General features: G+C 69.5%; 45 protein-coding genes, 2 tRNA genes and 4 pseudogenes (2 of these 51 cut by a window edge). 20 read left to right on the top strand and 31 right to left on the bottom strand.

The features are described from left to right. Positions 1-442, top strand: partial view of a Stk1 family PASTA domain-containing Ser/Thr kinase gene (gene pknB, locus N8I84_RS20965; RefSeq protein WP_263230926.1) — the final stretch only. 1,547 nt of this gene lie to the left of the window's left edge; the window shows 442 of its 1,989 coding nt (coding positions 1,548-1,989); the start codon falls outside the window, past its left edge; it ends in the stop codon at positions 440-442. A 151-nt stretch (positions 443-593) separates the two neighbouring features. After that, positions 594-1,583, top strand: a pseudogene (locus N8I84_RS42750) (restriction endonuclease); the annotation flags it as partial. Positions 1,584-1,739: 156 nt separating this feature from the next. On the opposite strand, the gene N8I84_RS20955 reads toward N8I84_RS42750, so the two are convergent. The 6 genes from N8I84_RS20955 to N8I84_RS20930 form a co-directional block, all read right to left on the bottom strand. Beyond that, positions 1,740-2,507, bottom strand: a complete 768-nt coding sequence (locus N8I84_RS20955; protein WP_263230925.1) for a class E sortase — start codon at positions 2,505-2,507, stop codon at positions 1,740-1,742. 63 nt (positions 2,508-2,570) lie between these two features. Then, a complete protein-coding gene (locus N8I84_RS20950; protein ID WP_263230924.1) occupies positions 2,571-3,746 on the bottom strand; it encodes a class E sortase in 1,176 nt (391 codons plus the stop codon). Then, a complete protein-coding gene (locus tag N8I84_RS20945) occupies positions 3,743-4,381 on the bottom strand; it encodes an aminodeoxychorismate/anthranilate synthase component II (RefSeq protein WP_263230923.1) in 639 nt (212 codons plus the stop codon). Before N8I84_RS20945 ends, N8I84_RS20950 begins: the two co-directional genes overlap by 4 nt. Next, positions 4,378-4,539, bottom strand: a complete 162-nt coding sequence (locus tag N8I84_RS20940; protein ID WP_181138833.1) for a hypothetical protein — start codon at positions 4,537-4,539, stop codon at positions 4,378-4,380. Before N8I84_RS20940 ends, N8I84_RS20945 begins: the two co-directional genes overlap by 4 nt. 52 nt (positions 4,540-4,591) lie before the next feature. Further along, positions 4,592-5,278, bottom strand: coding sequence for a class E sortase (locus N8I84_RS20935; RefSeq protein ID WP_263234839.1), 687 nt, complete (start codon positions 5,276-5,278; stop codon positions 4,592-4,594). A gap of 30 nt (positions 5,279-5,308) precedes the next feature. Further along, on the bottom strand, positions 5,309-6,112 hold the full coding sequence (locus tag N8I84_RS20930; protein WP_263230922.1) for a DUF881 domain-containing protein: 804 nt from the start codon (positions 6,110-6,112) through the stop codon (positions 5,309-5,311). A 140-nt stretch (positions 6,113-6,252) separates the two neighbouring features. Between N8I84_RS20930 and crgA the strand changes: the two genes are divergently transcribed. Beyond that, positions 6,253-6,507: a cell division protein CrgA gene (crgA, locus tag N8I84_RS20925; RefSeq protein ID WP_103837311.1), complete on the top strand. Its 255-nt coding sequence runs from the start codon at positions 6,253-6,255 to the stop codon at positions 6,505-6,507. A gap of 303 nt (positions 6,508-6,810) precedes the next feature. Here the strand turns inward: crgA and N8I84_RS20920 are convergent, their stop codons facing one another. Both N8I84_RS20920 and N8I84_RS20915 read right to left on the bottom strand, forming a co-directional pair. Beyond that, the gene (locus tag N8I84_RS20920) at positions 6,811-7,722 is read right to left on the bottom strand and encodes a rhomboid family intramembrane serine protease (RefSeq protein WP_263230921.1); all 912 of its coding nucleotides are present in this window, start codon (positions 7,720-7,722) and stop codon (positions 6,811-6,813) included. 97 nt (positions 7,723-7,819) lie between these two features. Continuing rightward, positions 7,820-8,353 carry a peptidylprolyl isomerase gene (locus N8I84_RS20915; protein ID WP_263230920.1) on the bottom strand — a complete coding sequence of 178 codons (534 nt, stop codon included), beginning with the start codon at positions 8,351-8,353 and terminating at the stop codon, positions 7,820-7,822. A 452-nt stretch (positions 8,354-8,805) separates the two neighbouring features. Between N8I84_RS20915 and N8I84_RS20910 the strand changes: the two are divergent. Further along, positions 8,806-9,494: pseudogene (locus N8I84_RS20910) on the top strand (DUF5324 family protein). Positions 9,495-9,905: 411 nt separating this feature from the next. Here N8I84_RS20910 and N8I84_RS20905 read toward each other — a convergent pair. Further along, positions 9,906-9,978 (bottom strand) — tRNA-Ala (locus N8I84_RS20905). Positions 9,979-10,158: 180 nt separating this feature from the next. Between N8I84_RS20905 and N8I84_RS20900 the strand changes: the two genes are divergently transcribed. Continuing rightward, complete coding sequence (locus tag N8I84_RS20900; protein WP_263230919.1) at positions 10,159-10,707, top strand: helix-turn-helix domain-containing protein; 549 nt, start codon at positions 10,159-10,161, stop codon at positions 10,705-10,707. Positions 10,708-10,794: 87 nt separating this feature from the next. Further along, positions 10,795-12,486, top strand: a complete 1,692-nt coding sequence (locus N8I84_RS20895) for a serine/threonine-protein kinase (protein WP_263230918.1) — start codon at positions 10,795-10,797, stop codon at positions 12,484-12,486. Between the two features lie 7 nt (positions 12,487-12,493). Here N8I84_RS20895 and N8I84_RS20890 read toward each other — a convergent pair whose 3' ends face one another. Then, positions 12,494-13,891 carry a hypothetical protein gene (locus tag N8I84_RS20890; protein ID WP_263230917.1) on the bottom strand — a complete coding sequence of 466 codons (1,398 nt, stop codon included), beginning with the start codon at positions 13,889-13,891 and terminating at the stop codon, positions 12,494-12,496. Positions 13,892-14,156: 265 nt separating this feature from the next. Beyond that, entirely contained in the window at positions 14,157-14,285 is a 129-nt protein-coding gene (locus N8I84_RS20885; protein ID WP_003999697.1) for a DLW-39 family protein, read from the bottom strand. Between the two features lie 349 nt (positions 14,286-14,634). On the opposite strand from N8I84_RS20885, the gene N8I84_RS20880 reads away from it, so the two are divergent. From N8I84_RS20880 to N8I84_RS20870, 3 genes are all read left to right on the top strand, one after another. Continuing rightward, complete coding sequence (locus tag N8I84_RS20880; RefSeq protein WP_263230916.1) at positions 14,635-15,006, top strand: DUF6344 domain-containing protein; 372 nt, start codon at positions 14,635-14,637, stop codon at positions 15,004-15,006. 327 nt (positions 15,007-15,333) lie between these two features. Beyond that, the gene (locus N8I84_RS20875) at positions 15,334-15,954 is read left to right on the top strand and encodes a UTRA domain-containing protein (RefSeq protein WP_263234838.1); all 621 of its coding nucleotides are present in this window, start codon (positions 15,334-15,336) and stop codon (positions 15,952-15,954) included. 8 nt (positions 15,955-15,962) lie between these two features. Continuing rightward, the gene (locus N8I84_RS20870; protein WP_263230915.1) at positions 15,963-16,730 is read left to right on the top strand and encodes a glycosyltransferase family 2 protein; all 768 of its coding nucleotides are present in this window, start codon (positions 15,963-15,965) and stop codon (positions 16,728-16,730) included. A gap of 587 nt (positions 16,731-17,317) precedes the next feature. On the opposite strand, the gene N8I84_RS20865 is transcribed toward N8I84_RS20870, so the two are convergent. Beyond that, positions 17,318-18,241 carry an FkbM family methyltransferase gene (locus N8I84_RS20865; protein WP_263230914.1) on the bottom strand — a complete coding sequence of 308 codons (924 nt, stop codon included), beginning with the start codon at positions 18,239-18,241 and terminating at the stop codon, positions 17,318-17,320. Positions 18,242-18,372: 131 nt separating this feature from the next. After that, positions 18,373-18,798, bottom strand: coding sequence for a hypothetical protein (locus N8I84_RS20860; protein WP_263230913.1), 426 nt, complete (start codon positions 18,796-18,798; stop codon positions 18,373-18,375). A 539-nt stretch (positions 18,799-19,337) separates the two neighbouring features. On the opposite strand from N8I84_RS20860, the pseudogene N8I84_RS20855 reads away from it, so the two are divergent. Next, positions 19,338-23,341: pseudogene (locus N8I84_RS20855) on the top strand (nSTAND1 domain-containing NTPase). A 299-nt stretch (positions 23,342-23,640) separates the two neighbouring features. Here the strand turns inward: N8I84_RS20855 and N8I84_RS20850 are convergent. The 10 genes from N8I84_RS20850 to dnaA all read right to left on the bottom strand — a co-directional run bounded on the left by N8I84_RS20850 (position 23,641) and on the right by dnaA (position 38,372). Next, positions 23,641-25,071: a YVTN family beta-propeller repeat protein gene (locus tag N8I84_RS20850; RefSeq protein WP_390898928.1), complete on the bottom strand. Its 1,431-nt coding sequence runs from the start codon at positions 25,069-25,071 to the stop codon at positions 23,641-23,643. Between the two features lie 543 nt (positions 25,072-25,614). Then, a tRNA-Ile gene (locus tag N8I84_RS20845) sits at positions 25,615-25,691 on the bottom strand. A 124-nt stretch (positions 25,692-25,815) separates the two neighbouring features. Beyond that, positions 25,816-26,526, bottom strand: coding sequence for a DUF3566 domain-containing protein (locus N8I84_RS20840; protein ID WP_263230912.1), 711 nt, complete (start codon positions 26,524-26,526; stop codon positions 25,816-25,818). 18 nt (positions 26,527-26,544) lie between these two features. Then, a complete protein-coding gene (gyrA, locus tag N8I84_RS20835; protein WP_263230911.1) occupies positions 26,545-29,139 on the bottom strand; it encodes a DNA gyrase subunit A in 2,595 nt (864 codons plus the stop codon). 42 nt (positions 29,140-29,181) lie between these two features. Beyond that, positions 29,182-31,266 carry a DNA topoisomerase (ATP-hydrolyzing) subunit B gene (gene gyrB / locus N8I84_RS20830; RefSeq protein WP_313884270.1) on the bottom strand — a complete coding sequence of 695 codons (2,085 nt, stop codon included), beginning with the start codon at positions 31,264-31,266 and terminating at the stop codon, positions 29,182-29,184. Between the two features lie 363 nt (positions 31,267-31,629). Beyond that, complete coding sequence (locus N8I84_RS20825) at positions 31,630-32,163, bottom strand: DUF721 domain-containing protein (RefSeq protein WP_263230910.1); 534 nt, start codon at positions 32,161-32,163, stop codon at positions 31,630-31,632. Beyond that, on the bottom strand, positions 32,160-33,281 hold the full coding sequence (gene recF / locus N8I84_RS20820; RefSeq protein ID WP_263230909.1) for a DNA replication/repair protein RecF: 1,122 nt from the start codon (positions 33,279-33,281) through the stop codon (positions 32,160-32,162). The genes N8I84_RS20825 and recF overlap by 4 nt, the downstream gene beginning before the upstream one ends. A 52-nt stretch (positions 33,282-33,333) precedes the next feature. After that, positions 33,334-34,209: a phosphogluconate dehydrogenase (NAD(+)-dependent, decarboxylating) gene (gnd, locus tag N8I84_RS20815; protein ID WP_263230908.1), complete on the bottom strand. Its 876-nt coding sequence runs from the start codon at positions 34,207-34,209 to the stop codon at positions 33,334-33,336. 172 nt (positions 34,210-34,381) lie between these two features. Further along, the gene (gene dnaN / locus N8I84_RS20810; RefSeq protein ID WP_263230907.1) at positions 34,382-35,512 is read right to left on the bottom strand and encodes a DNA polymerase III subunit beta; all 1,131 of its coding nucleotides are present in this window, start codon (positions 35,510-35,512) and stop codon (positions 34,382-34,384) included. Between the two features lie 922 nt (positions 35,513-36,434). After that, positions 36,435-38,372, bottom strand: coding sequence for a chromosomal replication initiator protein DnaA (gene dnaA, locus N8I84_RS20805; protein WP_263230906.1), 1,938 nt, complete (start codon positions 38,370-38,372; stop codon positions 36,435-36,437). Between the two features lie 425 nt (positions 38,373-38,797). On the opposite strand from dnaA, the gene rpmH reads away from it, so the two are divergent. From rpmH to N8I84_RS20760, 9 genes are all read left to right on the top strand, one after another. Beyond that, a complete protein-coding gene (gene rpmH, locus N8I84_RS20800; protein ID WP_003956500.1) occupies positions 38,798-38,935 on the top strand; it encodes a 50S ribosomal protein L34 in 138 nt (45 codons plus the stop codon). Positions 38,936-38,953: 18 nt separating this feature from the next. Continuing rightward, positions 38,954-39,328: a ribonuclease P protein component gene (gene rnpA, locus N8I84_RS20795; protein ID WP_263230905.1), complete on the top strand. Its 375-nt coding sequence runs from the start codon at positions 38,954-38,956 to the stop codon at positions 39,326-39,328. Beyond that, the gene (yidD, locus tag N8I84_RS20790; RefSeq protein ID WP_263230904.1) at positions 39,325-39,678 is read left to right on the top strand and encodes a membrane protein insertion efficiency factor YidD; all 354 of its coding nucleotides are present in this window, start codon (positions 39,325-39,327) and stop codon (positions 39,676-39,678) included. The genes rnpA and yidD overlap by 4 nt, the downstream gene beginning before the upstream one ends. 3 nt (positions 39,679-39,681) lie before the next feature. After that, positions 39,682-40,971: a membrane protein insertase YidC gene (yidC, locus tag N8I84_RS20785; RefSeq protein ID WP_263230903.1), complete on the top strand. Its 1,290-nt coding sequence runs from the start codon at positions 39,682-39,684 to the stop codon at positions 40,969-40,971. 15 nt (positions 40,972-40,986) lie between these two features. Next, positions 40,987-41,499, top strand: a complete 513-nt coding sequence (locus N8I84_RS20780) for a Jag family protein (protein ID WP_263230902.1) — start codon at positions 40,987-40,989, stop codon at positions 41,497-41,499. A gap of 118 nt (positions 41,500-41,617) precedes the next feature. Continuing rightward, complete coding sequence (gene rsmG / locus N8I84_RS20775; protein WP_263230901.1) at positions 41,618-42,334, top strand: 16S rRNA (guanine(527)-N(7))-methyltransferase RsmG; 717 nt, start codon at positions 41,618-41,620, stop codon at positions 42,332-42,334. 314 nt (positions 42,335-42,648) lie between these two features. Further along, positions 42,649-43,722: a ParA family protein gene (locus N8I84_RS20770; protein WP_313884345.1), complete on the top strand. Its 1,074-nt coding sequence runs from the start codon at positions 42,649-42,651 to the stop codon at positions 43,720-43,722. Then, positions 43,719-44,822 (top strand): ParB/RepB/Spo0J family partition protein, encoded by a 1,104-nt coding sequence (locus N8I84_RS20765; RefSeq protein WP_263230900.1) that lies wholly within the window; start codon positions 43,719-43,721, stop codon positions 44,820-44,822. Before N8I84_RS20770 ends, N8I84_RS20765 begins: the two co-directional genes overlap by 4 nt. A gap of 326 nt (positions 44,823-45,148) precedes the next feature. Further along, positions 45,149-45,766 (top strand): GNAT family N-acetyltransferase, encoded by a 618-nt coding sequence (locus N8I84_RS20760; protein WP_103837289.1) that lies wholly within the window; start codon positions 45,149-45,151, stop codon positions 45,764-45,766. 114 nt (positions 45,767-45,880) lie between these two features. Here N8I84_RS20760 and trxA read toward each other — a convergent pair whose 3' ends face one another. From trxA to N8I84_RS20725, 7 genes and pseudogenes are all read right to left on the bottom strand, one after another. Beyond that, positions 45,881-46,213, bottom strand: coding sequence for a thioredoxin (gene trxA / locus N8I84_RS20755; RefSeq protein ID WP_103837288.1), 333 nt, complete (start codon positions 46,211-46,213; stop codon positions 45,881-45,883). A 41-nt stretch (positions 46,214-46,254) separates the two neighbouring features. Then, positions 46,255-47,226 carry a thioredoxin-disulfide reductase gene (trxB, locus tag N8I84_RS20750; RefSeq protein WP_263230899.1) on the bottom strand — a complete coding sequence of 324 codons (972 nt, stop codon included), beginning with the start codon at positions 47,224-47,226 and terminating at the stop codon, positions 46,255-46,257. Between the two features lie 186 nt (positions 47,227-47,412). Then, entirely contained in the window at positions 47,413-48,345 is a 933-nt protein-coding gene (locus N8I84_RS20745; RefSeq protein ID WP_263230898.1) for an anti-sigma factor family protein, read from the bottom strand. Then, complete coding sequence (gene sigM, locus N8I84_RS20740) at positions 48,342-49,055, bottom strand: RNA polymerase sigma factor SigM (protein ID WP_263230897.1); 714 nt, start codon at positions 49,053-49,055, stop codon at positions 48,342-48,344. The genes N8I84_RS20745 and sigM overlap by 4 nt, the downstream gene beginning before the upstream one ends. 27 nt (positions 49,056-49,082) lie before the next feature. Beyond that, positions 49,083-50,804 carry a protein kinase family protein gene (locus N8I84_RS20735; RefSeq protein ID WP_263230896.1) on the bottom strand — a complete coding sequence of 574 codons (1,722 nt, stop codon included), beginning with the start codon at positions 50,802-50,804 and terminating at the stop codon, positions 49,083-49,085. Positions 50,805-50,922: 118 nt separating this feature from the next. Beyond that, positions 50,923-53,237: pseudogene (gene murJ / locus N8I84_RS20730) on the bottom strand (murein biosynthesis integral membrane protein MurJ). Positions 53,238-53,282: 45 nt separating this feature from the next. Then, on the bottom strand, positions 53,283-55,709 hold the full coding sequence (locus tag N8I84_RS20725) for a DUF6049 family protein (protein WP_263230895.1): 2,427 nt from the start codon (positions 55,707-55,709) through the stop codon (positions 53,283-53,285). Positions 55,710-55,949: 240 nt separating this feature from the next. On the opposite strand from N8I84_RS20725, the gene N8I84_RS20720 reads away from it, so the two are divergent. After that, positions 55,950-57,422, top strand: coding sequence for a CCA tRNA nucleotidyltransferase (locus tag N8I84_RS20720; protein WP_263230894.1), 1,473 nt, complete (start codon positions 55,950-55,952; stop codon positions 57,420-57,422). Positions 57,423-57,531: 109 nt separating this feature from the next. Here the strand turns inward: N8I84_RS20720 and N8I84_RS20715 are convergent, their stop codons facing one another. Further along, a protein-coding gene (locus N8I84_RS20715; protein ID WP_263230893.1) for an LppU/SCO3897 family protein crosses the window boundary here: on the bottom strand, positions 57,532-57,671 show its final stretch. It continues 448 nt past the right edge of the window; the window shows 140 of its 588 coding nt (coding positions 449-588); its start codon lies off the right edge, out of view — the gene reads right to left on this strand; its stop codon occupies positions 57,532-57,534.

Raw genomic sequence — 57,671 nt, 5'->3', positions numbered from 1 at the left:
GAGGAACCAGTCCTGTGACGACGCCAAGAAGCAGCTGCAGGCCAACAACCTGACGCCGGGCAACTGCGTCGACACCGACACCACCGACCCGAACCAGGTCGGCAAGGTCATACAGACCGACCCCGGGGTGCTCACCCAGGTCAAGGCGGGCTCGACGGTCAACATCCAGATAGGCAAGCTGGCCAACCAGCAGACGCAGGTCCCGGGCGTCTTCGGCCAGAAGCTGAGCGACGCCGTGAAGATCCTGCAGCAGAAGGGCTTCACCCACATCCAGGTCAACGGCCCGACGGACGGCAACGCCCGGGTCACCAACCAGGACCCGCAGCCCAACACCCAGGCCGACCCGAACAGCCAGACGATCACCCTGACCACGGTGTCGGCCGGAGGGAACAACGGCGGCGGCAACGACGGCGGCTTCTTCAGCGGACTGACCGGCGGCTGAGGCCGACCGGCCCGTACCGGCCACACCCGACGGCTGAGCCCCGGCACCTGCAGGTGCCGGGGCTCTCGCATGGAACCAAGCCTGCATTCCAGTTCTTCGTACGAAGTCCGACCACATCGTCATATGTCATGGCTCGTTGCTCGAGTTGAGGATGGGGCATCGGCTCCCTGTCCGCCATGCGAACACGACACGAGTGGTGGAAGGACGGAACGTGATCGACGAATCAGCGCTTCTCGAATCGAAGGCTCTGCGGAGCAGCGTGCTGGAACGCACCGACGTGCTCGACAGGGTGGAGGCGCTGTCGCTGCTACCGGACGGGATGCATGTGACGACGGCGATGGTGGCGGCGTACTTCGGGGTCACTGTCGAAGCTGTCCGCGCCCTCGTACTCGATCACCGCACAGAACTTGAGGCGAACGGCTACCGCGTTCTGACAGGTACAGAACTGAGTTACTTCAAGCAACTCAGTGGGATCCAGTCACGCACGCGTTCCATGGCACTCTTCTCCCGCCGGACCGTCCTCAACGTCGCCATGCTGCTCCGCGACAGCGAAGTCGCACGTCAGGTGCGCAGGTACCTCCTCGACGTGGAGTACCTGGCCCGTACACAGCCTGTGGAAAAGCCGGCTCCCACAGACCCACCGTCCCTCGACGACCACATCGACCAGCGCATCGCCCACATCCTCGGCAAGACCGTCGTTCCCATGTTCAACGCGCTGATCGAAAGCTCCAGTGAGCACCGCCGAGAGCTCATCGCCCTCCGCGAGGACATCGAGAACGTCGAGCGCAGGCTCTGCTGGCATCACCACCGGATCAGCACACTGGAGGGCGAGGAGCCGAGGAACGGGATCAGCGCGTCCATCAGGAAGATGACCTGGCAGGCGTTCGAACGCCAAGTCGCCGACCTGCTCCGGCGCGACGGCTGTACAGATGTGGTCGTGCGGAGGGCCAACAGCGACCGAGGCATCGACGTCACCGCACGCACGGCCGCCGGACGAACGGTGGCCGTCCAGTGCAAGCGGTACAACCATCGGCAGTACGTGTCGAGCGCCGACATGCAGAAGTTCGCCGGCGCCGCGCGGACCGTCGAGCCTGTGGACATCGCCCTGTTCGTCGCCACCTGCAACTTCACCCACGAAGCCCAGGCGATTGCCCGTTTGAGCGGCGTCGTCCTCGTGGACCGCCACGAGCTGGAAGCGTGGACCGCAGGCGTGCGCCTGAACGCTCTGCATGAGACGGCAGCGAACACAGGAGCCCGAAGCCGCAAGAGGAAGTTGCGGCTTCGGGCCCTCGGCATCCTACTCAGCCAACTCCTTCGGCGGCGTCCGCTCGCTGTCCACCTTCTGCACCCGCACCAGTTCGCCCCACACGATGTACCGGTACTCCGAGGTGTAGACGGGGGTGCACGTCGTCAGCGTGATGTAGTGGCCCGGCTTCTTCACGCCCGCCTGCTTCGGGACCGCCGAGAGCACCTTCACGTTGTACTTCGAGGTCTCCGGGAGGATCGCGAAGACCTTGTAGACGTACCAGTCGTCCTTCGTCTCGAAGACGATCGGGTCGCCCTTCTTCAGCTTGTCGATGTTGTGGAACTTCGCCCCGTGCCCGTCCCGGTGCGCGGCCAGCGCGAAGTTGCCCGTCTTGCCCGTCATCGGCAGCGTCGCCTTGACCGGGTCCGTGTAGTAGCCGGCCACGCCGTCGTTGAGGACGCTCGTCGACGTGCCCTTCTCGACGAGCACCTCGCCGTTCCTCATCGCCGGCACGTGCAGGAAGCCGATGCCGTCCTTGGTGTCGAGGGCGCCCGGGCCGCTGTCCTTCTCGGCCGCCCAGTGGTCGCGCACCTTGTCGCCCTGATGGTCGGCCCTGCGGTCCGCTATGACGTTCGTCCACCACAGGGAGTAGACGACGAACAGGCCCAGCACCAGGCCCGCCGTGATCAGCAGCTCGCCGAAGACGCTGACGGCCAGCGCGATCCGGCCGCGCCCGCGGCGCCGCCGTGCGGACGAGGAGGCGCCGGGGCCGGGTGACGGCGCGTCGGTCTGCTCGTCCTGGTCGGTGGTCACTCCCACTGCATCCGCTCCGTCTGTTCCACGTGCCTGTGCCTCCACGTGCGCCGCGAAAGGGCACGCGTCCTAAGAAATGAGCGCGTCCGGCTTGCCCTTGCTGCGCGGCCGTTCCTCGACCATCTTGCCCCACACGATCAGCCGGTACTTGCTGGTGAACTCCGGCGTGCACGTGGTCAATGTGATGTAGCGGCCCGGTGCGGTGAAGCCCGAGCCCTTCGGGATCGGGTCCAGGACACTGGTGTTCGCCGGAGACGTCACCGGCAGCATCGACGTCATCTTGTAGACGTAGTACTCGTCCTGCGTCTCCACCACGATGGCGTCGCCCGGCTGGAGACGGTTGATGTACCGGAACGGCTCGCCGTGCGTGTTCCGGTGCCCCGCGAGCCCGAAGTTGCCGGTCTTGTCGCTCGGCATCGCCGTCTTCAGGCTGCCCTCGCCGTAGTGCCCGACCATGCCCTTGTCGAGCACCTTCGTCTTGCTGGTGCCCTCCGCGATCGGCGCCACCACGTCCAGCTTCGGGATGTGCAGGATGGCGAAGCCCTGCCCCGGCGCGAACACCCCCGGCTCCCGCTTGCCGCTCGCCCAGTCCTGCTGGAGGTGCTGCGCGGCGCTGCCCGCCTCCTGGTGCGCCCGCACGTTCGACCACCACAGCTGGTACGTCACGAACAGCAGCATCATCACACCGGTGGTGATGAACAGCTCACCCACCACCCGGCTCGCCACGACCGCCGCACCGGGCTTCTGCGCCCTCGCCGCCCGCCGGGCCTCCACACGGGAGCGCGGCGCCTGAGCGGGCGCCTCCACGGCCTTCTCGGGCGTCTGCGGCCCGCTCCCGCGCCGCCCGTGCCTCCGGGCCGCCTTGCGGCGCGCGGCACGGCCGCCGGGCGCCGGAGCGGCCTCGGCGGCGCGGTTCGCGGCCCGCCGCGCCTCCTCGATGTCCGTGGCGCGCAGCGCGACGGTCTCGTCGTCCACCGGCAGCGGCTCGTCGTACGCGGGAGCCGGTGCCGGTCGCGGTTCCCCGTACGACGGGAGTACCGCCGTCGCGTCGTACCCCTGCTGGGGCTCGTACGTCTGCTGCGGCGCCTGCTGCCCGTACTCCCCGGCGCCCTGCCACTGAACGCCCGGCTCCTGCCCCTGCCACACGCCGAAGTCCCCGTACGGCTGCTGCCCGTACGAGGACCCTTGCTCCGCGGCGTCCCCGTAGGTGGCGCCGCTCTCGCGCTCGGGGCGCAGCGCGGTCACGCCGTGGCCCTGCCCACCACCGGGGCGAGCCCCGCCGACCTCGCCACGGCCCCCTCGTCACCGCACTCCGCCAGCCAGTTGGCCAGCATGCGGTGTCCGTGCTCGGTCAGCACCGACTCGGGGTGGAACTGCACACCCTCCACCCGCAGCTCCCGGTGCCTGAGACCCATGATGATCCCGTCGTGCGTGCGCGCCGTGACCTCCAGCTCGGCCGGGACGGTGGCCGGTTCGGCGGCCAGGGAGTGGTAACGGGTCGCCGTGAAGGGGGACGGCAGTCCCGCGAAGACGCCCTTGCCCTCGTGCTCCACCAGCGAAGTCTTGCCGTGCAGCAGCTCCGGCGCCCGGTCGACGACACCGCCGTACGCCACTTGCATCGACTGCATGCCCAGACACACGCCGAAGACGGGGACGCCCGTCGCCGCGCAGTGGCGGACCATGTCGACGCAGACGCCCGCCTCCTCGGGCGTGCCCGGCCCGGGGGACAGCAGGACGCCGTCGAAGCCGTCCTGGGCGTGCGCCGTCGACACCTCGTCGTTGCGCAGCACCTCGCACTCGGCGCCCAGCTGGTACAGGTACTGCACCAGGTTGAAGACGAAGCTGTCGTAGTTGTCGACGACGAGAATGCGCGCACTCACTGGTTGTCCACCGTCACATCGTTGAAGGGCAGCAGCGGTTCGGCCCACGGGAAGACGTACTGGAACAGGACGTACACCACGGCCAGGACCAGCACGACGGAAATCAGTGCCTTCAGCCACGCATTCCCCGGCAGATGCCGCCAGATCCAGCCGTACATGCCGTCCCTTCCGTCTCACCACGGCACCAGACTCACGCCGTACGCCACCAGACTACTGGCGCAGAGCCGCCGGTTTCCCTGCCTCCACAGGCTGTGTGGAATCCAGGTGCGCCCAGACGATCAGCCGGTGACTGTGACCCCACTCGGGATCGCACGTGGTCAGCGTCAGATAGCGTCCCGGACGCGTGTACCCGGACGTACGTGGCACAGGGTCGATCACTTCAACGTCGGAGGGCACCGTTTTGTAAGGGCCTTTGTCGATCCGATACGTGAACCAGGTGGTGCCGTCGGTGAGGACCACCGCGTCGCCGGGCCGCAGCCTGGGGAAGTCCTTGAAGGGATCGCCGTACGTACGCCGGTGGCCGGCGACCGCGAAGTTGCCCACCTGGCCGAGCCGAGCAGCGCCCTTGTAGTGGCCCAGCCCCTTCTTCAGGGTGTCCACGGCGGTGTCCTCGAGCACGGGCTTGTTCCACGTGAAACCGAACCGGGGGACGTACATGACGGCGAACGGCCGACCCTGGACATACGGCCCCGGACTGCCGGGGCTCGCGGCGCTCGTCGGCGCGGCGGACGTGCGCACCGCCTCCTTCGCCCACTGCTTCTGCAACTGGCCGATCTGGTCGCTCATCGCGCCGTCCGCCTTCACCCCGGTCCAGAACACCACGTAGACCACGAACAACACGATGAGGGCGCCCACGGTGATGCACAGTTCGCTGACGGTCCTGACGATCACGCGCAGCGGCACGGATCCCCCCAGCGGCAGCGGCCTCTACTCCACGGGCTTGGCGTAGTGCAGGTCCACTGTGCCGGAGTAGCCGGGAAGAGTCACCGTTCCGTCCTCGGTGACTTTCCAGCCGAGGCCGTAGACGTTGACGTACACCATGTAGTTCTGGATCGCGGGCGAGTCCGCGAGCGCCTTCTGCAGCTTGTCCGGGTCCCCGACGGCCGTGATCTTGTAGGGGGGCGAGTAGACGCGGCCCTGGAGGATCAGGGTGTTGCCGACGCAGCGCACCGCGCTGGTGGAGATCAGCCGCTGGTCCATGACCTTGATGCCCTGGGCGCCGCCCTGCCACAGCGCGTTCACCACGGCCTGGAGGTCCTGCTGGTGGATCACCAGGTAGTCGGGCTGCGGCTCCGGGTATCCGGGGAGCTTCGCGGTGGCGTTCGGCGGGGCGTCGTTCAGGGTGACCGTGACGGCCCTGCCGCTGAGCCTCTGGGTGCCGGCGTCCTTCTCCAGCGCCGCGAGGCGGTCCTGCTCGGCCTTGCTCATGGTGCCGCCGGTGCGCTTGGCCAGGGCCTCCACGGCGGAGCGCAGAGCGGCGTCGGACTCGTCGAGCCGGGCGTTCTTGTGGCTGCGCTCCTGGATGAGGTCGGAGAGCTTCAGCAACGAGGTGTCGGTGCGGAGGTTGGTGCCCTTGGCCGTGTTGAAGCTCGTCATGAACAGAAGACCGGCGAGTGCGAAGACGCCCACGGTGAGCACCCGCACGGGCCGGAATCGGCGCGTGCGGACGGACGGGTTCCCCGCTTCCGGGGAATCGGAACCCGTCCCGGGGGAGTCGGCCGTATCGCTCACGTACCCTTATCTCCTTCGGCGCCGCGGAAGCACTACGCTAACGGACGCCCGGGGGAGCGCTCATGTCCCCTTGTACGCTGCCCCGGAGCCAGCCCCAGTTCCCTGCGCGGCGACGCAGCGCATCGACAGGAGAGACCCTCGTGCCGAAGTCACGTATCCGCAAGAAGGCCGACTACACGCCCCCGCCGTCCAAGCAGGCCCAGGCCATCAAGCTGGAGAACCGCGGCTGGGTCGCACCGGTCATGCTCGCCATGTTCCTCATCGGGCTGGCCTGGATCGTCGTCTTCTACGTGACCGACGGGTCGCTGCCGATCCACGCCCTGCGCAACTGGAACATCGTGGTGGGCTTCGGGTTCATCGCCGCCGGGTTCGGCGTCTCCACCCAGTGGAAGTAGGGGCCCGACACCCGTCCGCGCCGGCTCTGCCCACAGCTGCACGCCGAGTTATCCACAACCCTGTCCACAATCCTTGCGGCCAGTGGAAAAAGAACGACGATCTGTGGATAACCCGTCGGGCATTGACGCCGGTATGACGGAATCACCGGCCCCCGCAAACCTGTTCGCCCCCTGTCCCACCTGGGAAAACTCCGGTCGGTGACAGGGGGCACCTGCGTTCCCCGCGGCATGCACAAGATCCCGGGCCGGGCTGTGGACAACTCTGGGTACAACCCCGGGCTACGGCCTGTGCACATTCGCCACTCAGGTGAGCTGAGCTGTTCTCACCAGTGTCATGACGACCACGGCGGCCAGCACCAGCGCGCACACCCCGTACTGCACGAGGGCCCGGCGCTCGCGCGGTGCGTGGACCATGGCGTAGCCGACCACGACACCGCCGACGAGTCCCCCGATGTGGGCCTGCCATGCGATGTTGCTCCACCCGAAGGTGAAGATCAGGTTGATCACCAGCAGGGCGATGACGGGCCGCATGTCGTAGCGGAGCCGGCGCATGAGCACGGCGGTGGCGCCGAACAGACCGAAGATCGCGCCGGAGGCGCCGAGTGAGGGCAGGTTGGGCGCGGCGATCAGATACGTGAGGGCGCTGCCTGCGAGCCCGGAGACGAAGTAGAGCGCGAGGTAGCGGGCGCGGCCGAGGGCCGCCTCCAGCGGGCCGCCGATCCACCACAGGCTGAGCATGTTGAACAGGATGTGGATGTAGCTGCCGTGCAGGAACATCGCGGTCAGCAGCCGGTACCACTGGCCTTCAGCGACCCCCTCGATCGGGCCGGAGATCGAGAAGCTGGCTCGTCCGACGAGCTCGAAGTGGTTGGTGAAGGTGTCGCCGAGCGACATCTGGAGCAGGAAGACGCCCAGGTTGATCCCGATGAGGATCTTCGTGAGCAGCCGGGGGTCGGCGGTGACCGCCCCGCCCGCGAGCGTGCGCGGCCGGGAGGCGGCCGGGGCGTGGCCCGTGCCGGATCCGGTGCGGACGCACTCGGGGCACTGGAAGCCCACCGAGGCGTCGACCATGCACTCCGGGCAGATGGGGCGCTCGCATCGGGTGCAGCGGATGCCGGTCTCGCGGTCCGGGTGCCGGTAGCAGACCGGCAGCTCCCGGGCCTCGGACGGCCCCTGGTTCTGCGGGCCCTGCGGGCTGCCTGGCGCCTGGTCCATGAGGTCCCTCACTTCTCCGTACGACGGGGTGCCCCGCCCCTCCTTCTACGGACGGGCGGGGCGCTTTTGTTCCCTCGTGCGGGGTGCCCTGTGGGGGTCAGCCCTCGCGGGTCTCGACGACGACCGACTCGATGACGACGTCGTTGACCGGGCGGTCGGTGCGCGGGTTGGTCTGGGTGGTGGCGATGGAGTCCACGACCTTCTGGCTGCCAGCGTCGGTGACCTCGCCGAAGATCGTGTGCTTGCGGTTCAGCCAGGCCGTCGGGGCGACCGTGATGAAGAACTGCGAGCCGTTGGTGCCCGGGCCGGCGTTGGCCATGGCCAGCAGGTAGGGCTTGTCGAAGCGCAGGTCCGGGTGGAACTCGTCCTCGAACTGGTAGCCGGGACCGCCGGTGCCGTTGCCCAGCGGGTCACCGCCCTGGATCATGAAGCCGCTGATCACCCGGTGGAAGACCGTGCCGTCGTAGAGCTTCTGGGTGGACTTCTCGCCGGTGGCGGGGTTGGTCCACTCACGCTCGCCCTTGGCGAGTTCGACGAAGTTCTTGACCGTCTTGGGGGCGTGGTCCGGGAAGAGCCGGACCAGGATGTCGCCGTGGTTGGTCTTCAGGGTGGCGTAGAGCTGCTCAGCCACGATCTGCCTTCCGTTGTCCTTTGTGACCCCCTGATCCTCGCACGCTACGCCCTCCGCGTCGTCCGGCGACCACGTCCGGGGGAAACATCGGTCGGTGGTTCTTGTGATGCTGCTGGGGCGGGAGGGAGGACGGTGGGCGGTTCGTGCGGCCGGTGGCGGCTGCGGGCGTGTGGAAAACCGGTCGAGTCGTCCTGTCTCGAGGGCGCGGCCGGACGATCCGTGGCATTGTCGGGGACAAGCTCCTGTTACTCCGTATTCATCCGCTCTTGCACGTGATCGGCTGATGCGCGTGATCGTCTCTCGTCGTCCGCCCGGGCACGGACCGCAATCGTCCGCTTGGGACCTCATGACCCGGATGCCGTTCCTCGCATGCCCGGGTGCTGTTCGACAGGCATGATCCGTAAAAGGCTGGAAAGTCGAATTACCGTACGCCACCGAGGAGGAGGAACCCCGTGACCCGCATCGACAGCGTGCGCGCCGCGACCGGTTCGGCGAAGGACAGCGTGCTGCATGCCGCGGAAGTGGTGGCGCCCTACGCCGACACGGCCAAGGACAAGGCAGCGCACTACGCACATGAGGCGCGTGTCCGTCTCGCGCCCAAGGTGTCGCAGGCCGCCGAGCAGGCCCGCGTCCAGTACGACGCCCATCTCGCCCCGCGTCTGGAACAGGCCCGCGCCCATGTGCCGCCGGCAGTGGACCAGGCCGCGACCCGCACCCGCAAGGCGGCCCGCCAGGCGGCCGACTACTCCCGTCCGAAGATCGAGCAGGCCGTAGCCGCGGCCGGCCCGGTGCGGGAGGAGGCGGCGGCCCGCGGGGCGGCGGCGCTGGCCGCGCTGCGCGGTCAGATCTCGCCGCGGCAGATCGAGAAGCTGGTGCGCCGGCAGCGGCGGCGGGCCAGGGCCGCCGCGTGGCGAAGGGTCTGGCCCTGCTGGGCCTCGCGGCGGGCGGCGCCTTCGCCGCCTGGAAGTGGTGGGACAAGCAGGCGAACCCCGACTGGCTGGTCGAGCCGCCTGCCGCGACCGAGGTCCCGCAGAGCGAGCGGCTGTCGTCGGTGGACGGCAGCGGTCCCAGCGTGCTGGACCCGGAGGTGGAGGCGAAGCAGGCCGAGGAGGACTCCACGGACGGCGACGACCGCCGCTGAGTCAGCCTGGTCGGCTGTGGGCTGCCATCACACCGTGGGGCAGGGGAAGGTGAGGGTTCCCCTGCCCCACGGCGCTGTTTCACGTGGAACGAGGGCGGGCGTTCACGTCTCATCTCCGTGATGACGTTTGCAACGCTTCTGGTGTGCACGTTCCGTGGAGACTTCGCTCACTCGGAGCACATTCACGATTACGCACGCCGGGGCCCACCAGGTGGTACCAGGACTGCTAACGCGCCCCGGTGGAGGGCCGGTGGCCGCCGGACCCCAGGAGGGAGACCGCGAGGAGCCCGGCCTTCGCCGGCTGTTCACGCTATGGATCGCAACGGCTGCAAATTCCGCGTGTGACCGGAGTCACGGCACACGCAAAAACCGGTCGATCGCCACGACGCGGCGATCGACCGGTTTCGAGTGTGGAGCCTAGGGGAGTCGAACCCCTGACATCTGCCATGCAAAGACAGCGCTCTACCAACTGAGCTAAGGCCCCGAGGAGAGACGTCCGGGCGGTGGAACACGGACCGCCGGGCGCTGCGGACCAGCGTACCGGGTCCTGGCCGGTATCTCACAAAAAGATGGGGGGTCCCCGTGGACAACCACTCTCCGTAAGATGCTCGTCGTGGTTCGCTACAGCGAACCGCGGTTTTTGGGGCAGCGATGGGGAGACGCAATGGACGCCGCACAGCAGGAAGCCACCGCAAGAGCGCGGGAGCTGCAGCGGAACTGGTACGGGGAGCCGTTGGGGGCGCTCTTCCGTAGACTCATCGAGGATCTCGGGCTCAACCAGGCCCGGCTCGCGGGGGTTCTCGGACTGTCCGCCCCGATGCTGTCGCAGCTGATGAGCGGTCAGCGGGCCAAGATCGGCAACCCGGCGGTGGTCCAGCGGGTGCAGCTGCTGCAGGATCTGGCGGCGCAGGTGTCGGACGGCAGTGTCAGCGCCGCCGAGGCGACCGAGCGCATGGAGGAGATCAAGAAGTCCCAGGGGGGCTCGGTGCTGAGCAACACCACACAGACGACGAACAGTTCGGGTGCGCCCACGGTGAAGCGGGTGGTCCGTGAGATCCAGTCGCTGCTGCGCTCGGTGGCGGCGGCCGGGGACATCATCGAGGCGGCGGACACCCTCGCCCCGAGCCACCCGGAACTGGCAGAGTTCCTCCGGGTGTACGGCGCCGGCCGCACCTCCGACGCGGTCGCCCACTACCAGTCCCACCAGAACTGAGCCGACGCCTTTGCCGCCGGGGACTCTCGCGCCGGGGGGTGCACGGGGGTCCTCGTCGCCGTCCGGGAGGGGGAGCGACGCACGACCATGGGTGAGGTCTTCGCCGGGCGGTACGAACTGGTCGATCCCATCGGGCGCGGGGGAGTCGGTGCGGTCTGGCGCGCCTGGGACCACCGGCGACGCCGTTATGTGGCCGCGAAGGTGCTGCAGCAGAGCGACGCCCACTCCCTGCTGAGGTTCGTGCGCGAGCAGGCGCTGCGCATCGACCACCCCCATGTTCTGGCACCCGCGAGCTGGGCCGCGGACGACGACAAGGTGCTGTTCACCATGGACCTGGTCGCCGGCGGCTCGCTCGTCCACCTCGTCGGGGACTACGGGCCGCTGCCCCCGGTGTTCGTCTGCACCCTGCTGGACCAGCTGTTGTCCGGGCTCGCGGCCGTGCACGCGGAGGGGGTCGTGCACCGGGACATCAAGCCCGCCAACATCCTTCTGGAGGCCACCGGCACGGCCCGGCCCCGGCTGCGGCTGTCGGACTTCGGCATCGCCATGCGGCTGGGTGAGCCGCGGCTGACGGAGACCGACTACGTGGTGGGCACGCCTGGTTATCTCGCTCCGGAGCAACTGCTGGGCGCGGAACCCGACTTCCCGGCCGACCTGTTCGCCGTGGGACTGGTCGCCCTGTATCTGCTGCAGGGTGCCAAGCCCGACGCCAAGGCGCTGGTCGAGTACTTCACGGCCAACGGGACGCCGGGGGCGCCACAGGGAGTGCCCGGGCCGCTGTGGGAGGTCGTCGCGAACCTGGTGCAGCCGGATCCGGCCGCGCGGTTCCGTACGGCGACCGGGGCGCGCAAGGCGCTTGCCACGGCCGTGGAGCTGCTGCCGGAGCCGGGGCCCGACGTGGAGCAGGTGGAGATCTTCGACCAACTCGGGCCCCTTCCGGCGGGGTTCGGGCCCGACGGGCCGGTGCGCGCGGGGGCGGGTGGTGCGGCCGGTGGGGTGTCGACGGACGGGGTGTCTGCGCACCGGGTGTCGGCGGACCGGGTGTCGGCATCATGGCCGGCGACCGGTTCGATACCGCCGCGGCCGACCACGGCGCCCCCGACGACCGGTGCGGGGACGGCCGGTGCCGGGCCCGGGGTTTCGGGCACCGCAACGCCCGGACCGCCTCCCTCTGCCGTACGGCCGGTGGCCGCTCCCCTCGTCGTACCGCCCAGACCCACCGTGGATCCGACACCGTCGCCCTGTCCTGCACCTCCGGCCGCCTCGGAACCGATGTCCGACACCACGTGGACGTCCGACACCACGTGGACGTCCGGCCCCACCCCGGCGTCCGGCCCCACTCCGACTTCCGACCCCACCCCGACGTCCGACCCGGCGCCGCCTCCGCGGCCGTCCGCCATGTCGGACACCGGGAGTTTCCATCTGCCGCCGCCGCTGCCGTTGCCGCACAAAGCGGTCCCCGTGGTGCCACGGCCGCCCGCCCGGCCGCCGTCACCGCCCACGGCGGCCGTGGCCCCGGCCCACGCCCCGCACCACGACCCCACCCGGGTGCCCTCCGCCACGGCACCCGCGGCAACCCCGGCGGTCGCCGTACAGCAACACCTCCAGGCCCACGGCGTCCCGTCCCCGCACGCTCCCACGCAGCCGCAGCGGGTCGCCCGGCACGGCAGGCGAGAGGCCACCCGGCGCCACGGCCCGCCCGCGAAGGTCGCCGTGCCGGTCCTGCTCCTCGCGCTGCTGTGCTACGCGGTCGGATTCTGGGCGTTGCTGCGGATCTGAGCGGCGGTCACGCGGCCCATCGGCTGCGCGCCCGCCGCCGGGCGGCGGCCGTCCACACCGCGAGCACCAGGACCAGGGCGGTCCCGGTGCCGATCCCGCCCACCGCGACCGCCGTCATCGTGCGGGAATCGCGGTACCCGCCGGCCGCGGCCGTTCTCTCTCCCCCGCCGGCTCCAGGCGTCCCCACCGCGGCTTCCTCCCGGTCGGCCGCCGTCACCCGGAACACATCGCGCGGCGCGGACCACCCTGCGTACGCCGGAGGGGACGTCGCTGTCCCGCTCACCCGCACGCGCAGCGTCAGTCCGAACGGGCCGTTCCCGAACCGCTGTGCCACGGGTGCGCCGAGGTGCACGGCGAGGTAGTACCAGCCCGCGAACCGCATTCCGCTCGTGCGCTCGCCGGCGGCGTGGCGGTTGGCGTAGGCGACGGGCGGCAGCGGGGTGAGGGCCGCCGAGGTCTGGGCACCGCTGTACCCGGTGGTGGCGTCGTCGACGTGGCCGCGGACGGGGTTGTACAGCGCCATGGCCAAAGCGGTGCCGACGTAGCCGTCGCCAGGAGAGCCGCCGGAGGAGCTGCCCAGCTCGGCGGTGGCGGAAAGCTGCCGGCCCCAGTCGACGGGCACCTTGTAGAAGAGCGTCTGCCCCGGCCGGATCGCGTCACGCCAGACGCCCTGGCCGAGAGCGCTCGCCGTGGCGAAGCCGGCCCCGCCCGCGCGCCGGACGGGGTCGCCCAGCAGGGCGTCGGGGGTCGCGGAGTTCCAGGCGCCGGGCGGTGTGGTGGTCGTGGCGTCCGGCTGCCGCAGGGAGGGTTCGGAGACGTAGTCCAGCTCCAGGTCCCACGCGCCGGTCGCGGACCCGGACAGGTCGCGCCGTTCGACGACCGCGTAGTACACCCCGGCGTCCTTGCACCCGTAGCTGCCGGGTCCGGTCTCGCGGGCGGCCCATGCGGCGACGGGGTGCGGGCTCTGGGTGGGGCCGAAGTGTGTGGTGCCGGAGGAGCAGGGGGTGCCGTCGGCGTCCTGGACGGAGACGCGCAGGCCGTCGGAGGCGGAGACCTGGGCGCCGGCCCGGGGGACGGCGGTCGCGGAGACGTAGGCGTCGGTGGTGGCGTCGAGGTCCAGGCGGTAGTAGAGCTTGCCGGCCGCGGGGAGGGTGCTCCGGTACGTGTGTCCGGGATCAAGACGTGTGGCGTCGGTGGTGCCGGTGGCGCCCTGGACCGTTCCGGCGTCGGACGCGAAGGCGTACGGAGCAGGCGTGGCGTCTGCCGCCGGGGCGGCCTGGGCGGCTCGCGCGGGGAGCGCCGGGGTGACACCGAGCGCGGCCGTTGTGCACAGGGCCACCACCGCGTGCGCCTGCGTGAGTCTGCGCCCCCGCGCTCCGTGCCGCGCTTCCGTGCGCCACCACATCCCGCGCCCCCTCTGGCCGTATGCCGCCACGGACCGGACCGCCCCGGACCGGACCGGGCCGTCGCCCATCCTGCCCCGCCGGCCACAGGGGCATCAGCGCATCACCGAGGAGCGGCCGAAATGCTCACCCCTGGCAACGGCGCTTGCGGCGGCATTCGATCCCTTGACGGGCAGGAGCGCATCGGGGAGTCCCTGCCAGAAAGCAACACAAAACCCCGACCGCGTCGGCGGCCGGGGTCTGCTCTGAACTGCTGTCTGTCTGAACTCACGAACCCGTGGGCACGGAGTCAGTCGCCTCCGTCCACAGATCCTGCTCGGCGCGATCCGCCTGGATCTGGCGGTACACGAGGAGCCCGCCGATGGCGGCCAGTGCGACCAGGAGAAGCTTCTTCACCGCGCGACCTCGTCTTTCCTTGACGTAGGGGACCTCTGGCGCCCGACTATACACACCGATCGATATCGATCGGTGACCTGAGCCGACGCTCAACTCCGGCCCGGCACAGCACAGTACGACCGGACCTCACCGCTGACGATCCGCGGGTGAGCGGACCTCACGGTGTGTGACGTCCACCGCCTTCCACCACTGATTTCCGGCCCTTTTCGGCCTTGTGCGACCCCGTGCACCCATCCGGGTGGTGTTCATCCGAAGATCGACGCGGCACGGGCGTCGGTCCACCACTTCGGAGCCCTCATACACATCATGAGGAAAGTACGCAAATCGCCCAACCCGAAAGTGAGGGGTCATGGCCCGGAACAAGGTCATGAAGCTGTGGACCGCCGTCGTCACCGCCTTCCTGGCGCTGTTCGCCGCGCTCGGATTCGCCACCACGAACGCCACCACGGCGGCTGCCGCATCGGTACCACAGCCGCAGTCGGCGCGCACCTCCGGCCCGCAGGTGACGCTGCCGTGGCCGGCGCACGGATACCGGGCCCTCGCCCACTCCCTGCCCCCCACGATGAAGCAGCGCATCAGGGCCGAGGCCCACGGCTCCTCCCCCTCCTGCCGCCACCGTCCCTCCACGGCCACCGCCGGCACGCCCCTCACCCACCACGCCCTTCGCTCCCACGCCGTACCACGACCCTTCGAGGAGCCGACCGTGCTGCTGCGCAGCTGACGGATCCGCGGACGACGTTCAGACAGAAACGCTCAGGGACCGAAACACTCAGGGATCCAAAGACTCAGGGACCCGAAGAGACCCAGGGACCCACCGAGGCGACTTGCGTACACGCCGACGGCAGACGACCCGGCACCTGCTCCCAGGTGCCGGGCAGTCTGCCGTGTGCTCGTCTTCCGGCACCGGCGCCTCGGCCTGCGCAGCCCATGCCCCTTCCCGAGTCGTCAGGAGCTCTTGAGGAGTCCTAGGCTGGCCTGGAGGGCCCCCGACGGATCGGTGAGAGCACCAGTGCCCAAGGCGTACGAGCTGATCGCGGACGACCGGCTGATGGACGGACGGCACGGCCACGGAACCCGCGTACGGCGTCAGCGGACCCCCGTGGTGCGCCACAACGGGCGGCACCAGTGGGAGAAGGACCGCGCCCGGCAGTCGCTGGCCACGCGGGCGCGGACCGGGGCGACGGAGCACGACACCGGGCTCCCGTCGCACCACCTCGTGTTCGAGGCGAGGTACCGCGAGACGGAGGCGCCCAAGGACCTGGCGAACGCGTTCGGCGTCCCGGACGGCACGGTCCTGCTGGAGCGCACGTACCGGACGCGCTGCGCGGCCGAGACCGCCCCGTTCAGCCTGGTGACCTCCTACCTCGTCCGTGACGTGGTCGCGGGGAATCCGGACCTGCTGGACGACTCCAACGAGCCCTGGCCCGGCGGCACACAGAACCAGCTCCGCACGGTCGGCATCGAGGTCGACCGCATCGAGGAGCGCTTCACCGCCCGTCCGCCGACGCCCGAAGAGGTGCAGGAGCTGGAACTTCCGCCGGGGACGCCGGTGATCCTGCTCCGCAAGACCTCGTACGACACCGGCGGCCGCGTCGTGGACATCACCGACGTCACACTGCCCGGCGACCGCACGGAGCTGGTCTTCGTCACTCCCCTGGAAAGGTGGTGAGCGCAGCCGTGAGCGTGCGCCTCATCGTCGTCACCGCTGTCCACGCCCCGTCGGCCCGGTTCCTGCCGGAGGCGTACAAGTCCCTGGGCGAACAGTGGCTTCCGGAGGGCTGGGAGTGGCACTGGGTGATCCAGGAGGACGGGGAGACGGACGACGTCCGCCCGTACGTCCCGGACGACGAGCGCGTGACCTTCCGTCAGGGCCGGCCCGGTGGACCCGGTGTCGCCCGCACGATGGCCCTGGCGCACACCGACGGCGCGTACGTGAAGGTGCTGGACGCGGACGACCAGCTCCCGCCGGGCACCCTGGCCCGCGACCTGGCCGTCCTCGAAGCGGACCCCACCCTCGGCTGGACCACGTCCCGCGCGCTGGACCTCCTCCCGGACGGCTCGACGGCCGGCTTCCCCGGCGATCCGGCGGACGGGCCGGTCGAGCGCGGCGCGGTCCTCGACTTCTGGAAGGCGAACGGCTTCTGCGCCCAGGTCCACCCGGCGACGCTCTGTGTCCGGCGCGACCTCCTGATGGCGCTCGGGGGCTGGATGGCGCTGCCGGCGTCCGAGGACACGGGACTGCTGCTCGCGCTGAACGCCGTGAGCCGGGGCTGGTTCTCCCGGGAGGTGGGGCTGCTGTACCGGAAGTGGCAGGGGCAGGCCACGGGCCAGGCATCGCATGTCGATCCCGCCGAGCGGGAGCGGCGTATGGCGGTGGTGGAGGCAAGGGCCAGGGCGTTGGCGTCCTCCGGCTGGCGGTACCCGAGCCCCGGAAGCACGACCTGACGACGGACCCCTGGCGCCCGAAAGCACGACCTGACCGCGGACCCCGTATATCCGGAAGCACCGTCTGACCCAGGTCCCGCGTGCCCGGAAGCACCGCCGGGTCCCAGGTCCCGCGTGCCCCGAAGCACCGCCGGGTCCCAGGCCCGCGTGCCCCGAAGCACCGCCGGGTCCCAGGTCCCGTGTGCCCCGAAGCACCGCCGGGGCCCAGGTCCCGTGTGCCCCGAAGCACCGCCGGGTCCCAGGCCCGTGTGCCCCGAAGCACCGCCGGGGCCCAGGCCCGTGTGCCCGGAAGCACCGCCGGGGCCCAGGTCCCGCGTGCCCGGAAGCACCGCCGGGGCCCAGGTCCCGCGTGCCCCGAAGCACCGCCGGGTCCCAGGCCCGTGTGCCCCGAAGCACCGCCGGGGCCCAGGCCCCGCGTGCCCCGAAGCACCGCCGGGTCCCAGGCCCCGCGTGGCCCGAAGCACCGCCGCCCGCGTGCCCGCCACCACCATCCGGCCCCAAGGGCCGGATGCCCGGAAGCACCACTTGGCCGCACTCCCGCTGCCGGGACGCGTCGCGTCGCGACGCGCCGCGCCGCGACGCGCGCGTCAGGGCAGGGTCTCGGCGTCCACCCGGGAGAAGACCACATCGGTCTCTTCGACCACCGGACCCCGCAGGCGGACCGCCACCCCGGGCGTCCCGCTCAGCGCGCGCGGGTAGCTCTCGGCCGCGTAGTCGTTGGCCAACCGGTAGGCGTGGAAGCCGGCATCGGACATAATGCGCATCAAGTCCTCGGCACGGTCGCCGAGTCGGGCCATCCGCTCGGGGGTCACCTCCACGGTGATCTCCGCGTCCGGCCGGAGCTTGTCCAGCACGGGCGCCAGACCGCGGACGACTCCGCCCTCCGCCCCCTCCACATCTATCTTGATCACACGGGCGTTCGCGATCTCCTCCGGATCGAGCAGCTCCGGCAGCGGCAGGGCGTCGATCTCGAAGGTGGACTCGGCCGGCCCGTCGTACGGGACGATGCTGTTCGCGCCCATGTTGCGCGAGCTGGCGAGCACGAAGGTCAGTGTGGTGGGCGCGTCGGAGACCGCGGCGTTCACGGCCCGGATGTTCCGGCACCCGTTCAGCCGGGCCTGCTGCACCAGACGGCGGTGGAACGCCGGGGAGGCCTCGATCGCCACGACCCGTCCCTGGTCTCCGACGAGCCGTGAGGCCAGCACGCTGAAGACGCCGATGTTGGCCCCGACGTCGATGAAGCCGTCTCCCGGCTTCAGCCGGCGCTGGATCCAGCCGGTCATGTGCGGCTCCCACACCCCGAAGAGATACAGGTACCGCTGGATCAGGTCCTGGGTGTCGACCGCGAACCGCGCACCGAAGCGGGTCTCGACGACCCGTCGGCGGGGGTGGTCCCGCAGATGCGGGTTCAGGAACCGGGCGGCCACAAGCGCCTTGCCGAACGAGCCCGGAGCGTCCCGTACGTACCGGCGGCCCAGGGTGACCAGGGCCTCCGCGACGGTACTGCTCATCCGGTCCGCCTCTCTCTCCGTCCGCACAGAGGCAACCGTAGCGCTCCGCGCGCGAGGCGGTGCCGGACGGAGGGCCCTGGGGCCTGGGGCGTCGGGGCTTCCGCAGGGCGTCGTGCGCCCGGCGGGAGTCGTCAGACGGACGCCCCTTGGCCTCCGGCAGCGGCGAGCCAGTGGGCGACGCGACGCACCGTGGGCTCGTCGAGCCGCTCCACCAACTCCCGGAGGACCGCCGTGTCCTCCTGCGTGAGGTCGTACAGCCCTGCCTTGCTCAGGCCGGCCATCAGGACCTGGTGGCGGCGGTCGGCCATGCGTTCGGCGAGCTTGCCCGGCTCCGCGCTGCTCCGGGCGGGGCGCGGAAGCGGTGCCGTGGCGGTCGTGCCCCCCGGCGCGTCGAACAGATGCCAGGCGCCGTCCTTCGGGCCCCACAGCGCGACCGTCACGTCGTCTCCGCGCGCCCGCACCGTCTGGGTCATCTCACCGACCGCGTACAGCACGGCGGAGCGGTGGGGCGACTCCGCCGCCACCCGCCAGGAGGCCGTGGTCGGCTGGTGGTACATCGCCACCCACCGTGGGGTGCCCGGCGGCCGGGGACTTGGCGGAAATGTCTGCACTGCACCCACCCCTTCGGAAACGGTACGGCAGGGCAGACCATAACTGACGGACCGTCAGCTATCCAGGGGTGTGCGGTGTCGTGCTGTGGCGTACGGTGGCGGGGACGGCGACCCGGGACACTCGGGTGGTATCGGGGGGGCGTTTCTCCGCGCCCCACCGTCCGGCACCGGTCCCTCCCCTCGTGGAGACCGGTGCCGAACCGGGTGGTGGCGTCGAGCCGAGCCGTACCGGCACGGTCGAGGAAAGGCGGGGCGCGTCGCGGACGTGCCTGCGTCGCGGACGTGCGGCAGTGCACGTCGTCTCGCCGAGCGCCGATCCGGTGGCCTGTCCGGGCACCGCGCGGTCGGTTAGCTCCCGCGCCGTGGATCCTGCCAGTTGATGCCGTCAGCGAGGAGATTCCGGTACGGCCCGGGCGACTTAACCGCAGGTCAGCCGTATAAGGTGAGTTTTCCGGTCCGGACGTCAGGTGCGGTGGAAGTAAGGGGTGGGGACCTTGAGTTCCGACTCGGGAGCACGCACGGCCTTCGCGGAACGTCTCGCCCTGCTGTACAAGGAGGCCGGCAACCCTCCGCTCAAACGCGTGGCGGAGGCGGTCGTCCGGCTTCAGCGGGTCGACGAACGAGGGCGCCCCGTGCGGGTGTCCGCACAGCGGATCAGCGACTGGCGGCGGGCCAGGAACGTGCCCGCCCAGTTCGCCGCCCTCGCGGCGGTGCTGCACGTCCTGATCCCCGAAGCACGGCGCTCACGGCCCGCACCGGTGTCCACCGGCCTGTACGACCTCGCCCAGTGGCAGCGCCTGTGGGAGCGCGCGGTGGCCGACCCGGTCGGCGACCGCCCCCCGGCGACCGAGGAGGAGACGGACGACGAGGAGCGTTCCTCCGCCGACGCCCCGGCCGTCCCCGGTGGCGTGTGCCCGTACCGGGGGCTGGCTCCCTACCGCCGGGAGGACGCCCGGTGGTTCTTCGGCCGGGAGCGGTGGACGGCCGCCCTCGTCGGCCAGCTCGAGGCGGCCGAGCGGACCGGCGGCCTGGTCATGCTCGTGGGCGCCTCGGGAGCGGGGAAGTCCTCCCTGCTGAACGCCGGCCTGGTGCCCGCCCTGCGCGGCGGCAGGGACGTGCTGCAACTCGTACCGGGCGGCGCCCCCCTCGCGGAGCTGACCCGTCGGATCCCCGAACTCGCCCCCGTCCTGTCCGCCGAAAAGGAAGCGGAGGCCGACGAGCCCGGCACCGGGCGCTTCGAGCACGCGGTGCGGGAGGCCGTCGCGGCCTGGGCGCGGCGCGAGACGTCCCGCGCCACTCGCCCGGTCGTCATCGTGGACCAGTTCGAGGAGGCGTTCACCCTCTGCTCGGACGAGGCCGACCGGCGCACGTTCGTCCGGCTCCTGCACGCCGCGTGCTCGCCCGCCGCCGCCGGTGACATCGCCCCCGTACTTGTGGTCCTCGGCATACGCGCCGACTTCTACGAGCAGTGCCTCGGACATCCCGAACTGGCCGACGCGCTCCAGCACCGGCACATGGTGCTGGGGCCGCTGACCACCGCGGAGCTGCGCGAAGCGGTGTCGCGTCCGGCCAGGGCCGTGGGGCTCGAACTCGAACCGGGACTGGCGGAGCTGATCGTCCGGGAGGTCAGCGTCGACGGCCCGCGCGGGGCGCACGACGCGGGCGTGCTGCCCCTGCTCTCGCACGCTCTGCTCGCCACCTGGCAGCGACGCAAGGCGGGCCGGCTGACGCTGGCCGGCTACCGCGCGGCGGCGGGATCCAGGGAGCGGTGGCGGCGACGGCCGAGCGGGCCTGGTCCGGTCTCGATCCGGCGGCCCGCACGGCCGCGCGCCTGCTCCTGCTCAGGCTGGTCCGGCTGGGCGAGGACACCCAGGCCACCCGCAGGCGGGGGACCCGGCGGCAACTGGCTGATGAGTCGACGGACCCCGGCAAGACGGAGGAGTCGCTCGAAGCGTTGGTTCGCGCCCGGCTGGTGACGCTGGACGCGGAGACCGTGGAGATCACCCATGAGGCGCTGCTCCACGCCTGGCCGCGCCTGCGCGACTGGATCGACGAGGACAGGAACGGGAACCTGCTGCGGCAGCGGCTGGAGGAGGACGGCAGGGCCTGGGAGGACTCCCGCCGCGACAGCGCGCTGCTGTACCGGGGTTCTCGGCTGGAGCAGGCTCATGCCTGGGCGAAGTCCTCGGGTGACACCTTCCTCACCCGCAGCGCGGTGGAGTTCCTGGCCGCTTCGGTCCGACTGCGCAAGCGCACCGTCCGGCTCCGGCGGGGAGCCGTGGCGGCGCTGGTCGTCCTGGCGCTGCTGGCGGTCGGCTCGTCGGTGGTCGCGTGGCAGCAGCGGGACGACGCGGTGTTCGAGCAGGTGGTCGCCGAAGCGGACCGGGTGCAGTCCACGGATCCGTCGCTGTCCGCCCAGATCGACGTCGTGGCCCACCGCCTGCGACCGGACGACGAGGGCACCAACAGCCGCTTGATCTCCATCGTGAACGCGCCGCTGGCCACGCCGCTGCTCGGCCACACCGGCGCCGTCTACCTGACCTCGTTCAGCCCGGACCGGCAGACCCTGGCCACCGCCAGCTACGACCGGACCGTCCGGCTGTGGGACGTCTCGGACCCGGCGCGCCCACGCCCCCTGGGCAAGCCCCTCAGGGGTCACACGAGCTGGGTGAGCAGCGCGGTGTTCAGCCCGGACGGCCGCACCCTGGCCAGCGCCGGGGACGACGGCACGATACGGCTGTGGGACGTCACCGACCCCCGACACCCGCGCTCCCTGGGCGAGCCCCTGAACGGCCACGACGGCACGATCTTCCTGGCCGCCTTCAGCCCGGACGGGCACACGCTGGCCACCGCCGACGAGGATCACACCGTACGGCTGTGGAAGGTCACCGACCCCCGGCATCCGGTCTCGCTCACCAGGCTGACCGGCCACACCGACGCCGTAAGGTCCATCGCGTTCAGCCCCGACGGGAAGACACTGGCGTCCGGTGGCGACGACACCACGGTCCGGCTCTGGGACGTCACCGACCCGCGGAACCCGCACTCCCTCGGCGCGCCCCTGACCGGCCACACCCATACCGTGCACTCCGTGGCCTTCAGCCCGGACGGCAGGACCCTCGCCAGCGGCAGCGCGGACGACACCGTCCGCCTGTGGAACGTCACCGACCTGCGGAACCCCCGCTCCCTCGGCGAGCCCCTGACCGGCCACACCGGCCCGGTGTGGTCCGTGGCCTTCAGTCCGGACGGGTCCCTGATCGCCGCGGCCAGCGCGGACAGCACGGCGACCCTGTGGAACGTCAGCAACCCGGCCTACCCGTCGCAGGTCGGCGAACCGCTCGCGGGCAGCAGCGGCGAGATGTACGCCCTCGGCTTCAGCCCCGACGGGCACACCCTCGCCACCGGCAGCGGCGACAGCAAGGTACGGCTGTGGTCGATACGGCGGTCTGACATGATCGGCCGGATCGGCGCGTTCAGCCCGGACGGGAAGGTCCTCGCGACCGCCGCGGGCGACAGCAGGATCCGGCTGTGGAACGTGACGGACCCCGAGCGGCCCGTGGCACTGGGCAAGCCCTTCACGACCGGGGAGCGCGACCTGCGGTCAATGGTGTTCTCACCCGACGGCCGCACCCTCGCCGTCCTGACCGGGACCGGCAACACGGTCCAGCTGTGGAACGTCGCCGATCCCGCCCGTCCGGTCTCCTACGGCCCGCCCGTCCCGCTGCGGACCCGGTACGCGGGCGCCGACGCGCTGGCGCTCAGCCCCGACGGGCACACACTGGCCGTCGACTACGACGACCGCACCATCCAGCTGCTGGACATCACCGACCCGTCCCGCCCACGCCGCCTCGGCAAGCCCCTCACCGGCCACACCGGCTACGTCAACGCCCTCGCCTACAGCCCCGACGGCCACACCCTCGCAAGCGGCAGCGCCGACGGGACCGTGCGGCTGTGGAACGTCACCGACCCCCGGCGCCCGCGATCGCTCGGCTCGCCGCTCACCGGGCATCTGGGCCCGATCAACACGCTCGCCTACAGCCCGGACGGCCACACACTGGCCAGCGGCAGCGACGACGACACGGTCCGGCTGTGGAACGTCACCGACCCGCTCCACACCACCCGGCTGGGCAACGCCCTCACCGGCCACACCGAGGCGGTCGTGTCACTGACGTTCAGCCCGGACGGGCACCGGCTGGCCAGCGGTGGCAACGACAACACCGTGCGGCTGTGGAACGTCACCGACCCGGACAAGGCCTCCCCCATCGGCCAGTCGATGAGCCCCAACGCCAAGACCGGCAACTTCCTCTCCTTCAGCCCCGCCAGTCACCTGCTCGGGGTGTCGAGCGGCGCGGACACCGTCCGGCTGTGGAACCTGGACGTCGACCAGGCCGTCCGCCGCATCTGCTCGACCACGCGGGGCGTTCTGACGCCGGAGAAATGGCAGGAGTACCTGCCCCGCCTCTCGTACGACCCCCCGTGCGGTCGACAGTGATCCGGATCACAACCCCGGGTCGCCGTCGCACAGTCGCCCCCCGCCGCACAAATGACCTTGTTACCCTTGGCCATAGCCCGATCGCCGGTGCATCCCCCGTCGCCGGCGGTCGGGCCTTTCCATGCCCCGGCACGGCTCCCGCCGGCCGAAAGGCGGACACCGCCGACCATGCCTGCGAAAGGCACAGGCCGCCCGGACGACGCTTCCATCCGTAGACGCCAAAGACCCCCGGCCCTGGTGGACCGGGGGTCTTCTCGCTGGTGGCTGGAACCGCAGGAAGGGGGCTTCCTGAGTGTGGGTTACTTCTTCTTGCCTTGGGCCTCGTCGTACCCCGGCTCGTGGTGGCCCGGCTCGTGGTGGCCCGGCTCGTGGTGATCCGGCTTGTGATGGTCGGGGTCGATGGTGGTGGGGTCGGTGGCGGTGTGGGTGGTGGTGTCGCCGCCTCCGGTGACGGTGACGGTGTTGGTGACCGTGCCGGTGGCGGTGCGGGCGACGCGGACCCTCAGGGTGATGGCCGGGTAGGTGCTCCCGACGGCCAGCACGTCACTGCGGGTGCAGGTGAGGGTGGACAGGGTGCAGCGCCATCCGCGGCCTGCGATGCTGAGGGCGGTGAGCCCTGCCGGGACGGTGTCATGCACGGTGACCGTGGTGCCGTCGGTTGCGGTGGTTCCGTTGTTGCCGACGGTGATGGTGTAGGTGCCCACTCGGCCTGGGATGAAGTCCCCGGTGTGGCTCTTGGCGATGGTCAAGGAGGGCCCCGGGCTCGGGGCGATCGCGATACCGAGCGGGTTGGCACCGACACCGACGGTGGCGGTGACCGTGTTGCTGGCCGTATCGATCACCGACACGTTGCTCGCGTCCGTGTTGGTGACGTAAACGCGCGTGCCGTCCCGGGTGATCGCAACTCCCCGCGGGCCGGTGAAACCGGTGATCGTGGCGATGACCGTGTTCGTGGCGGTATCGATCACCGACACATTGCTCGAACCCCCCGAGTTGGCGACGTAGGCGCGCGTGCCGTCCGGGGTGAACGCCACCCCTCGCGGGCTGGCGCCGACGCCAATGGTGGCGATGACCGTGTTGCTGGCCGTATCGATCACCGACACAGTGCCCGTGCCCGAGTTGGTGACGTAGGCGCGCGTGCCGTTCGGGCTGACCGCCACCCCATCCGGCTGGGAGCCGACACCGACATTGATGGTGGCGATGACCATGTTCGTGGCGGTATCGATCACCGACACCGTGTCCGAGAGGAAGTTGGTGACGTAGGCGTGCGCGCCGTCCGGGGTGAACGCCACACTCCGCGGGGCGGAGCCGACGGGGATGGTGGCGGTGATCGTGTTGGTGGCGGTATCGATCACCGACACAGTGCCCGTGCCCGAGAACCCGTTGGTGACGTAGGCGCGCGTGCCGTCCGGGCTGACCGCCACGCCCCTCGGACTGGTGAAGCCGGTGATGGTGGCGATGACCGTGTTCGTGGCCGTATCGATCACCGACACAGTGCCCGAGATCGAGTTGGTGACGTAGGCGTGCTTACCGTCCGGGGTGACCGCGACACCCCACGGACTGGAGCCGACGGGGATGGTGGCGATGACCGTGTTGGTGGCCGTGTCAATGGCCGACACATCGTTCGAGCCCAAGTTGGCGACGTAGGCGTTCGGGCCTGGCGCAGCCCAGGCCGGAGACGGGACGACGGCCGGCAAGGCCAACCCCGCCAAGATGGCCAGCCCCGCCATGCAGACCCGCACCCACGCCCACGGCCACGGCCGAATCCCGCTCTTCTCGGGCTCCGGCCCACGATACGCGCCGCTCTGTCTTCTCTCGCGCCTGATCACCGGCACCTCCCTCGCACGTTGGTGTGGCTTGCCATCGGCTGCACCGATGGACCGAAAGCAAGCAGCTGTCACTCACTGTGATCGCGCGCCAGCTTATGCGTGGATGGGTTATTTGATGCGATATGACACGATGTCACCGGCTGGCTTGCGGCGAGTGCCGCCCACGGGTCAAGAGCGCAGGACCTACCTGCACATTGCCCTGCAACGTCGGCGGAACGACTTTGGCCAGGAGCTGCTTCGGCGCGAGTGATCACGGTCCCGTAAGCTTCCGGCGCGTCGGGCAGTCTGTGGGCCTGCCCGCCAAGCACGACGTTGGGGCCATGATCTTCGAGGCTCGCGCCAAAGTGGCTGTGCTCGCCGAGCTGCTGGAAGATCTACTCATCGGCTGATGTCAGCCGTAGATGTCAAAGACCCCCAACCATGATCGGTTGGGGGTCTTCTCGCTGGTGGGGCTAACAGGATTTGAACCTGTGGCCTCATCCTTATCAGGGATGCGCTCTAACCAACTGAGCTATAGCCCCGCCGCGCTCTGCGGTGTGTCTCCCGCGCGCTGACCCCTGAAGATTAGCGCACCAGGTGGGAAGTCCCAAAATCGATACCCGGCGGGCGGGCTCCCGGGCCTCCGCGAGAGCGCGAGGGCGGTGTCTACTCGTCCTCCGCCAGCGTCAGTTCGATGCCGCCCACGAAGCCGGCCGACAGGTTGTAGATGAAGGCGCCGAGCGTCGCGAGGGCCGTCGCCAGGACGACGTCGATGACCGCGATGATCGTGGTGAACGTCAGGACGTGCGGCAGGGACAGGAACGATTGCAGGTCGAAGCCGTTCGACTCGTTCGAGCCGGTGGCCTCCGAGATCGTGCCGCCGACCGTGGAGAAGACGCCCATCGCGTCCATGACCATCCACAGCACCGCGGAGGCCACGATCGTGCAGATGCCGAGCGCGATGGAGAGCAGGAAGCTGACCTTCATCACCGACCACGGGTCTGCCTTGGCCACGCGCAGGCGTGCCTTGCGGGTGCGGGGCATCGTGCCCGCCCCGGTGCGGGGGCGGCGTACGGCACCGGCGGGAGCCTGGGTCTGGTAGGCCTGCGGCGGGTGATAGGGGCCCGCGGGCTGCTGCTGCCGACGCTCTCCGGGCAGCGGGGACGCCCCCGGCTGTGCGCCGGGGGCGGGCTGCGCGGCGCCGGCGGTCGAGCCGGATCCGGGCTTCTGCTGCGGGTCGGGCGAGGGCGAGTCGGTCGCGGGCGGCTTGATCGCCTTCAGATTCGTCGTGTGCGGATCTGTCGCTTCCGCGGCGGAGCCACGGCCGCCGCCGTCCGTGTCCATACCGGTCGATCCGGCGCCCGTGGCTCCGCTCACGCTGACTCACTCCTCGTGCTACTCGGCCGAGGGCGCCTCACCCTCGTCCGTGCCGGTGGTCGCGGCACCTTCCGCGGTCTCGTCCACGGCCACGTCGCCGTCGACTTCCTCCGCCTCGCGTCCCGCCTCGGCGTTACGAGCGATACCGACCACGGCATCGCGCTTGCCCAGGTTGATCAGTTGGACGCCCATGGTGTCACGGCCCGTCTCCCTGATCTCATTGACCCGCGTACGGATCACACCGCCGGACAGTGTGATGGCGAGGATCTCGTCGGTCTCCTCGACCACCAGCGCGCCGACGAGCGAGCCGCGGTCCTCCACGATCTTGGCGGCCTTGATACCGAGGCCGCCGCGACCCTGGACGCGGTACTCGTCGACGGCGGTCCGCTTCGCGTACCCACCGTCGGTGGCAGTGAACACGAACGTACCGGGTCGAACAACATTCATCGAGAGCAGTTCGTCGCCCTCACGGAAACTCATGCCCTTGACACCCGAGGTGGCGCGGCCCATCGGGCGCAGGGACTCGTCGGTCGCCGTGAACCGGATCGACTGTGCCTTCTTGCTGATCAGAAGCAGATCATCATCGGGCGAGACCAGTTCGGCTCCGATCAGTTCGTCGTCGGAACCGTCCGCCGTCTCACGGAGGTTGATCGCGATGACACCGCCGGAACGGGGCGAATCGTAATCCTTCAGAGGCGTCTTCTTGACCAGGCCGCCCTTGGTGGCGAGCACCAGGTACGGCGCGGCCTCGTAGTCGCGGATCGCGAGGATCTCGGCGATCGCCTCGTCCGGCTGGAAGGCCAGCAGGTTGGCCACGTGCTGGCCGCGCGCGTCCCGGCCGGCGTCGGGCAGCTCGTAGGCCTTGGCACGGTAGACGCGGCCCTTGTTGGTGAAGAACAGCAGCCAGTGGTGCGTGGTCGACACGAAGAAGTGGTCGACGATGTCGTCTTCCTTGAGCTTCGTGCCGCGCACGCCCTTGCCGCCGCGCTTCTGGGCGCGGTAGTCGTCGGTCTTGGTGCGCTTGATGTAGCCGCCGCGGGTGACCGTGACGACGATGTCCTCCTCGGCGATCAGGTCCTCGATGGACATGTCGCCCTCGTACGGGATCAGCTTGGTCTGCCGGTCGTCGCCGTACTTCTCGACGATCGCGGCCAGTTCCTCGCTGACGATCCCGCGCTGGCGGACCGGGGAGGCGAGGATCTCGTTGTACTGGTTGATCTTCGCCTGGAGTTCGTCGTGCTCCTGGACGATCTTCTGACGCTCCAGGGCGGCCAGGCGCCGCAGCTGCATCTCGAGGATGGCGTTGGCCTGGATGTCGTCGATCTCGAGCAGGCCCATCAGGCCCTCACGCGCGATCTCGACGGTCTGGCTGGCCCGGATCAGGGCGATGACCTCGTCGATGGCGTCCAGGGCCTTCAGCAGGCCGCGCAGGATGTGCGCACGCTCCTCGGCCTTGCGCAGCCGGAATCGCGTACGGCGGACGATGACCTCGATCTGGTGCGTCACCCAGTGGCGGATGAACGCGTCCAGCGACAGCGTGCGCGGCACGCCGTCGACGAGCGCCAGCATGTTGGCGCCGAAGTTCGTCTGCAGGTCGGTGTGCTTGTACAGGTTGTTCAGGACGACCTTGGCGACCGCGTCGCGCTTCAGCACGATGACCAGGCGCTGGCCGGTGCGGGACGACGTCTCGTCGCGGACGTCCGCGATACCGCCGATCCTGCCGTCCTTCACCAGGTCGGCGATCTTCTGAGCGAGGTTGTCCGGGTTGACCTGGTAGGGCAGCTCGGTGACCACCAGGCACTGGCGGTTCTGGATCTCCTCGACCTCGACGACCGCGCGCATGGTGATCGAGCCGCGGCCGGTGCGGTAGGCCTCCTCGATGCCCTTGCGGCCCACGACGAGCGCGCCGGTCGGGAAGTCGGGGCCCTTGATGCGCTCCATGAGCGCGTCCAGCAGTTCCTCGTGGGAGGCCTCGGGGTTCTCCAGGTACCACTGGGCACCCGCCGCGACCTCACGCAGGTTGTGCGGCGGGATGTTGGTCGCCATGCCGACCGCGATACCGGCCGATCCGTTGATCAGCAGGTTCGGGAAGCGTGACGGAAGGACCGTCGGCTCCTGGGAGCGGCCGTCGTAGTTGTCCGTGAAGTCGACGGTCTCCTCGTCGATGTCACGGACCATCTCCATGGACAGCGGCGCCATCTTGCACTCGGTGTAGCGCATCGCCGCCGCCGGGTCATTGCCCGGGGAGCCGAAGTTGCCGTTGGAGTCCACCAGCGGCATCCGCATCGACCACGGCTGCGCGAGGCGGACCAGCGCGTCGTAGATCGAGGAGTCGCCGTGCGGGTGGTAGTTGCCCATGACGTCGCCGACGACGCGGGCGCACTTGTAGAAGCCGCGCTCGGGCCGGTAGCCGCCGTCGTACATCGCGTACAGGACGCGGCGGTGCACGGGCTTGAGACCGTCCCGCACGTCGGGCAGCGCGCGCGAGACGATGACGGACATCGCGTAGTCGAGGTACGAGCGCTGCATCTCCGTCTCGAGCCCGACGGGCTCGACGCGCAGGCCGCTCTCGCCGCCCTCTTCAGGCGTCACAGGCATGTTCTCGTCGGTCATTGCTGGTGAGGATCCTTCCTGGTGCGGTCAGCTGAGACCGACTCAGATGTCGAGGAAGCGGACGTCCTTGGCGTTGCGCTGGATGAACGCGCGCCGTGCCTCGACGTCCTCGCCCATCAGGACCGAGAACAGGTCGTCGGCCTGGGCGGCGTCGTCGAGGGTGACCTGGCCGAGGACGCGGTGCTCCTGGTCCATGGTCGTGACGCGCAGTTCCTCGGCGTTCATCTCGCCGAGCCCCTTGAAGCGCTGGATCGAGTCCTCGCGGACGCGCTTGCCGCGCTGCCGGCCCATCTCGATCAGCGCGTCGCGCTCACGGTCCGAGTAGGCGTACTCGATGTCGTCCCGGCCCCATTTGATCTTGTACAGCGGAGGACGGGAGAGGTACACGTGCCCGGCCTCGACCAGCGGCCGCATGAAGCGGAACAGGAAGGTCAGCAGGAGGGTGCTGATGTGCTGGCCGTCCACGTCGGCGTCCGCCATCAGGATGATCTTGTGATAGCGGAGCTTCTCGATGTCGAAGTCCTCGTGCACACCCGTCCCGAAGGCGGAGATCAGCGCCTGGATCTCCTGGTTCTGCAGGATCTTGTCGATCCTGGCCTTCTCCACGTTCAGGATCTTGCCGCGGATCGGGAGGATCGCCTGGTACTGCGGGTTGCGGCCGGACTTGGCCGAGCCGCCGGCGGAGTCACCCTCGACGATGAAGATCTCGCACTTGGCCGGGTCGTTCGACTGGCAGTCGGCGAGCTTGCCCGGCAGCGACGCGGTCTCCAGGAGGCCCTTGCGGCGGGTGAGGTCGCGGGCCTTGCGGGCCGCCACACGCGCGGTGGCCGCCTGGATGGCCTTGCGGACGATGTCTGCGGCCTCGTTCGGGTTGCGGTCGAGCCAGTCGCTCAGGTGTTCGTAGACCGCCTTCTGGACGAAGGTCTTCGCCTCGGTGTTGCCGAGCTTGGTCTTGGTCTGTCCCTCGAACTGGGGCTCGCTCAGCTTGACGGAGATGATCGCGGTCAGACCCTCACGGATGTCGTCACCGGTGAGGTTGTCGTCCTTGTCGCGCAGCAGCCTCTTGTCGCGCGCGTACTTGTTGATCAGCGAGGTCAGCGCGGCGCGGAAGCCCTCTTCGTGCGTACCGCCCTCGTGGGTGTGGATGATGTTGGCGAAGGAGTACACGCCCTCGCTGTAACCGCTGTTCCACTGCATCGCGACCTCGAGGGACAGGCTCTTGTCCTTGTCCTCGGCCTCGAGATCGATCACGGAGGGGTGCACCACGTCTCCCTTGCGGGAGTTGAGGTACTTCACGAAGTCGACGATGCCGCCCTCGTAGTGGTACGTGACGGTCTTGACCTCGTCCTTCTCGTCGGCACCCGCCTCGTCCGCACCGGAGGTGGCCTTCGCCGACTCGCGCTCGTCGGTGAGCCTGATCGTCAGGCCCTTGTTGAGGAACGCCATCTCCTGGAAGCGCCGCGAGAGCGTCTCGAAGGAGTACTCGGTGGTCTCGAAGATGTCCGGGTCCGCCCAGAAGGTGACCGAGGTCCCGGTCTCGTCGGTCGCCTCGTGCTGGGCGAGCGGAGCCGTCGGGACGCCCATCTTGTAGTCCTGCGTCCAGCGGTGGCCGTCGGTCTTGACCTCGACGGACACCTTGCTCGACAGGGCGTTCACGACGGAGACGCCGACGCCGTGCAGACCGCCGGAGACCGCGTAGCCGCCGCCGCCGAACTTGCCGCCCGCGTGCAGGACGGTCAGCACGACCTCGACGGCCGGCTTCCCTTCGGAGGGGACGATGCCCACCGGGATGCCACGGCCGTTGTCGATGACGCGCACGCCGCCGTCGGCCAGGATCGTCACGTCGATCGTGTCCGCGTGACCGGCCAGCGCCTCGTCGACCGAGTTGTCGACGACCTCGTACACGAGGTGGTGCAGTCCTCGCTCACCGGTCGAACCGATGTACATGCCGGGTCGCTTGCGGACCGCGTCAAGACCCTCGAGGACGGTGATGGCGCTGGCGTCGTACGACGCGGTGACCTCGCCGTTGGAGGCGGCCTCCGCGCCGTTCAGGCCGGCGTCGGTGGACGGGATGTTCTCGTTGGGGTTGCCGGAATCGGCCACGAAGCGCCCTTTCTGGCACAGCACGAGCCGGGCTCGTCGGCGGGTTGCCGGAGCGGCTGCGGCATGTTGCGTTGGTAAGCCTTGATCAGCGTTGCTCAGCTTTTCCCGGACGGTCCCCACGTTCGGGGCGGGATTGTCGTCCAGTCTACCGGTAGCGCCGACAGTGATGGGGGTTTGCCGGTACCTGAGTCCGCATGTGCCGCCCTCAACCGGTCTCGCCCGACTCCCCATATGCGGAGCGGGGCCCCAAGAGGCTCTGAGCGGCACTCAGCGCTTCCGGCTGTCAACCCTTGGCTACGTGGGAGTAAGAGCGGTCTTCGCGACCGCGTCCGGGCACGCCGAAAGAGCCAGTCGCCCCCGGCCGCAGACGGATTTGTGTGATGTCTGTCACCCGTAGGTGTCCCCGGGCCCTGAGCTCCCCGGCGCGCGCAACGGGCCGAAGCGGGGGGCGGGACCGCCGGGGCCCTGGACCTTGATCAGCCGGACCGTGCCGTGCCCCAGGTCCTCGTTGAGCCGCGCCACCAGCTGCGGGGCCAGCAGGCGCAGCTGCGTCGCCCACGCCGTGGAGTCGCACCGCACGACCAGGACCCGCTCGTCCTCGTCGTACGTCTGCGGAACGCAGTGGCGGGCGAGGTCCTCGCCGACGATCTGCGGCCAGCGGCCCATCACCCCGCCCACCGCGGCCGGGGTCTCCCAGCCCCGCTCGGCGATCAGCCGGTTGATCGCCGCACCGAGCGGCAGGGGGTCGCGGCGGTCGCCGCGCGCGCCGGAGCGCAGACCGCCGCTGCGCGCCTGCCTCTTCTGCTGCGCCGCCTCGCCCCGCGCGCGTGCCTGCTCCTTCGCGGCCCGCAGCGCCACGCGCGCGAGGTCCACGCCGGACAGCTCCGGCGCCTTCTTCGGTGTGGGCTCGTCGGTGCTCATGCGCGCTCCACGGTGCCGTCGGACACGGAGTACCGCGTCCCCGTCAGTACGTCCGGTACGTCGTCGTCGACCGCGGCGGTCACCAGGACCTGCTCCCCGGGCGCCACCAGCTCCGCCAGCCGCTCGCGCCGGCGGCTGTCCAGCTCGGCGAAGACGTCGTCGAGGACCAGCACCGGCTCGTTGCCCTCCGCACGCAGCAGGTCGTACGACGCCAGGCGCAGCGCCAGCGCGTACGACCAGGACTCGCCGTGGGACGCGTACCCCTTCGCGGGCAGCTGGCCGAGTTTGAGCAGCAGGTCGTCCCGGTGCGGTCCGACCAGGGTGACGCCGCGTTCGATCTCCTGTTTGCGGGCCTCGGCGAGCGCCGCCGTCAACTGCTCGTAGAGGGCCTCACGCGTGTGCGCCTCGCCGGGCGCGGACGGCTTGTACTCCAGGGCGACCGGGCCGCCGCCGGGCGCCAGTTGTTCGTACGCCTTGTCGGCGAGCGGCTGGATCGCCGCGATCAGATCAAGGCGCTGGGCGAGCAGTTCGGCGCCCACGCGCGCGAGGTGCTGGTCCCAGACGTCGAGGGTGGACAGGTCCATGGAGCGGCCGCCGTGACGGCGGGCCAGCGCGGCCGACTTCAGCAGGGTGTTGCGCTGCTTGAGGACCCGGTCGTAGTCGGAGCGGACGCCGGCCATGCGCGGGGAGCGCGCGGTGATCAGCTCGTCCAGGAAACGGCGCCGCTCGCCCGGATCGCCCTTGACCAGTGCGAGGTCCTCGGGCGCGAACAGCACCGTCCGTACGATGCCGAGTACGTCCCGGGGCCTGACCTGTGAGGATCGGTTGATGCGGGCGCGGTTGGCCTTGCCGGGGTTCAGTTCCAGCTCGATCAGCTGCTGTCTCTCGCCCTGGCGCACCGCGGCCCGGATGATCGCGCGCTCGGCGCCCATGCGGACGAGGGGGGCGTCGGAGGAGACGCGGTGGCTGCCGAGGGTGGCCAGATAGCCGACCGCCTCCACGAGGTTCGTCTTGCCCTGGCCGTTCGGGCCGACGAAGGCGGTGACGCCCGGGTCGAGCGGGACTTCGACCCGGGCGTACGAGCGGAAGTCGGCCAGCGACAGATGCGTGACGTGCATGGTCGTTCGCCGACCTCCCCCAGGGTTGTGGACCGCCGTGCGGCCCTGTGGATTACTTCTTCTCTACGGCGTGGCCGCCGAACTGGTTGCGCAGCGCGGCGATCATCTTCATCTGCGGGGAGTCGTCCTGCCGCGAGCTGAAGCGGGCGAACAGGGACGCCGTGATGGCGGGCAGCGGGACGGCGTTGTCGATGGCGGCCTCGACGGTCCAGCGGCCCTCGCCGGAGTCCTCGGCGTAGCCGCGCAGCTTGTCCAGGTGCTCGTCGTCGTCCAGGGCGTTGACCGCGAGGTCGAGCAGCCAGGAGCGGATGACGGTGCCCTCCTGCCAGGAGCGGAAGACCTCGCGGACGTTGTCCACGGACTTGATCTTCTCCAGCAGCTCCCAGCCCTCGGCGTAGGCCTGCATCATGGCGTACTCGATGCCGTTGTGGACCATCTTCGAGAAGTGGCCGGCGCCGACCTTGCCCGCGTGGACCGAGCCGTACGGCCCCTCCGGCTTGAGCGCGTCGAAGATCGGCTGCACCTTGGCGATGTTCTCGGGGTCGCCGCCGTACATCAGCGCATAGCCGTTCTGCAGGCCCCACACACCGCCGGAGACGCCGCAGTCGACGAAGCCGATGCCCTTGATGCCGAGTTCGGCGGCGTGCTTCTCGTCGTCCGTCCAACGGGAGTTGCCGCCGTCCACGACGACGTCACCGGGCTCGAGCAGCTCGGCCAGTTCGTCGATCGTCGACTGGGTCGGGGCACCGGCCGGGACCATGACCCAGACCACGCGCGGGTCCTTCAGCTTGCCCACAAGCTCTTCCAGGCTGTGGACATCGGCAAGGTCCGGGTTGCGGTCGTATCCGATGACGGTGTGGCCGGCGCGGCGTATCCGCTCGCGCATGTTGCCGCCCATCTTGCCGAGGCCGACGAGACCGAGCTCCATCAGTTGTTCCTTAAGTCGCTGTGTGGAGTGTGGGGCACCTTCGTACCCGTGTCCGAGCCTAAACCCGGACGGTCACGCACAGCTGTGGGCATACGCGCTCATACGTGGTCCCACCTGCGGCTTACCCCTGGGACCCGTCATCCACCGGACCCCAGGGGGCTGTGGACGACCGTCAGCCGCTGAGGCGCACCGGCATGATCAGGTACTTGTACGCCTCGTCCGCCTCGGCGTCGATGGCCGGCTTGCCGCCCAGCAGCGCGGGCTTCGTGGACGTCGTGAAGGACAGCTGGGCAACCGGGGAGTCGATCGCGCTCAGGCCGTCCAGCAGGAAGGTCGGGTTGAAGGCGATCGAGATGTCGTCGCCCTCCAGCTGGGCGTCGACCCTTTCCACAGCCTGTGCGTCGTCGCTGGAACCGGCCTCCAGGATCAGCACGCCCTGCTCGAAGCTCAGCCGAACCGGGGTGTTGCGCTCGGCCACCAGCGCCACGCGCTTGACGGCCTCCACGAAGGGGGCGGTCTCCAGGGTGGCGACCGAGTTGAACTCCGTCGGGAACAGCGTGCGGTACTTCGGCAGGTCGCCCTCCAGGAGACGGGTCGTCGTCCGCCGCCCGGCGCCCTCGAAACCGATCAGGCCCTCGCCCGCGCCGGAGCCGGACAGCGCCAGGGTCACACTGTCGCCGCTGGTCAGCGCCTTGGCGGTGTCCAGGAGCGTCTTGGCGGGCACCAGGGCGACCGCGGACGCCTCCGGGTTCTCCGGCTTCCACAGGAACTCGCGGACCGCGAAGCGGTAGCGGTCGGTGGAGGCCAGCGTGACCGTGTCGCCCTCGATCTCGATGCGCACACCGGTCAGCACGGGCAGCGTGTCGTCACGGCCGGCGGCGATCGCGACCTGCTGCACGGCGGAGGCGAAGACCTCGCCTGGGACCGTGCCCGTCGCGTTCGGCATCTGCGGCAGCGCCGGGTACTCCTCCACAGGCAGTGTGTGCAGGGTGAACCGGGAGGAGCCGCAGACCACCGTCGCCCGTACACCGTCTGTGGAAATCTCCACCGGACGGTTGGGGAGGGCGCGGGAGATGTCGGCGAGGAGGCGGCCGGAGACGAGGACCGTGCCATCCTCCTCGACCTCCGCCTCCACGGACACGCGCGCGGAGACCTCGTAGTCGAAGCTGGACAGGCTCAGCTGGCCGTCCTCGGCCCTCAGCAGCAGGCCGGCGAGGACAGGCGCCGGCGGACGGGCCGGGAGGCTGCGCGCCGCCCAGGCCACTGCCTCCGCGAGTACGTCGCGTTCCACCCGGATCTTCACCGTAAGCCGCCTCCTGCTGTTGCCGGCGCTCTCGCCCTGCCTGGCCTTCGTCGTCTGACTCGGTGTCGTGGGTCCCGGTGAGGGGAAGGACACCGGGGACCAGTCTGACGCACCCCACTGACAGTAGGTGCCTCTCGGGGTCAAGTCGTGACGAGGGGCAGTCGGGAGCCGGAGGGCGAGTTGTGCACAGACCCCGCTTCCAAGCGAATTCCCCGGTCTCTCTAGTTGGGAGTAGTAGTAGGGCCTGTGGAAACCGTGGATAACCGCGTTGCCCCAGGTCGGAGGCGGAATTTTGTCCACGGGGCCTGTGGGCGCAGCCCGTGGACAACCAGGGGTCTCTGTGGAGAACGGAAAGTTCTGCACACCCCGTGCACAGCCTCGGGGCACTTCTCCCCAGTGCCGTCCCCAGCTTTACCCGCCTTTCCCACAGGGCAACCCAGCACCTTGGTGTGACGCCTTTCACTCCCGTCGGTGAGGAGGCGCGCCGCGTTGCCGAACAGTGGACAGGACTGTGGAGAAGCTGGGGATCACTGGGGACAACCCGCCTCGGCCTGTGGGTTGCCGGTGGACAACCCCGTGCACAGCCTGTGGATCTCCTCCTCGTCCACAGACTGTGGAGACTCCCCGTCCACGAATCCACAAGCCGGTGAGCTGGCGTGATGCTTCTTCCCCCGCACCCCCTGTGGACACGATCTGGACAACTCCGCAGTCCCCAGGATGTGGATGGAAGAAAGTCACCGGATCTGTGGAGAGCGGCCGTAACCCGGGAGGTAATCGAACAGCGGGTGGCGCAGGGCATCCGTGGACCGGGGCGCGAGCAAGCCGCCCCGAGCGCGACGGGAACGCAAAAGGCGCCCCGGGGCCTTGCCCCGGGGCGCCTGCGGAGGCGTAGGACCGTCCGCGTCGGCCCGTGCCGACCGCGTCAGCCGTTCTTGATGCGGTTCGTCAGTTCCGTCACCTGGTTGTAGATGGAGCGCCGCTCCGCCATCAGCGCGCGGATCTTGCGATCGGCGTGCATCACCGTCGTGTGGTCGCGGCCCCCGAACTGCGCGCCGATCTTCGGCAGCGACAGATCGGTCAGCTCACGGCACAGGTACATCGCGATCTGGCGTGCGGTCACCAGCGCGCGGCCGCGCGAGGTGCCGCACAGGTCCTCCACCGTCAGCCCGAAGTAGTCCGCGGTGGCGGCCATGATGGCCGTCGCGGTGATCTCGGGGGCAGTGTCCTCGCCGCCCGGGATCAGGTCCTTGAGCACGATCTCCGTCAGGCCCAGGTCCACGGGCTGCCGGTTGAGCGACGCGAACGCCGTCACCCGGATCAGCGCGCCCTCCAGCTCGCGGATGTTGCGCGAGATCCGGGAGGCGATGAACTCCAGGACCTCCGGCGGCGCGTTCAGCTGCTCCTGTACCGCCTTCTTGCGCAGGATCGCGATGCGCGTCTCCAGCTCCGGCGGCTGGACGTCGGTGATCAGTCCCCACTCGAAGCGGTTGCGCAGCCGGTCCTCCAGGGTGACCAGCTGCTTGGGCGGCCGGTCCGAGGACAGCACGATCTGCTTGTTGGCGTTGTGCAGGGTGTTGAAGGTGTGGAAGAACTCCTCCTGCGTCGACTCCTTCTGGGCCAGGAACTGGATGTCGTCGACGAGCAGGATGTCCATGTCGCGGTAGCGCTTGCGGAAGGCATCCGCCTTGCCGTCGCGGATGGAGTTGATGAACTCGTTGGTGAACTCCTCCGAGCTCACGTACCGCACGCGCGTGCCGGGGTACAGGCTGCGCGCGTAATGCCCGATCGCGTGCAGCAGGTGGGTCTTGCCGAGCCCGGACTCCCCATAGATGAACAGGGGGTTGTACGCCTTGGCCGGTGCCTCGGCGACGGCGACGGCGGCGGCGTGCGCGAAGCGGTTCGAGGCACCGATCACGAACGTGTCGAAGAGGTACTTGGGATTCAGACGCGCGGTGGGCTCGCCCGGCCCGGTCGCCGGCGCGGGCTGCGCGGCCAGCGGACCGGGGGCGCCGGTCGTGGGCAGGTTCGGGCCGACCGGACCCCCTCTGTGCACATGGCCGTTGCCGGAGGGCGGCTCCGGGAGCTCACGGCGGTCGGGCCGTTGCTGCTCGTAGTCGGGGCGACCGCTGTCGTAATCCGGGCGCCCACTTTCGTAATCCGGGCGTCCGCCGTCGTAGTCGGGGCGTCCGCCGTCGTAGTCCGAGCGCTGCTGCTCGTACGGCGACCGGTCCAGGGACTGCGCGCGGTAGTCCGGTGTCGCGTAAGGGCCGCGCTCGGGGAAGCCGAGGCGCTGCTGCTGCCAGCCGTAGTCGTCCTGGGTGGGGCGTGGCCAGGCGCCGGGCTCAGGTCGCTGGTATTCGCCCGGGTACGCAGGCCGGGCGGCCGGGAGCTGGTCGGCGCGGGCGGGCGGGAGCTGGTCCCCGGGACGCTGGTCGGGGCGGCCGGCGCGGTGGTCGCGGTGGTCGTCGGCACGGTGACGGCCGTACCCCTCGTAGCCGCCGCCGTCATAGGCGTCGCGGCCCTGCGGAGAGGGCAGCTCGGGTTCGTCGTAGCGCGACTGGGCGGGCGGGGCGGGCGGCTCGCCCGCGGAGTCGTCGACGGTGATTGCGATACGGATCGGACGGCCGCACTCACGGCTCAGCGTCTCGCTGACGATCGGCGCCAGCCGACCCTCGAGGACACCCTTCGCGAACTCGTTCGGAACGGCGAGCAGGGCGGTGTCGGCCACCAGCGCCAGCGGCTGGCAGCGCCTGATCCAGTGCTCGTCCTTCGCCTCGACGCCCGGCCCGTGGCCCTCACCGAGGAGCTGCTCGAGTACTCGCGGCCACACTGCGGCAAGATCGGCGGGTACGTCAGCCACAGGGCACGCTCTCTCACAGGTCCCACGAACGTGTGGTTGCGGGACGGGTCGGGATGTGAATCGGTTCGGTCAGGTCGGGAGCAAAACTGCTCGGGCAGGGATAAAAGAACGAATCGGAGTCCAGTCACGGTAGTCAGGGCGGCCCGTGCGGTTCAAGTTGTTGTCCCCAGCCTGTGGACAAGTGTCCCCGACCGGCCACCGGTTTGACCGGATGGCGCAGCCCCGCGTACCGTAACCAGGTCGAGTTGTCGATGGCTGCTGCCGCCTGCCTCCGATGGGCACAGATCACGTACCAGTGTGCCGACCAGGGCACATTTCAGTGATCGGGAAGCGGTGCACTCGGGCGTAATGCGAGCTACTCGTGGGCGCACGGTGACAGCCAGGCGGCACCCCGCCACCCACCGAATCATTACTGGAGCCCCCGAGTGAGCAAGCGCACCTTCCAGCCGAACAACCGTCGTCGCGCGAAGACCCACGGCTTCCGGCTGCGTATGCGCACCCGTGCCGGCCGCGCCATCCTGGCGTCCCGCCGCAGCAAGGGTCGCGCCCGCCTGTCCGCCTGATCGCGTACAGGTCATGACGTGCTGCCTACCGAGCATCGGCTGAGGCGGCGCGAGGACTTCGCGACCGCGGTACGCCGAGGACGCCGGGCCGGACGCCCGCTTCTCGTCGTCCACCTTCGTAGCGGTGCCACGGACCCGCACGCGCCTGGGGAGAGCGCTCCCCCGACGCGTGCGGGTTTCGTCGTGAGCAAGGCGGTGGGTGGAGCGGTCGTACGCAACAAGGTGAAGCGCAGGCTTCGCCATCTGATGCGTGACCGAGTGGCCCTGTTGCCCCCCGGTAGCCTGGTAGTCGTACGAGCGCTGCCCGGTGCGGGTGACGCCGACCATGCACAGCTGGCCCGAGACCTGGATGCCGCCTTCCAGCGGCTGCTGGGAGGAGGGGGCAAGCGATGAAGTACCCACTACTGGCTCTGATCAAGCTCTACCAGTGGACGATCAGTCCACTACTCGGGCCGGTGTGCAAGTACTACCCGTCGTGTTCCCACTACGGCTACACAGCTATCGATCGGCACGGTGCGATCAAGGGAACGGCACTCACCGCCTGGCGCATCCTGCGGTGCAATCCGTGGTCGCTCGGCGGTGTGGACCATGTCCCGCCGCGCAAGCGCCCGCGGTGGCACGAAATGTTGCGTAACGCCTGGCGTGCACGCAAGGGCGGGCCCTCCGCCGCTGAACCGGCCGCCGACGGGGACATCCCTTCGAGCCCGGTCGCAGAGACCTCGTCCCATGCCCAAGGAGCATGATTAGTGGACACGATTGCCAGCCTCTTCAGCTTCATCACGACACCCGTTTCCTGGGTCATCGTCCAGTTCCACAAGGTGTACGGCGCGATCTTCGGCGCTGACACGGGCTGGGCCTGGGGCCTGTCCATCGTGTCCCTGGTGATTCTGATCCGTATCTGCCTGGTCCCGCTCTTCGTGAAGCAGATCAAGGCGACCCGGGCGATGCAGACGCTGCAGCCCGAGATGAAGAAGATCCAGGAGCGCTACAAGAACGACAAGCAGCGCCAGTCCGAAGAGATGATGAAGCTGTACAAGGAGTCGGGTACCAACCCGCTCTCCTCGTGCCTTCCCATCCTGGCGCAGTCTCCGTTCTTCTTCGCCCTGTACCACGTGCTCAACGGCATCGCGACGGGCAAGACGATCGGCGTCATCAACGAGCCGCTGCTCGCCAGCGCACGTAAGGCGCACATCGTCGGTGCCCCGCTGGCCGCCAAGTTCACCGACGGTGCGGACAAGGTCGCCGCGCTCGGCGCCTCGCTGACCGACGTCCGGGTCGTCACCGCGATCATGATCGTCCTGATGTCGGCCTCGCAGTTCTACACACAGCGCCAGCTGATGACGAAGAACGTCGACACGACGGTGAAGACGCCGTTCATGCAGCAGCAGAAGATGCTGATGTACGTCTTCCCGGTCATGTTCGCCGTCTTCGGTATCAACTTCCCGGTCGGTGTCCTCGTCTACTGGCTGACCACCAACGTGTGGACCATGGGCCAGCAGATGTACGTCATCCACAACAACCCGACACCGGGTTCCAAGGCTCAGGCCGCCTACCTGGAGCGTCTGACCAAGCACGTCACGCATCACGGCAAGATCCGCAGGCGGAGCGAGAAGGCCATCGTCAAGGCGATCGTCGCCAAGGGCCGGGACCGCAACGAGTTCGAGCGCAAGTTCATCAACGGTCTGACCAAGGCGGGCCTTGCGGCCCAGGCCGACGGCACTGTGGTGAAGAGCGAGGTCACGGCCGTCGCCACCGCCGATGACGCGACGACGGTCGCCGGTGCCGCCGGCCCGAAGCGTCAGCAGCCCAAGCGGCAGAGCAAGGCGCAGCGCCAGTCCGGTGGGGCCAAGCCGGCCGGGGGCTCCGAGCCGACGTCCTCCTCGCCGTCGCTGGAAAAGGCCGATGAGCCGCAGGACGCCAAGCCTGCCGGTGCCGCCAAGAAGGCGACGCAGGAGCCCGGCAATGGCACCCGTAGCCGGGCCCAGTCCGGCCAGCGCAAGGGTCCGCAGCGGCCCAAGTCCCCGTCCAAGAAGTAAGAAGGAGTCCATCCCGTGACGGAAGGCACCACCTCCGCCGCTGCCGAGGGTGCAGACACCCTGACCCGCCTGGAGCAGGAGGGTGAGATCGCGGCGGACTACCTCGAAGGTCTGCTGGACATCGCCGATCTCGACGGCGACATCGACATGGACGTCGAGGGCGACCGCGCTTCCGTGTCGATCGTCAGCGACACGGGCAGCCGTGACCTGCAGAAGCTGGTCGGCCGTGACGGTGAGGTGCTGGAGGCGCTCCAGGAGCTCACGCGCCTGGCCGTGCACCGGGAGACCGGCGACCGCAGCCGCCTGATGCTCGACATCGCGGGCTTCCGCGCCAAGAAGCGCGCCGAGCTCTCGGAACTCGGCGCCAAGGCGGCGGCCGAGGTCAAGAGCACGGGGGAGCCCGTGAAGCTCAAGCCGATGACGCCGTTCGAGCGCAAGGTGGTGCACGACGCGGTCAAGTCCGCGGGCCTGCGCAGCGAGTCCGAGGGCGAGGAGCCGCAGCGCTTCGTCGTCGTGCTGCCCGCCTGAATCGGTCCGTACATCTCTCCGGCCCCGTCTGTAGCGCAGACGGGGCCGAACTTTGTCAGCCTGGTAGTTCTGGTGATCGGCGCTGGTCGCGCTGATGCGGTACGGAAGGACGGTCCCCGTGACGGAGGCAGCGGAGCTCCCCCCTGCGCCCGAACAGGCACGTGACGTATTCGGTGATCGCTTCGCGGATGCGGTCCGGTACGCCGAGCTGCTGGCAGAGGCGGGCGTGCAACGAGGGCTGATCGGCCCGCGCGAGGTGCCCCGCCTGTGGGAGAGGCACCTGCTGAACTGCGCGGTGCTCTCGGAGGTCGTCCCCGAAGGGGTGACGGTGTGCGACGTCGGCTCGGGTGCCGGCCTGCCCGGTATCCCCCTGGCACTCGTTCGGAACGACCTGAAGATCACGCTGCTCGAGCCGCTGCTGCGGCGCACCAATTTCCTCACCGAGGTCGTCGAGCTGCTCGGCCTTGATCATGTGACCGTCGTTCGCGGTCGTGCCGAGGAGGTCATGGGCAAGATTCCGCCGGTCCATGTCGTGACCGCGCGGGCGGTGGCTCCGCTGGACCGTCTGGCCACCTGGGGTATTCCGCTGCTGCGTCCCTACGGGGAGATGCTTGCCCTCAAGGGCGACACTGCGGAAGAGGAGCTGAAGAGTGCGGCCACCGCTCTGGCCAAGCTCGGTGCGGTGGAGACGTCCATCCTCCATGTAGGGGAGGGCATCGTGGACCCGCCGTCGACCGTGGTGCGGGTCGAGGTCGGGGAGAGCCCCGGTGGAGTGCGGTTCGCGGCCAAGCGGGCTAAGGCGGCCCGAACGGGCCGGGTACGCCGACGTCGTTGATCTGGCGGTTGTCTGATCTGGTCTGAGTGTGGGCCGTACGCCACACAAGCTGCCAAACCTACGCATCTCGGAGTGTCGCGGAGGCCCGACCGCGGCTGCTGTGCATCGTGTTTCACGTGAAACATCGCTCACTGCTGCACGGCATCATCAGTCGCGGCCGGGCCGCGGCCGAACCCCGCGAACGTAAGCCTCTCCGATCGCTCGGAAAACGGTCCACTCAGAGCGTGGTGTCCCCCGTGGAGGGTACGGAGTTGTCCACAGAGGTGGATTTCTCCACAGAAGACCAGACCTCACTGGTTCACAACCCCGAAGGCATGGGAGGCTCTGTTCATTGCGAGCCTGAAGTCGAGGAGAGTGAATCCTTGCGGTCCGACGCCAACATCGCGGGACCGATGACCGATCCGGTCCCCGGTCCCCGTACCGAGTCGATGGGGGACGATGTTTCACGTGAAACACCGCCCCCGATGGACGACACTCCCATCGGTCGTGCTGCCCAACTTGCGGTGGAGGCACTGGGTCGTGCCGGCGAGGGACTGCCGCGGCCCGAGCAGACCCGGGTCATTGTGGTCGCCAACCAGAAGGGCGGTGTGGGCAAGACGACGACGACCGTCAATCTCGCCGCTTCCCTCGCCCTGCACGGCGCCCGCGTCCTGGTGATCGACCTGGACCCGCAGGGCAATGCGTCCACCGCGCTGGGGATCGACCACCACGCCGAAGTCCCCTCCATCTATGACGTGTTGGTCGAGAGCAAGCCGCTCGCGGAGGTCGTCCAGCCCGTCCCTGACGTGGAAGGTCTCTTCTGCGCTCCCGCCACGATCGATCTCGCCGGTGCGGAGATCGAGTTGGTGTCCCTGGTGGCCCGGGAGAGTAGACTTCAGCGGGCGATCCAAGCCTATGAGCAGCCGTTGGACTACATCCTCATCGACTGCCCGCCCTCTCTTGGCCTGTTGACGGTCAACGCCCTGGTCGCCGGGCAGGAGGTGCTCATCCCGATCCAGTGCGAGTACTACGCACTGGAGGGTCTGGGGCAGCTGCTTCGCAATGTCGATCTGGTACGGGGGCACCTCAACCCGGCCCTGCATGTGTCGACCATCCTGCTCACCATGTACGACGGCCGGACGCGCCTGGCATCACAGGTCGCGGAAGAGGTGCGCAACCACTTCGGCGACGAGGTGCTGAGGACCAGCATTCCTCGCTCGGTCCGTATTTCCGAGGCGCCGAGCTATGGACAGACGGTGCTGACTTACGATCCAGGATCGAGCGGTGCCCTGTCGTATCTTGAGGCGGCACGTGAAATCGCGCTGAAGGGTGTCGGCGTCCACTATGACGCACAGCACGCCCATGTCAGCGCGCGGACGGAACAGAGCATGGTGGAGGGGATTCAGTGAGCGAGCGACGGAGGGGGTTGGGCCGTGGTCTCGGCGCACTGATCCCTGCTGCCCCGACAGGGGACAAGGCGACGGCTCAAGGGGCCGTGGGCGGCGGTGCACCTGTCTCACCGGCGGCGGCGCCTGTCCTGACGACGGACCGGGGAGTGGCGGCCGCGAAGGTGGCCACGCTGTCGACTGTTTCACGTGAAACCGAGGACACGTCCGCGCAGGGCGCGGTGGAGACGACCGCGTCGCCGATCGGTGCCCACTTTGCCGAGCTGCCCCTCGACGCCATCACCCCGAATCCACGGCAGCCACGTGAGGTGTTCGATGAGGACGCGCTCGCCGAACTCATTACCTCCATCAAGGAGGTCGGCCTTCTCCAGCCGATCGTGGTGCGTCAGGTGGGTCCGGCGCGCTACGAGCTCATCATGGGCGAGCGGCGCTGGCGGGCCTGCCGTGAGGCCGGTCTGGAGGCCATCCCGGCGATCGTGCGAGCCACGGACGACGAGAAGCTGCTCCTGGACGCCCTCCTGGAGAACCTGCACCGAGCGCAGCTGAACCCGCTGGAAGAGGCAGCCGCCTATGACCAGCTCCTCAGGGACTTCAACTGCACCCACGACCAGCTGGCCGACCGCATCGGCCGGTCGCGTCCCCAGGTGTCCAACACCCTGCGGCTGCTGAAGCTGTCGCCGGCGGTACAGCGTCGGGTGGCCGCCGGGGTGCTCTCCGCGGGCCACGCCCGGGCGCTGCTGTCCGTGGAGGACTCCGAGGAGCAGGACCGGCTGGCGCACCGCATCGTGGCCGAGGGGCTGTCCGTGCGCGCCGTCGAGGAGATCGTCACGCTCATGGGGTCCCGGCCGCGCAGTGCCCCGCGTTCCAAGGGGCCACGTGCCGGTGCCCGGGTTTCCCCGGCTCTCAGCGATCTGGCGACGCGGCTCTCGGATCGCTTCGAGACCCGGGTGAAGGTCGACCTCGGACAGAAGAAGGGCAAGATCACCGTCGAGTTCGCCTCGATGGAGGATCTGGAACGGATCCTCAGCACGCTTGCCCCGGGCGAGGGGCCGGTCCTGCACACGAGCCTGCAGGACGGCGATGCCGGGGAGCCGGAGGACTGAGCCGTCCGGGTGAAGCCGGTCGCGGATCAGCGACCCTCCGGGTGGGCCGTGTCCGGTGTGTACCGGAACACGGCCCGCTCTTTGCTTTCAGGCAGTATCGATCGAATCACCAACGTGGATACGATGCGTTCGGGTATGGCGCATCCACCTGACGGCACCTTGATCGGGGAGGCGGGGGCCATGCGAACCATGAGCCGTACCGGACTGGTGACCGCGGGCCTGAGTGTGGGAGCGGTCGGCGGGTTCGTCGGCAGCCTGCTCAGGGAGCGGAGCGCTCTGACAGCCGCCCGCAGTGCTGCGGGCGAAGGAAGCGAGGAACTGCCTTCATGGGGCGTCGGCTCGTACCGCTCACGCTGGACAACCTTCCGGACCTTCCCAAGCGCTGTCGCGCGTGTGTCTTCTGGGAGCTGGACCCCGTCAGCGGAGAGGCGGCGGTAAAGGCCGGCACGTCCGCGCTCGAGAAGGAGGCCTGGATCTCCGCCGTCCTGCTGGACTGGGGCTCCTGCGGCCGGGTGGTCTACGTGGACGACGTACCGGTGGGTTTCGTGCTGTACGCGCCGCCCGCCTATGTCCCGCGTTCCACGGCCTTCCCCACGAGCCCGGTGTCACCGGACGCGGTCCAGCTGATGACCGCCTTCATCATGCCCGGTTACCAGGGCCAGGGGCTTGGCCGGGTGATGGTTCAGACGGTCGCCAAGGATCTGTTGCGCCGGGGCTTCAAGGCGATCGAGGCCTTCGGCGACGCACGCTGGAAGGAGCCGGCGTGCCTGCTGCCCGCCGACCATCTGCTGGCCGTGGGATTCAAGACGGTACGGCAGCACCCGACGTACCCTCGGCTCAGGCTGGAACTGCGCTCGACGCTCTCGTGGAAGGAAGACGTCGAGTTGGCGTTGGACCGTCTGCTGGGAGCCGTGCAGAAGGAGCCGGCACTGCGGCCTCTGTAGCCGGGCTCATGCGTAGGGGCCGACCCCTGAAGGTCGGCCCCTACGCGTTTCACGTGAAACATCGCCACTGCGCTCGGTGGCTTGGCTCGGCGGCCTGGTTCGGCGCCTCGCCGTCTACTCGGCGATGAAGTCCTCGAGGTCGCGAACGATCGCGGCCTTCGGCTTGGCACCGACGATGGTCTTGGCGACCTCGCCACCCTGGTAGACGTTCAGGGTCGGGATCGACATGACGCCGTACTTGGCGGCCGTCGCCGGGTTCTCGTCGATGTTGAGCTTGACGACCTCGATCTTTTCGCCGTACTCGGCGGCGATCGCCTCGAGCGACGGGGCGATCTGGCGGCAGGGGCCGCACCAGGCCGCCCAGAAGTCCACCAGGACGGGCTTGTCGCTCTTGAGGACGTCCTCCTCGAAGGAGGCGTCGGTCACGTTCTTCAGGGTGCCTGCCACGGCGGGCTCCTTACCTCGGTGATGCGATGGCGAAACGGGGGTCAGACGGTGGTCTTCTCGGGCTCGGCCTGCTGCTCGCTGTCCGCGAGGGCGGCGAGGTAGCGCTCTGCGTCCAGGGCGGCGGAGCAGCCCGTGCCTGCGGCGGTGATCGCCTGGCGGTAGGTGTGGTCGACGACGTCGCCCGCGCCGAAGACACCGGCCAGGTTGGTGCGGGTCGAGGGGGCGTCCACCTTGAGGTAGCCCTCCTCATCGAGGTCGAGCTGCCCCTTGAACAGCTCGGTGCGCGGGTCGTGCCCGATCGCGATGAACAGGCCGGTCACCGGCAGCTCGGTGAGCTCCCCCGTCTTCAGGTTGCGCAGCGTCAGGCCCTCGAGCTTGGGGTTGCCCTTGATCTCGGCGACCTCGCTGTCCCACACGAACTTGATCTTCGTGTCGGCGAAGGCGCGGTCCTGCATCGCCTTCGAGGCCCGCAGGGTGTCACGACGGTGGACGATGGTGACGGACTTGGCGAAGCGTGAAAGGAAGGTGGCCTCCTCCATCGCGGTGTCGCCGCCGCCGATCACGGCGATGTCCTGGTCCTTGAAGAAGAAGCCGTCACAGGTGGCGCACCAGGAGACTCCGCGGCCGGAGAGGGCGTCCTCGTTCGGCAGGGCCAGCTTGCGGTGCTGGGAGCCGGTGGCGACGATGACGGCCTTCGCCTTGTGCACCGTGCCGGCGGTGTCCGTGACGGTCTTGATCTCACCGGTGAGGTCGACGGAGACGATGTCGTCCGGAATCAGCTCGGCACCGAAGCGCTCGGCCTGCGCGCGCATGTTGTCCATGAGCTCGGGGCCCATGATGCCGTCCTGGAATCCGGGGAAGTTCTCGACCTCGGTCGTGTTCATGAGCGCACCACCCGCGGTGACGGCGCCCTCGAACACCAGTGGCTTGAGCGACGCGCGCGCGGTGTAGAGCGCCGCCGTGTAACCGGCGGGCCCGGAGCCGATGATGATCACGTTACGGACGTCGCTCACGGCTTGATTCCTCGTCTCTGGAGACTGCTGCTGCCTACTGCCGGTGGGAGCCTCGCTCGGCGCTCTCACCCCACCCAACGGATCCTAAGGGGCCCGCATTCCCGGTGCGTCCGGGCACACGGAGACGCGGCACCGCACACAGTTCCCAATGACACCCGGATAGGAACCGGTCCGGGGTGCGAAACCTCAGGAGCGGGCGTACGAGTGCGTCAACAGCACCTTGCCGGGGGACCCCGAGGCCTGCTTCACGCAGGCCGCATCGACGATGTAGGCCGTGACCTTCGTGCTGTCGGAGGCGTCGGGGGTGACGAGGAGATAGACGAGGGCCCCCTGGTACACACCCTTGTCGGCGGCGAGGACGCTCTCGTTGGTGGTGATGGCCTGCTGTACACAGGTCGGCACGTTGACAGTGGTGTCCTGGAGCGTCTTGTTCGGCCGCATGCCTGAAGATCCGGCCGTGCCGGGGTCGGACTGGACGCCCCAGGGCTTGGCACTGGCGGACCCGCCCTCGTCCGTCTTCCCGGCGAGCAGGCTGACGACCTGGCTCTGCAGCGTGCCGGCGGAGTAGGTGTGCGCGGCGTCGGTGTGCTGCGGCGTGGCCGTTGTGTTCTTCCCCGTGTCGCCGCCCAGCGTCTGCACCAGCAGGACGCCCAGACCCACGGCCGCAGCTGTGAAGACGGCGGCCACGGCGACGGTCCTGCGGCGGACGCGACGGGTGCGCTGGGCGCGGCCGGGTCCGGTGGCTGCACGGGCGTGGCCCGAAGGGCGGTCAGCGGCGGAGGGGGGCGCTGTTTCACGTGAAACATGCGCAATGAGTTCAGGGGAATCGACATCCGCGCTCTCGGGCGTCGACGCTGGTGCCGCGACGTCCGGCAGCGCCTCCGCGGCGAGCGCGGCATCGATACGGCTCGCCACATCGTCGGGCATACGTGGCGGGCCCGGAAGCGTGCCGAGGAGTCCGCGGATCTCCCCCAGGGAGTCGTACACGTCCGCACACAGGGGGCACTCGTCCAGATGCCGCCGCACGTCCTCCACACGGGAGGGTGGCAGAAGACCTTCGCTGAGGTCGGAGAGCTCCTCGACGTCCGGATGCCCGGCCATATCGGTCGTGGATGTCACGCTCGCCCACCTCCGCCCTTCACAGCAGCTGAATCGCTCGGCCCTGCATCATGTGGTCCTGCTGCGGGTGGGACGGATGCCCCCTGAACCCGGTTCCGTCCACCACCCGACTTCTTGACGTCCCCGCCGCCGCCCTCCGCGCGCAGGTGGGTGAGCAGCGGCAGCAGTCTGGCTCTGCCGCGGGCACAGCGGCTCTTCACCGTGCCCGTCGGCACATCGAGGATGCGGGCGGCTTCCGCGACCGGGTAGCCCTGCATGTCCACGAGGACGAGCGCGGCACGCTGGTCCGGGGGCAGGGTCCTCAGAGCCTCCAGCAGCTGTCGGTGCAGATCATTCCGCTCGGCCGGCGCCGAGGCCGACTCATGCGGCTCCAGGAGCTGCTCCAGCCGCTCGGTGTCGTCCACGGGCGAGGTCTTCCTGGAGGCCGCCTTACGGGCGCGGTCCAGGCACGCGTTCACCGTGATCCGGTGCAACCAGGTCGTGACGGCGGACTGGCCCCGAAACGTATGGGCCGCCCGGTAGGCAGAAACCAGAGCGTCCTGAACGGCGTCGGCGGCCTCCTCACGGTCCCCGAGCGTGCGCAGGGCCACGGCCCAGAGCCGGTCGCGGTGTCGGCGCACGATCTCACCGAAGGCGTCGGGGTCGCCCTCTACGTGACGGGCGAGGAGGTCCTGATCGCTTGCATCGTCGTATGCGGTGCCATCCGCCATCGGACCCCCTCCCCCCTTGATGAATGCTCAGCCCGTGAACTTCACATCGGTGATGGCCTGCTTGTAGCCCGCACCGCTGTAGCCGTCGCTCGGTGCCATCGGCACATCGGTGATCCACAGCAGGACGTACTGCGTCTTGAGAGTCTTCGTCGCCTTCATCGTGAGAGAGGTTCCGCTCGTGGTGGCGGTTCCGATCTCCTTCATTCCTGCGATCCCTGTGGAAGGGGACAGCGAGTCCGTGGCATACAGGTGAACGGTCGTGTGGTCGCCCGGGTAACGGAGCCCTATGGACGCGGCCGTGATCTCCTTGGGGGAGCCGAGGTCGTAGACGATGCCCACACCGGGCTTGTAGGGCGCCAGCTTCGGGCCGTCCTCGTAGCGCTTGGTCCGCCAGTATGTGGAGCTGTCCCCGTCGTACGTGTTCTTGACATCCTCAGGGGCCTGCGCGTCACCGCTCGCGACGTACTCCTGCGCACCCTGGATCTTGATCTGGGTGAGCGGCTTGGGCGTGATGCCGCCGTTCTTGTCGTTCCCGTCCGTCGTATGCGTCTGGTTCGTGTTGTCCGACTTCTTGCCCTGGTCCATCAGGGCTTCCGCGAGTTGCCAGCTGCCCAGGCCCAGCGCCGCGATCAGCAGCGCGGAGACCGTCCACTTGAGGGCCTTGCCCGTGCGGCTCTGCAGCGGGGGCGGCGGGGCCGGTACGGGCTGGGTGATGCCCGGGTGGGCCGCGGGGCGGCCGTACGTGCCCTGCTGGTACGTCGTGCGCTGGTAGTCGGGCGGCGCTGTGAAAGAGGGCTCCGGCGGGCGGATGCGTGGCATCTCACCGATCGCCTTGACCAGTTCCTCGGGCGTGGTGCACGGGGCCTCGTGGCGGGAGGCGGTGGCACCGTCGTTGGCCAGCGCGCGCATGGCGAGTTCGGACAGACCGCGGTGCACGCCGGCGCGCACCTGGTCGGGGGCGATCAGGCCGACGCCCTTGGGCAGCCCGGACAGACCGTAGGCGTCGTCCTCGTAGGGCCAGCGCTGGGTGAGGGCGGCGTACAGGAGCGCGCCGATGGCCTCCGTGTCGGTCCGCTGCGGTGTGTCGGAACTGAGGCCGCGCAGGGCGGCGTTCACCGCGAGGCCGCGGATGCGCCACTGGCCTGAGGAGGTGCGCAGGATGGTGCCGGGGTTCAGGCGGAGATGGGAGAGGCCCTCGCGGTGGGCGGCGGCCATGGCTTGGGCCACCTGGGTGACCATCTGGTAGGCGTCGTGGGCCTCCAGCGGTCCGGTGGCGAGCAGCGTGGTCAGTTCGACGGCGTCGGGCAGCCATTCGTGCACGACATAGACGAGGTCGTTCTCCTCGACCGCGTCCAGGACCTGCACGAATCGCGGATCGCCCAGCAGCGCCGAGGAACGGGCCGCGGCCAGCACGGAACGCGCCCTGGTGTGGTCTGAGGGAAGAACATGAATGCCGACGGCGCGGCGGAGTTTTTCGTCCACCGCACGCCAGCTGCTGAATCCGTCCAGACGGGTGACGCACTCCTCGAGACGGTAGCGTCTGGCGAGCTTGTGGCCGCTGTGCAGCTCGGGTGGTGAGGCCTTTCCGGGACGCTCGGTCCCACCGCTCCCCTGCGGCTCGTCGCTGTCCGTGTCCCGCTCCCGGTCCTGGGCCACCCCGTCGGACGTGGACTGGTCCGCCTTGGCGGTCAGCGGCTCGTCACCGCTGTTGTCTGCCACGTCGACGGCAGCCGTGCTCCGTTCCGCCACCGTCGTACCTGCCTCCCCATCCGTTGCGCGCTGTCCGACGCAGAAACCAATTGTGCCCACAGTCCGCCGCCATGCACGACACACGGCGGCGGACAATGGTTGTGCGCGTACCCCCGCCTCAGCGCCCCAGGCGCCCGCGGACCATACCGACCATTGAGTTGAGTTCCTCGATGCGCATCTTGCGTGCGGCGACGTAGAAGACGCCGAGAAGCAGGGCGCCACCGCCGACGAGGGCGGCCAGCGAGCCGGCGACCCCCTGCCCCAGCGTCTGGCCGATTTCGTAGCAGGCCGCTCCGCTCAGCAGAGCGGCCGGCACCGAGGCGATGCCGAGCCGTGCGTACGTCCGCAGCACCCGGGCGCCGTCCAGGTCGCCGCCCAGCCGCTTGCGCAGCCGGGCCCAGGCGACACCGACGCCGATCGCGTACGCGAGGCCGTAGGAGCCCGCCATGCCGATCACGGCCCAGCGGGCCGGGAGGACGAAGTAGCAGACGGCGGAGGCCCCCGCGTTCACAGCGGCCACGATGACCGTGTTGTAGAAGGGGGTGCGGGTGTCCTCATACGCGTAGAAGGCGCGGAGGACGACGTACTGCACGGAGTACGGAATGAGGCCGAGGCCGAAGGCCATCAGCATGTAGCCCATGTTGGTGGCCTCGCTGGTGCCCGACGAGCCGAAGATCAGGGTGCACATCGGGATGCCCAGCGAGACGAACCCGAAGGCGATCGGCACGATCGCGACGGCTGTGGTGCGCAGACCCTGCGAGATGTCGTCGCGGACCGCTCCGCCGTCGCCCTCTGCGGCCGAACGTGAGATGCGCGGCAGCAGGGCCGCCATCAGGGAAACGGTGATGATCGCCTGCGGGAGCCCCCAGATCAGCTGGGCGTTGGCGTAGGCGGCGAAGCCGGTGCCGTCGACCGGGGAGTGCTTGCCCGCCGAGGTGGACAACTGTGAGACGACGAGCGCGCCCGCCTGGTTGGCGAGCACGAACAGGACGGTCCACTTGGCGAGAGTCGCGGCCTTGCCCAGGCCATGGCCCTTCCAGTCGAAGCGCGGCCGCAGCCGGAAACCGGTCTCGCGCAGGTACGGGATCATCGCCAGGGCCTGTACGACCATGCCGAGCAGCACGCCGATTCCGAGCAACCGCTGCCCCTCCGGCGGGATGTTCGTCACCTTCATCCCGGAGTTGGCCGCGCTGCCGTACACCCAGATGAATGCGCCGAGCGTCACGATGATGACGATGTTGTTCAGGACCGGGGTCCACATCATCGCGCCGAACTTCCCCCGCGCGTTGAGGACCTGACCCATCACGACGTGGATGCCCATGAAGAAGATGGAGGGCAGGAAGTAACGGACGAAGGTGACGCCGACCTCGTTGGCCGCCGGGTCGCTGGCGACCGAGTCGGACAGCAGGCGGATCAGGTAGGGCGCCCCAAGGATCGCGACCACGGTGAGCCCACCGAGCGCCACCATGACCAAGGTCAGCAACCGGTTGGCGTACGCCTCGCCGCCGTCCTCGTCCTCCTTCATCGCGCGCACCAGCTGCGGCACGAAGACGGAGTTGAGGCCACCGCCCACGGTGAGGATGTAGATCATCGTCGGCAGCTGGTAGGCGACCTGGAAGGTGTCGCCGAGAAGGCCGACACCGAGCGCCGAGACGATCAGCGCCGAGCGGATGAATCCGGTGAGCCGGGAGACCATCGTGCCCGCCGCCATCACGGCGCTGGACTTCAGCAGGTTCGAGGCCCGGCCGCCCTTCTTCCCTTGGGGCGCGGGTGGCGCGGCGGCGAGCTCGGCGGTGGCCTCGGGCGCGGCCGCCGGTGCCGCATCGGCGGCCGGTGAAGGAGCAGCGTACGTCCGCTCCTGGGGGCCGCCTGGGCGTAGGCCGGCGCCGGGTACGGCCCGGCCGGGCCCTCAGCCGGTGCGGGGCCCGGTACGGACGGCTGCCGCACGTACGGCTGTCCGCCGCCTTGCTGCTGGTCCCTGAACAGGTGCGCGAAGGCGTCCGGCTCGTGGCGCTCCTCGCCGGCCTGGGTGACGAGGTCGTCGACGCCCACGAACTGGGTGGTGCGGGGGTCGTCGCCGTACGGCAGGTACTGCGAAGGTCCCTCCGGCTCGGGCGCCGGCGGCTGGGCCCACACGCGAGGGTCGGGGGTGTACTCCGGAGTCGGCGGCTGGGCGTACAGGGGCTGCTGCGGCTGGTACGGGCCGGGGGGCGGCGGGGGGTGCGCCGCGCGGTCGTAGAGCGCCTCGGTCACCGGGTCCTGAGCGGAGAGGTCGTGCGCCTGGTAGGGGTCCTGGTGGTAGGCGTCCTGGAGGTACATGTCGGCCGGGGGCTGCGGCGGTACCTGATCGGGCTGGTGCGGTGGCGGGCCCTCGGGGTAGCCCGAGCTGCCCACGGCGCCCTGCTCGCGGTCACCGTCGTACGGCGCGTTCATGGTTACCCCACCTCGTTGTCCCCGGGCCCTTGGCCACGACATCGCTCAACGGTCCACTCTCTCACCCGTCCCGGACGGGTCGGTGCTTTCCGGTGCGGTGTCCGGCCCCGGGTCACTCGGGTGCTCCGGGTCGTCTGCCCCGGTCTCCGCGCCCGACTCCTGTGCGGGTGCCGCTGCGGATCCTGCGGTGTCCCCAGTGTCTACGGCGGCGTCGGCGGCCTTGTTCAGACCTCCGTCGTCCGCGTGCTGCGGGTCGTCCTGCCGCTCCTCCTCGGCCTGCCGTGCGGCCAGGCGCTTGCGCTGTGTGTACATGCGGAACCCGGCGAGCACCAGCAGCAGGACACCACCGGCGATGACGAGCATCACCGTGGGGGTGATCTCGGTGACGTTCACGTCGAAAGTGATCGGAGGGCCGTACGCCTGCCCGTCCTCGGTGAACAACTGGGCGACGACCGCGGCCCGGCCGTTGGCGTTGGCCGTGGTGGTGAACTTCACGGACTGGCTGTGCCCGCCCGAGACGGAGATGGGCTGCTCGAAGTAGGGGCCGTTGCCGATCTTCAAACGCGTCGGCTGCTGGGAGGTGAGCCGCAGGACCAGGTGGTCGACCCCCTGCATGAGATTGTTCTGCACCGTCACGGGGATGGTCGCGCTGCGGCCGGAGAGCTTCGTCTCGGACTTCTCGATCAGCCGCACCTGGTCGGTGAGCCCGTCGAGGTACGACTCCACGCCCTGGCGGAAGTCGGAGGCCTCGGAGGCGTGCCCGCGCCACGAGGTGGACATCGCGCGGTCTATGGCCCGCCCGAAGGGGGTGACCACTCGTGCGGGGTCGGTCAGGATCACCTTGAAGCTGTCGAGCTTGTCCTGCGTGTTTTCGATCTGCGCGAACGCGGACTGCGGAAGTTCCTGCCTGCGCAGCGAGGAGGGGTAGCGGGAGGCGGCCGGCACCTTCGTCGTGGCCTCCGGGTCCGGCTTGGCCTTGGCGGCCGCCGACAGATCGGCCGACTCCGACCAGTGGCCGCCCTGCAGGGCCGTCAGCGCCTCCGCCATCGACTGGGCCTGGCTCGAGGACGGCATCCGCGGGGGAGCGACCACGATGCTGCGCTGCTTGTCCGGCTCCTCGAGGTTGATCATCAGACTCTGCGCCAGGAAATCCTGCACTGCGCGGGTGGAGCTCGCGGCCGAGGTCATGTCGCCGTCGAACGCGCTCGACAGGCCGTCGTCCGAGACCACCGCCGTGGTGCCGCCCCCGATGGGGCGCGCGGCGGTGGGCGTGTAGGACAGGCCGCGGCTCTCCTGGAGGCTGTCGCTGCCGGCGATCACCTTGTCGGCGCCGGCAGAGGTGGCGACCTTGATGATGGAGGGGTCGATCGCTCCGTCCACGGGCCAGGCGAAGTCCGTGTCGGGTTTCACATGGAGGATGGTCTCCACGGTGCTCGCGGCGACGTCCGTGGCGTCCTTGAGGTGGCTGAGGGAGCCGGTGACGTTCTTGCCGTTGTGGGCGAGCGAGGCCAGGTCGGGGTCGCCGTAGGGCAGAGCGACGACCTCCTTGTTCTGGACCGCCTTCTGAAGGTCGGCGAGCCACTGCTTGGCGACCGCCTGGCTCTTGCCCGCCGTGACCTTGTCGCCGTCGCCCTTGACGCTGTAGCTGCCCGCCATCGCGTCCACGGAGGCGAGCAGGTCGGGGTCGATCACCCAGGTGACGTCGAGGTTGCTGCCCTGTGAAAGGAGCTGCGAGAGACGGCCGCCAGGAGAGATCTCCTTGGCCAGGTCGTCGTTCTGGAAGACGGGGGTCTGCTGCTGGTCGGGGAGGGTCTCCGCGGTCATGTGGGCATCGGAGACCAGCGGCCACAGGAACGTCGTCTGCGTCTTGGCGGCGGCGTCGTCGGGCTGCCAGGGCAGGAACGTCCGCTGGATGCCGAGCACCTGCTCGTAGGGTTGCGCGGCGGTCTGGCCGGAGAGCGAGACGCCGAGGGGGTAGACCCCGTCGGAGCCGAGGTCCAGTTCCTTGACGGGCACGGAGATGCTGAATTCCTGGGTGGCACCGGGCGCGAGCTGGGTGAACTTCTCGACGTACTTGCCGCCGACCTCGGTGCCGTCGACGCCCGGCAGGTAGCCGGTGCGCCGGGCGACGCTGTCGATGGACGCGCGGCTGGTCAGCTCCTGGCCGACACGCAGGCCCACGTGGGCGTCGGTGACGGCCTGCCTGCCGTTGTTGGTGACCGTGCCGGAGACGGTGAGGGTGTCGCCGTCGGTCGGCACGCTGGGGCTGAGCGAGTCGAGGGAGACAGTGACCGCTCGGGAGCTGCCGGCCTCCACCGCGGCGCCTCTGACGGCGGCGTGCGCGGCCGGGCCGGCGGGCAGCTGCAGGAGGCCGGCCAGCAGGGGTGCGCCAGCGAGCAGCGCTCCGGTACGCCGGAGCCACCGGCGGGCAGGTGAGGAACTCATCCCCTGGAAGTCTGCCGCCTCGGCCACGCGCTCGCCCGTCCCTCGTCGTCAGTGGTCGTCGGAATGTGCGTCCCCGCATGGTAACGATGTGCGCGGAAGGGAAGTGCCGCGGTCCGCACCACAAGATCGGAAAGAGGGCGGGGCCGTCCCGTCATGGCGGGATGGGGAAGGCACACCGCGACTGGCTGTTTACGGTCGTTCACGGAATGCTCGTGCCGGTTTAATGCGGGCGCCCGCCCTCGCCCGGGACACGTACCCTTTTCTGTTGTGCCGAACGCCAACGAAGACAATCCCCGTGCCCTGAGTCAGGTACAGCAGCGCGCTGTGAGCGAACTGCTGCGGGTCTCCCCTGTCGCCGACGACCTCGCCCGCCGCTTCAAGGAGGCGGGCTTCTCGCTCGCTCTGGTCGGTGGCTCGGTGCGGGACGCCCTCCTCGGCCGGCTCGGCAACGACCTGGACTTCACGACGGACGCCCGCCCCGAGGACGTCCTGAAGATCGTGCGGCCGTGGGCGGACGCCACATGGGAGGTCGGGATCGCCTTCGGCACGGTGGGGGCCCAGAAGGACGCCCGCGTCGGAGACGCTGTCCAACGCTTCCAGATCGAGGTGACGACGTACCGGTCGGAGGCCTACGACCGCAGCTCGCGCAAGCCCGAGGTGTCGTACGGCGACTCCATCGAGGAGGATCTGGTCCGGCGCGACTTCACGGTCAATGCGATGGCCGTCGCGCTGCCCGAGAAGGAGTTCATCGATCCGCACCAGGGGCTCGACGATCTCGCCGCCCGGGTGCTGCGCACCCCCGGGACCCCCGAGGAGTCGTTCTCGGACGATCCGCTGCGGATGATGCGGGCCGCCCGCTTCGCGGCCCAGCTGGACTTCGAGGTGGCCCCCGAGGTCGTCACGGCCATGAAGGAGATGGCCGGGCGCATCGAGATCGTCTCCGCCGAACGCGTACGGGACGAGCTGAACAAGTTGGTCCTGTCCGCCTACCCGCGCAAGGGGCTGACGCTGCTGGTCGAGACGGGGCTCGCCGATCACGTTCTGCCGGAGCTGCCCGCCCTGAGGCTGGAGCGTGATGAGCACCACCGGCACAAGGACGTCTATGACCACACGCTGATCGTCTTGGAGCAGGCGATGGCGCTGGAGCAGGACGGACCCGATCTGGCGCTGCGGCTCGCCGCGCTGCTGCATGACATCGGAAAGCCGAGGACGCGCCGTTTCGAGAAGGACGGCCGTGTCTCCTTCCACCACCACGAGGTGGTCGGCGCCAAGATGACCAAGAAGCGGATGACGGCGCTGAAGTACCCCAACGAGTTGGTGAAGGACGTCTCCCGACTGGTCGAACTGCACCTGCGCTTCCACGGCTACGGCACGGGAGAGTGGACGGACTCGGCGGTGCGCCGGTACGTCCGTGACGCAGGCCCGCTCCTCGAGCGCCTCCACAAGCTGACCCGCTCGGACTGCACGACCCGCAACAAGCGCAAGGCGGCCGCGCTCTCCCGCGCGTACGACGGCCTGGAGGAGCGCATCGCCCAGCTCAAGGACCAGGAGGAGCTGGACGCGATCCGCCCCGACCTGGACGGCAACCAGATCATGGAGATTCTGGGCGTCGGTCCGGGGCCCGTGGTCGGTCGTGCGTACAAGCACATGCTGGAGCTGCGCCTGGAGAACGGCCCGATGGGGCATGACGCTGCGGTGTCGGCGCTCAAGGAGTGGTGGGCCGAGCAGAGCGAGGGATGAGGGAACGGGTCATGTTTCACGTGAAACATGACCCAGGAAGGCCACCCGGCGCGCGGAGGGGCGATGTTTCACGTGAAACATCGCCCCTCCGCGCGTGCCGGGGGTCGATCTACTTCTTGAGCTCGTTCAGGCAGAGCACCACGTCGTGGCCGCCGCCGTACTGAATGTAGGAGATCGTCGCGTCCTTGACGTCCTGGCACTTGTTCTCATCGCTGCTGCCGTCAAACTTCTGGACGACCTTGTACTGGG

Source organism: Streptomyces cynarae, from assembly GCF_025642135.1.
Lineage (GTDB): Bacteria > Actinomycetota > Actinomycetes > Streptomycetales > Streptomycetaceae > Streptomyces > Streptomyces cynarae.
The sequence above is the reverse complement of the archived record's forward strand: the minus strand, read 5'-3'. Positions and strand labels throughout refer to the sequence as shown.

Bases quoted from the DNA above. Each gene is read 5' to 3' on its own strand.
- yidD (WP_263230904.1), top strand. From the start codon at position 39,325: ATGAAGTACCCACTACTGGCTCTGATCAAGCTCTACCAGTGGACGATC.
- N8I84_RS20825 (WP_263230910.1), bottom strand. From the start codon at position 32,163: ATGAGCACCGACGAGCCCACACCGAAGAAGGCGCCGGAGCTGTCCGGC.
- N8I84_RS20900 (WP_263230919.1), top strand. From the start codon at position 10,159: ATGGACGCCGCACAGCAGGAAGCCACCGCAAGAGCGCGGGAGCTGCAG.
- recF (WP_263230909.1), bottom strand. From the start codon at position 33,281: ATGCACGTCACGCATCTGTCGCTGGCCGACTTCCGCTCGTACGCCCGG.
- N8I84_RS20890 (WP_263230917.1), bottom strand. From the start codon at position 13,891: ATGTGGTGGCGCACGGAAGCGCGGCACGGAGCGCGGGGGCGCAGACTC.
- gyrA (WP_263230911.1), bottom strand. From the start codon at position 29,139: ATGACCGACGAGAACATGCCTGTGACGCCTGAAGAGGGCGGCGAGAGC.
- N8I84_RS20875 (WP_263234838.1), top strand. From the start codon at position 15,334: ATGGACGGACGGCACGGCCACGGAACCCGCGTACGGCGTCAGCGGACC.
- N8I84_RS20770 (WP_313884345.1), top strand. From the start codon at position 42,649: ATGGGAGGCTCTGTTCATTGCGAGCCTGAAGTCGAGGAGAGTGAATCC.
- N8I84_RS20880 (WP_263230916.1), top strand. From the start codon at position 14,635: ATGGCCCGGAACAAGGTCATGAAGCTGTGGACCGCCGTCGTCACCGCC.
- N8I84_RS20850 (WP_390898928.1), bottom strand. From the start codon at position 25,071: ATGGCGGGGCTGGCCATCTTGGCGGGGTTGGCCTTGCCGGCCGTCGTC.
- N8I84_RS20940 (WP_181138833.1), bottom strand. From the start codon at position 4,539: ATGTACGGCTGGATCTGGCGGCATCTGCCGGGGAATGCGTGGCTGAAG.
- N8I84_RS20860 (WP_263230913.1), bottom strand. From the start codon at position 18,798: ATGTACCACCAGCCGACCACGGCCTCCTGGCGGGTGGCGGCGGAGTCG.
- gnd (WP_263230908.1), bottom strand. From the start codon at position 34,209: ATGGAGCTCGGTCTCGTCGGCCTCGGCAAGATGGGCGGCAACATGCGC.
- sigM (WP_263230897.1), bottom strand. From the start codon at position 49,055: ATGGCGGATGGCACCGCATACGACGATGCAAGCGATCAGGACCTCCTC.
- N8I84_RS20895 (WP_263230918.1), top strand. From the start codon at position 10,795: ATGGGTGAGGTCTTCGCCGGGCGGTACGAACTGGTCGATCCCATCGGG.
- N8I84_RS20760 (WP_103837289.1), top strand. From the start codon at position 45,149: ATGGGGCGTCGGCTCGTACCGCTCACGCTGGACAACCTTCCGGACCTT.
- N8I84_RS20920 (WP_263230921.1), bottom strand. From the start codon at position 7,722: ATGGACCAGGCGCCAGGCAGCCCGCAGGGCCCGCAGAACCAGGGGCCG.
- N8I84_RS20865 (WP_263230914.1), bottom strand. From the start codon at position 18,241: ATGAGCAGTACCGTCGCGGAGGCCCTGGTCACCCTGGGCCGCCGGTAC.